We start from the raw sequence: 57671 nt of genomic DNA, 5'->3' as shown, positions 1-57671 counted from the left end.
ATCGGTCATCCTGTGGGGGCCTCCGGGCACCGGCAAGACCACGCTCGCCCAGGCGATCGCCCGCTCGTCCGGCCGGCGGTTCGTGGAGCTCTCGGCCGTCACCGCCGGTGTGCGCGACGTGCGCGAGGTCATGCAAGAGGCGCTGACCCAGCGCGACCTGTACGGCCAGTCGACGATCCTCTTCCTCGACGAGATCCATCGCTTCACGAAGGCCCAGCAGGACGCCCTGCTGCCCGGCGTCGAGAACGGCTGGGTCGTGCTCATCGCGGCGACGACCGAGAACCCCTCATTCTCGGTGATCTCGCCGCTCCTGTCGCGGTCGCTGCTGCTGACCCTCAAGCCGCTGACCGACGAAGACCTCGGCATGCTCCTCGACCGTGCGGTGACGGATGCCCGGGGCCTCGCGGGCGCGGTCGCGCTCGGCGACGAGGCCCGCGCGGCGCTCGTGCGTCTCGCTTCGGGCGACGCGCGCCGGGCGCTCACGGCACTCGAGGCCGCAGCATCCCTCGCCCTTCCCGACGATGACGACGAACTCGGCGACGACGCGGCGATCCCCGCGATCTCGGCCGACAACGTCGCGCAGGCTGTCGATCGCGCGCTGCTGCGCTACGACCGCCAGGGCGACGAGCACTACGACGTCATCAGCGCGTTCATCAAGTCGATCCGCGGATCGGACGTGGATGCGGCCATCCACTACCTCGCGCGCATGATCGAGGCTGGGGAGGACCCGCGCTTCATCGCGCGGCGTCTCATCATCTCGGCTGCGGAGGACATCGGACTCGCCGACCCGCAGGCGCTGCCGATCGCGGTGGCCGCCGCAGACGCGGTGCAGTTCATCGGCATGCCGGAGGGCCGGATCCCGCTCGCGGAGGCGACCGTCTATCTCGCGACGACGGCGAAGTCGAACGCCGCCTATCTGGCGATCGACGCGGCAATCGCCGACGTGCGCTCGGGCGGCTTCGGCCGCGTGCCGATCCACCTGCGCGACGCGCACTACCCGGGCGCGAAGCGCCTGGGCCACGGCAAGGGGTACGTGTACCCGCACGACGCCGAGATCGGCATCGCCGCGCAGCAGTACCTTCCCGACGAACTGCGCGGCCGGCGCTACTACCAGCCCAAGGCGCTCGGCGCCGAGCGCGACGTGCAGGCCCGCCTCGAGAAGATCCGTCGCATCCTCGACGGCGGCTGACGCCCCGCGCGTTGACGTGCGATATCCCTCAGAGGTAGATTGACATCCCTCAGAGGGATATCTCCCACGTCGCATCAGGAGGCGCCGCATGCGGTTCGTGATCCTCGGTCTGCTGCTCGGCGGCCCCTTGTCGCTCTACGACGTCCAGAAGCGGTTCGCCGCCGGGATCTCGCTGTTCTACAGCGCGAGCTCCGGCAGCATCCAGCGCGCCCTGCAGCACCTCGCGGAGAACGGCTCCGTCGTCGTCGCCGAGGCGGACGGCAGCCGCCGCGGCCGGAAGGTCCACGCGATCACCGACCAGGGGCGCGAACGGTGGCGCGCGTGGATGCGGGCGCCGATCGCCGGCAGCACAGATGCGGAGACCACCGCCCTCGCGAAGGTCTACCTGCTCGGCCGGCTCGACGCGCCGGGGGACCGGTCGGAGGCGATCCGCAGCATCCGTGATCACATCGACGGCTCCCGCGCGGCGCTCGAGGCGCTGGCGACCGACGTCGACGCTCGGGCGGCGGACCTCGACGACGCCTCGCGGCAGATCTTCGCGTTCCAGCGGGCGACCCTCGACTACGGGCTGCGCTCGCACGCGCTCATGCGCGAGTGGATCGACGAGGTGGGGGAGCAGGCATGAGCGCCCTCGTGGCCTTCGCCGTCGTCGTCGCGTGCGCCGTGCTCGGCGCCCTCGCGGTGCTCCAGATCTGCGTGGCCGCAGGTGCACCGTGGGGGAGGCTCGTGTGGGGTGGGGCGCATCGCGTGCTGCCGCGCCGGCTGCGCATCGCCAGCGCGGCGTCCGTCGTGCTCTACGCGGGATTCGCCGCCGTGCTGCTCAGCCGCGCCGGGACCCTGCCAGGCGGCGACAGCCAGGTGATCCGCATCCTGACGTGGGTGCTCTTCGCCTACTTCACCCTCGGGATCGTCATGAACGCCATCTCCCGCAGTCGCGCCGAGCGGCTCACGATGACGCCCGTGTGCGCCGTCCTCGCCGCAGCGACGCTGGTCGTCGCCCTCTCCTGAGGGTCCCTCGGCCCGTCTGATAAGCTTGAGCGGCTCGAAACGCAGTTTTCGGGCATCCCCTTTCTTCTTGAACCACCTCCCGGCATGCCCCGGCGTGCAGTCCGGACAGGGCGAAGACAGGGCGATACGCCCGCGAGCCGTGAAAGACACGGCCGCGTCATCGAAAGGAACACTTCGTGGCAACGAAGTCCCAGGACCGCCGCAAGGTCCGTCTCTCCCGCGCCCTCGGCGTCGCGCTGACCCCCAAGGCAGCCAAGTACCTCGAGAAGCGCCCCTACGCGCCGGGTGAGCACGGCCGCACCAAGCGCAAGCAGGACAGCGACTACGCCGTCCGCCTCCGCGAGAAGCAGCGTCTGCGCGAGCAGTACGGCATCCGCGAGAAGCAGCTGCGCATCCAGTTCAACGAGGCCCGCCGCACCCAGGGCCTGACGGGTGAGAACCTCGTCGAGCAGCTCGAGATGCGTCTGGACGCCCTCGTCCTGCGCGCCGGCTTCGCCCGCACCACCGCGCAGGCGCGCCAGCTCGTCGTGCACCGCCACATCCTCGTGGACGGCCAGCTCGTCGACCGCCCGTCGTTCCGCGTGAAGCCGGGTCAGCTCATCCACGTCAAGGCCAAGAGCGAGGGCATCGAGCCCTTCCAGGTCGCAGCGCTCGGCGGTCACGCCGAGGTCCTGCCGCCCGTTCCGGGCTACCTCGAGGTCGAGCTCGACAAGCTCCAGGCCCGTCTCGTGCGTCGCCCCAAGCGCGCCGAGGTTCCCGTGGTCTGCGACGTCCAGCTCGTCGTCGAGTACTACGCAGCTCGATAATCTGCGAACACGCGAAGGGCGTCGGGGAGACCCGACGCCCTTCGTCGTTTCCGCATACGATGGGGGGATGCCGCGCCCCGGCGGCCCGCGAGGAAGTGGTGACATGAAGAACCTCCTGTGGTTCCTGTTCGGCATCGCCGGCGGATTCGTTCTCGCGCACCTGGTCAACAAGGACCCCCGCGGCCACGAGATCCTCGCCGACGTCGACGCCCGCATCACGGAGTTCACCGATCGCATGGGCGACGCCTACCGCGAACAGGAGGCGCGCTTCGCGGGCCTCGTCGACGACGTGAGGGATGCTGCCGCCGACGCGGCGTCCAACGCCCGGGCCGCAGCATCCGAAGTCGTCGAGAACGTCGCCGACGCCGCCCAGGACGCGGCCCGCAAGATCGCCGACTGAGACGCTCCGGCGGCGTCACGCCGCCGACCCGCTCGAACCCCGCCACACTCCCCGAACACGCACGCATTCGCACGCACACGCAAGGACCCGCATGAAGACCGCCGAGATCGCCCAGCGCTTCCTCGATTACTTCGAGAAGAACGGCCACACCATCGTCCCCTCGGCATCGCTGGTGACCGACGACCCGGCGCTGCTGTTCACGGTGGCCGGCATGGTGCCCTTCATCCCGTACCTGTCCGGCGACGTGCCCGCGCCGTACCCGCGCGCGGCCGACAACCAGAAGTGCATCCGCACCAACGACATCGAAGAGGTCGGCAAGACGCCTCGCCACGGCACGTTCTTCCAGATGCTCGGCAACTGGTCGTTCGGCGACTACTTCAAGGAAGGCGCGATCCGCTACGCGTGGGATCTGCTGACCTCGCCCGAGTCGGAGGGCGGCCTCGGCTTCGACCAGAAGGACCTGTGGGTCACCGTCTACGAAGAGGACGACGAGGCGCACGACCTCTGGCTGAAGCTCACCGATCTGCCTGAGGAGCGCATCCAGCGCCTCGGCAAGGACACCAACTACTGGAGCACCGGGCTTCCGGGCCCCGCCGGCCCCTGCTCGGAGATCTTCTTCGACCGCGGCCCGGAGTACGGCATCGACGGGGGCCCTGCGACCGACGACGACCGCTACGTCGAGATCTGGAACCTCGTGTTCATGCAGTACGAGATCACGAACGTGCGCTCGAAGTACGACTTCGACATCGTCGGCGAGCTGCCCAACAAGAACATCGACACCGGCATGGGCCTCGAGCGCATCGCGTTCATCAAGCAGGGCGTCGACAACATGTACGAGACCGACCAGGTGCGTCCGGTGCTCGACAAGGCTGTCGAGCTCTCGGGCCGCACGTACGGCGCGAACCACGACGACGACGTGCGCTTCCGCGTGGTCGCCGACCACGTCCGTTCGTCGCTCATGCTCATGTCGGACGGCGTCACGCCGTCCAACGACGGCCGCGGCTACATCCTGCGCCGTCTCATGCGCCGTGTGATCCGCTCGATGCGCCTGCTCGGGGTGGACGGCCCGACCTTCGCGGTGCTCTTCGAGGCGTCGCGCGACGCCATGAAGGACGCGTACCCGGTCGTCGAGACCGACTGGGCCCGCATCTCGCAGTACGCCCTCGCAGAAGAGGCGACGTTCCTGCGCACCCTGGCGGCGGGGGAGTCCATCCTCGACGAGTCGCTGGTCGAGACCAAGAAGTCCGGCGGCACGACGCTGACGGGCGCCGAGGCGTTCCTGCTGCACGACACCTACGGCTTCCCGATCGACCTCACGCTCGAGATCGCCGAAGAGGCGGGCCTCACGGTCGACCGCGCCGCGTTCGACGGCCTCATGCAGGAGCAGCGCGCACGCGCCAAGGCCGACGCCCGGGCGCGCAAGCGCCAGCTCGCCGACACCAGCGTTTACCGCGACCTGCGGGCGCAGGGCGAGACGGTCTTCACCGGCTACACCGACCTCGAGGCCCAGTCGCAGGTGCTCGGCATCCTCGTCGACGGCGTGTCGGTCGACCGCGCGAGCGTCGGCCAGATCGCCGAGGTGATCCTCGCCGAGACCGCGCTGTACGCGGAGTCGGGCGGCCAGGTCGCCGACAAGGGCGTCATCGTCGGCCCGGGCTACGAGCTCGAGGTGCTCGACGTGCAGAAGCCGGTTCCGGGGCTCATCAGCCACACGGTCGAGGTGACCACCGGCGAGGTGGGCGTCGGCCAGGCCGCCACGACGGTGGTGGATGCTGCGAACCGCCGCGCCGCCCGTCAGGCGCACTCCGCGACGCACCTGGTGCACGCCGCCCTTCGCGACACCCTCGGCAAGACGGCGACGCAGGCCGGTTCGCTGAACCGCGCCGGCTACATGCGCTTCGACTTCTCGTGGGGCCAGTCGCTGTCGGACGAGACCAAGACCGAGATCGAGGAGATCGCCAACAACGCGGTGCGCGACAACCTCGAGGTGACCACGCGCGTGCTGCCGCTCGACGAGGCGCGCTCGCTCGGCGCGATGGCGCTGTTCGGCGAGAAGTACGGCGACACCGTGCGCATGGTCGACATCGGCGGCCCGTGGTCGCGCGAGCTCTGCGCCGGCACCCACGTGTCGACGAGCGCCGAGATCGGGCTCATCAACCTCGTCGGCGAGTCGTCGGTCGGCGCCTCCAACCGCCGCGTCGAGGCGCTCGTCGGTCTCGACGCCTTCCGCTCGCTCGCGGCCGAGCGCGCCCTGGTGTCGCAGCTCACGACGTCGCTCAAGGCGCCGCGCGAGCAGCTGCCCGCGCGCATTGCGGAGCTGCAGGCGAGCCTCAAGGCCGCGGAGAAGAAGATCGCGGCCTTCGAAGCCAAGGCGCTCGGCGACCGGCTGCCTGCCCTCGCCGCCACGGCGACGCGGGTCGGCGACACCGTCGTGGTCGCCGAGTCGCTCGGCAGCGCGGCATCCGCCGACGACGTGCGCTCGCTGGCGCTGCAGGTGCGCGAGCGCCTCGGCTCCGAGGCCGCGGTGGTCGCGCTCGGCGCCGTGGTGAACGGCCGTCCGGTCGTGATCGTCGCCACCAACGACGCCGCACGGGCAGCCGGCGCGAAGGCGGGCGTGCTCGCCAAGGGCGCCGCCGGCGTGCTCGGCGGCGGCGGCGGCGGCCGCGACGACGTCGCGCAGGGCGGCGGGACGGATGCTGCGGCCCTGCCCGCGGCCCTCGGCTCGGTGAAGGACGCGCTCGGCGCGTGAGCGAAGCGGCTGTGAGCGCCTGGCGGCGGGGGACCCGGCTCGGCATCGACGTGGGCAAGGCCCGGGTCGGCGTCGCGAAGTGCGACCCCGACGGCCTGCTCGCCACTCCGGTCGAGACGGTGCCCCGTGACGACGCCTCGGTGACGCGCATCGTGGCGCTCGCGGACGAGTACTCGGCGACGGAGCTCTACGTGGGCCTGCCGCTGAACATGCGGGGCGAGGACACCGCGTCGACACAGGACGCCCGGGACTTCGCCACGGCTCTGGCCGCAGCATCCGGGCTCCCCGTGCGCCTCGTCGACGAGCGGCTGTCCACGGTGTCGGCACACGCGGCTTTGCGGAGTTCCGGCAGATCCCAGCGTTCGTCGCGTAACATCGTGGACCAGGTCGCCGCGGTGGTCCTGCTCCAGCAAGCGCTCGACGTCGAGAAGAGCACCGGACGACCACCCGGAACCCCCGTCCCCCAGGAGCCCGCCTGATGCCCGACTCATCGCCCGACGGCGAAGCCGCCCCCCAGTCGCGCCGCGCCGCCCGCGAGGCCGCCGCGCGACAGGCGGCGACAGGGGAGACGCCCACCACGCCGGCAGCGGCGCCCGCCGCCCCGGCAGCATCTCCCGACGCGCCGTCCGCGACCTGGGAATCGCTCATCACCGGCGCCACGCCTGTCGTCGGGAGCGCTCCCGCTGCGTCCGCCGCACCCGCGGCTGCCGCGGCGCCCACGGAGCCCGAGCCCGGCAGCGGCTTCCAGCCCGTGCCGCTGCGCACCCCCCGCCCGACGACCGAACCGATCGACATCGAACCCTCGGCCGACGACGACCCGTGGATCTTCGCCTCCGCAGGCGCCGGCCCCGCCATGCCGTACAGCCGTGGAGCAGCCGCGCCGGCGACCGCCGCCGCCGCATCCTCCGCCGGCCGCGCCACCGCGACCGCCCGCGCGGCGGGACCCTCCCGCGGCGACGCCGACGGGCGGACCGCGCCCTCGGGTTCGCTCGAAGACCTGTTCACCGGATCGGCGTCGACGAACGACATCGGGCACGCCCCGCCGCCTGCCAAGAAGCGCCGGCGGATCGGCGGCTGGATCGCGCTCGGCGTCGTGCTGCTGATCCTCGGCGGCATCGCCGCCGGCGGCCTGTACGTGTGGAACACCTACGAGGACAAGATCCGCGAGGTCATGGGCTGGGAAGAGCCCAAGGAGTACGAAGCCGGCCTCGCGAACGGTGAGGCGTTCGTCACGATCGCCCAGGGCGACACCGGCTCGCCGATCTCGCAGTCGCTGTACGACGCGCAGGTGACGAAGACACCCGACGCGTTCTACGACTACCTCATCAAGAGCGGGCAGAACCCGCCCTTCCAGCCGGGCGTCTACAAGCTGCAGAGGCAGATGACCAGCGAGGCGGCACTCGCCATGCTGCTCGATCCTGCCAACAAGCAGGAGTTCACCGCGCAGATCCCCGAGGGATTCACCGTCGACGGCACGCTCGAGCGGCTCGCCGAGGGCACCGGCATCCCGCTCGACCAGCTGCAGGCCGCAGCCGCCGACCCGTCGGTCTACGGCGTGACGCCCGATCCGGCCATCGTCGCGGCGGGCGGACAGCCGCTCGAAGGCTGGCTTTTCCCGGCGACCTACACGTTCGACCCGAGCGTCACGGCGCAATCGGCGATCCAGACGCTCGTCGACCGCACGAAGCAGTCGCTCGACGTCGCCGGGGTCCCGGAGGACAAGCGCCAGGAGATCCTGACGACGGCGTCGATCATCCAGCGCGAGGCGCGGGCCGGCACCGACATGCAGAAGGTGGCGCGCGTCATCCTGAACCGGCTGGACCCCTCCAACCAGGAGACGTTCGGCAAGCTGCAGATGGACTCGACCGCGCAGTACGGCTACGGCGAGATGCACGACGGGACGGTGAGCTCGTCCGAGGAGGCGCTCAACGACCCCAACCCGTGGAACACCTACGTGCACACGGGCCTCCCGGTCGGGCCGATCGCCAACCCGGGCGACGTCGCCATCGACGCGGCGATGCATCCGGCCGACGGCCCGTGGCTGTACTTCGTGACGGTCGACCTCAACACCGGCCAGACGGAGTTCAGCTCGACGTATGCCGAGCACCTGAAGTATGTGGACCAGTGGCGACAGTGGTGCCGCGACAATCCGGATTCGGGGTGCTGACTCCGCGCGCGTCGCGTCTGGAGGTCTGGGGCGACCCGATCGCGCACAGCCGCTCGCCGCAGCTGCACGCCGCGGCGTACGACGTGCTCGGGCTCGACTGGGCGTACGGACGCCGCCAGGTGGACGAGGCGTCCTTCGCCGGAGAGCTCGCCGGCCTCGACGGCGCGTGGCGCGGCCTCTCGCTCACGATGCCGCTCAAGGGCGTCGCGTTCGCGGCGGCGGCCGCTCTCGACCGCCGCGCCGAGCTGACCGGTGCGGTGAACACGCTGCTGCTCGATCCCGCGGGGCCGCGCGGCTTCAACACCGACGTCGGCGGGATCGTCCGCACGCTCGCCGACGACGGCGTCACCGCGGTGCCGCGGGCCCGCATCGTCGGCGCCGGCGCCACCGCGACCTCGGCGCTCGTCGCGCTGTCCGAACTTGGCGCACGCGACGTCGATGTGGTCGCCCGGCGCCCCGAGGCGGTCGAACCCCTCGCGGCACTTGGCAGCACGCTCGGCATGACGGTCACGGCGACGGCGTTCGCAGCATCCGTCCACGATGACGTGCCGCTCACGATCGCGACGCTGCCGGGCGATGCGCCGGTCGCGGATGCGGCGGCCGACGCCCTCGCCCGCTCCGGCGGGCTGCTGCTCGACGTCGTGTACGGCCACTGGCCGACCGCGCTGTCGGCCGCGTGGGAGCGAGCGGGCGACCCCGCACGCTCGGGACTCGGGATGCTGCTGCACCAGGCGCTGCTGCAGATCCGCATCTTCCGGCACGGTGTGCCCGACGCGCCGCTCGAGGGCGAGGCCGAGGCGCTCGACGCGATGCGCCGCGTGCTCGAGGAGCCCGCCGCGGCGTAACGGCCTCCCGGGGCGTGGGAGACTGGACCAATGCTCCGCGTGCTCACGGCCGGCGAATCCCACGGCCCCGAACTCGTCGCCGTCATGGAGGGACTGCCTGCGGGCGTCCCCATCTCCCGCGCCGCGATCCAGGCGGATCTCGCGCGCCGCAAGCTCGGCTACGGCCGCGGTTCGCGCATGAAGTTCGAAGAGGACGAGCTGTCGATCTCGTCCGGCGTCGTGCACGGCACGACCCTGGGCAGCCCCATCGCGCTGCGCATCGGCAACACCGAGTGGCCGAAGTGGGTCGAGGTGATGAGCGCCGACCCCGTCGAGCTCACCGACAAGTCCCGCGGCCGTGGCGCCGCGCTCACGCGGCCCCGCCCGGGCCACGCCGACCTGGTCGGCATGCAGAAGTACGGCTTCGACGAGGCGCGGCCGATCCTCGAGCGGGCGAGCGCCCGTGAGACCGCCGCCCGTGTCGCCCTCGGCGCCCTCGCCCGTGCGTTCCTCGGCGAGCTCGGCATCCGCCTCGTCAGCCACACCCTCTCGATCGGGCCGGTGCAGGTCCCCGAGGGCTCCGCGCTTCCCACGCCCGACGACGTCGACGCGCTCGACGCCGATCCGCTGCGCTGCTTCGACCCCGCGACGAGCGAGGCGATGGTCGCCGAGGTCGACGACGCCCGCAAGGACGGCGACACGCTGGGCGGCATCGTCGAGGTGCTCGCGTACGGCCTGCCCCCGGGGCTCGGCTCGCACGTGCACTGGGACCGCCGCCTCGACGCGAAGCTCGCGCAGGCGCTCATGAGCATCCAGGCCATCAAGGGCGTCGAGGTCGGCGACGGCTTCGAGACCACCCGCCGCCGCGGCTCCGCCGCGCACGACGAGCTCTTCGTCGCAGACGACGGCATCACGCGCTCGAGCGACAAGGCGGGCGGCACCGAAGGCGGCATGTCGACGGGCACCGTGCTGCGCGTGCGCGCGGGCATGAAGCCGATCGCGACCGTCCCGAAGGCCCTGCGCACCGTGGACGTCGCCACCGGCGACACCGCCTCGGCCCACCACCAGCGCTCGGACGTGTGCGCGGTGCCCGCCGCCGGCGTCGTCGCCGAGGCCATGGTCGCGGTCGTGCTCGCCGACGTCGTGCTCGAGAAGTTCGGCGGCGACAGCGTCGCCGAGACGCGCCGCAACCTCGAGGGCTACCTCGCGGCGATCCCCGACGCGCTGCGCAGTGCGGCGGCCAGCGACGCCGGTCTCGCCGACCATGACCTCGCCCTCTGACGCCGTCGTGCTGATCGGCCCGATGGGGGCCGGCAAGACCAGCATCGGCAAGAAGGCGGCGCGCGCGCTCGGCGTCACGTTCTTCGACACCGACGCGGCGGTCGTCCGCGAACACGGGCCGATCGAGCAGCTGTTCGCCGAGCGGGGCGAGGCGCACTTCCGCGCGCTCGAGCGCGCCGCCGTCGCGGAGGGCCTCGCCACGGGCGGCATCGTGTCGCTCGGCGGCGGCGCGGTGCTGCACCCCGAGACCCGGGCCGACCTGGCCGCGAGCCGCGTCGTGCTGCTCACCGTCTCACCCCGGGTCGTCGCCGGCCGCGTGCGCGACTCGAACCGCCCGCTGCTGCAGGGTGACGACGACGCGATCGCACGATGGACGGCGATCTTCGAGGAGCGCCGGCCTGTCTACGAAGAGCTCGCCGACGTGACGTTCGACACGTCGACCGGCCCGCTGCAGGACGTCGTCGACGCCCTGGTCGCGTGGGTGCGCGGCGAGAACGAGAAGGAGCAGACGAAGTGACGGATGCCACGACCATCACCGTGAGCGGAGACGCGAGCTACGACATCACCGTGGGACACGGCATCCTGTCGTCCCTCGGCGCGGCGCTCCCGCCGAACGCGCGCAAGGTGCTCGTCATCCATCCGCCGACCCTCGCCGCCGAGGCCGAGCGCCTGCGCACCCAGCTGATGGGCGAGCGCGAGGTGCTGCTGGCCGAGATCCCCGACGCCGAGGCCGGCAAGCGCATCGAGGTGGCGGCGTTCTGCTGGCAGGTCATGGGGAAGGCCGACTTCACCCGCACCGACGTGGTCGTCGGCTTCGGCGGGGGAGCGGTGACCGATCTCGCCGGCTTCGTCGCGGCGACGTGGCTGCGCGGCGTCGAGGTCGTGCAGGTGCCGACCACCGTGCTCGGCATGGTCGACGCCGCCGTCGGCGGCAAGACCGGCGTCAACACCGCCGAGGGCAAGAACCTCGTGGGGGCGTTCTGGGCACCGCGCGCCGTGATCTGCGACCTCGACCTGCTCGACACGCTGTCGCGCAACGAGCGCGTCGCGGGGTACGCCGAGGTCGTCAAGGCCGGCTTCATCTGGGCGCCCGAGATCCTCGAGCTGATCGAGGCCGACCCCGAGAACGCCGTCGATCCGCGGAGCGCCGCGTTCCGCCGCACCATCGAGCTCGCGATCGGCATGAAGGCGCAGGTCGTCGGCGAGGACCTCCGTGAGGCGGGTCTGCGCGAGATCCTCAACTACGGCCACACCCTCGGCCACGCCATCGAGCACGCCGAGCGCTACCGCTGGCGGCACGGAGCGGCGATCTCGGTGGGCATGGTGTTCGCCGCCGAGCTGTCGCGCCTCGCGGGCCGGCTTCCGGATGCCGCAGCCCAGCGCCACCGCGACATCCTCGAGTCGCTGGGTCTGCCGACGACTTACCGCCCGGGCGCGTGGCCGCAGCTGCTGTCGACGATCCAGCGCGACAAGAAGAGCCGCGGCGGCATGCTGCGTTTCATCGTGCTCGACGACATCGCGAAGCCGACAGTGCTGCAGGCGCCCGACGAGTCCCTCCTGTTCGCCGCGTATCAGGAGGTCGCGGGGTGAGCACCCTCGCGGTGCGTCGCATCCGCGCCGACGAGTGGGAGGCCGTGCGCGAGCTGCGGCGCGAGTCGACCAGCGATCCCGATGCGAACATCGCCTTCCTCGAGACGCCGGAACAGGTCGCCGCGCGTCCCGACCAGTTCTGGCGCGACCGCGCCGAGCTCGCCGCCGGGAGCGAGACCGCCGCGCAGTTCGTGGCCGTGGTCGACGATGTCTGGGTCGGGAGCCTATCGGTGCTGATCCGCGCCACCGGGCAGACCGATCACCTCGGACGCTTCGTCGACGACCGTCGGGCGGACGTCGTCGGGGTGTACGTGAATCCCGCCCACCGGGGCACCGGAGCCGTGGACCTGCTGCTCGCCGCGGCCGCCGCGTGGGCGTCGCACCAGGGCCTGCACCGGCTGAGCCTCGACGTGCACCGCGACAATCCGCGCGCGCAGGGCGCCTACCGCCGTGCCGGCTTCGTGCCCACCGGCGAGACGTTCTCGAGCGCGATCGGCCCCGAGATCGTGATGGCGCGGCCGCTGCCCTGACCGTGAGCCGTCCGTCCGCGGCGCGCTGATATCGTGCGACCATGAGCACCCCCCGCCGCCTCCTCCTCGTCAACGGGCCCAACCTCAACCTGCTCGGGACCCGCGAACCCGAGATCTACGGCACCGCGACGCTCGCCGATGTCGTACGGCTGGCGACGGATGCTGCGGCCCGCCGCGGCTTCGAGGTGCGGGCCGTGCAGTCCAATCACGAGGGCGTGCTCATCGACGCGATCCACGATGCCCGCGAGGACTGCGCCGGGATCGTCATCAACCCGGGCGGCCTCACCCACACGTCCGTCGTGCTGCGCGACGCGCTGTCGGGCGTGGCGCTGCCCGTCGCCGAGGTGCACATCTCCGACGTGAGGGCGCGGGAGGAGTTCCGCCACCACTCGTACGTCGCCGATGTCGCGGTCGTCCATGTGATCGGGGAGGGCATCGCCGGGTATGAGACGGCCGTCGCGCGCCTCATCGACATCGTCACCGGGCAGGCCGACGGCTGACGAATCGGCCGGGACCGGGCATCCCGTAGAATCGAACGTCGGCATCGCCGACCCCTGAGCTCGTTCACGGGGCAGCGATCGCCTCCACGCACTTCAACGAAACGGATTCGTACCCTCATGGCTTCCACCGCAGACATCAAGAACGGCGTCGTCCTCTCGATCGACGGACAGCTCTGGAACGTCATCGAGTTCCAGCACGTCAAGCCGGGCAAGGGCGGCGCATTCGTCCGCACCAAGCTGAAGAACGTCGTGTCGGGCAAGGTCGTCGACCGCACCTACAACGCCGGCGCGAAGATCGACATCGAGAACGTCGACCGCCGCGACTTCACCTATCTCTACAACGACGGCGACAACTTCGTCTTCATGGACGTCGCCGACTACGACCAGCTCAACGTCGGTGCCGCCACCGTCGGTGACGCCGCCCACTTCCTGCTCGAGAACCAGCAGGTCCAGATCGCGCTCAACAACGGCAACCCGCTGTACGTCGAGCTTCCGGCGTCGGTCATCCTCGAGATCACGTACACCGAGCCGGGCCTGCAGGGCGACCGCTCGTCGGCCGGCACCAAGCCCGCCACCGTCGAGACCGGCTACGAGATCCAGGTCCCGCTGTTCGTCGAGACCGGCACCAAGGTCAAGGTCGACACCCGCACGGGCGAGTACCTCGGCCGCGAGAAGTAAGGCGTGAGCGCCCGTACGAAGGCGCGCAAGCGCGCGCTCGACATCCTCTTCCAGGCCGATGTGCGCGGCGACACGGCGGCGACCGTGCTCGCCGCCGAGGCCACGCGCGCGGCGAACGAGCCCGCGCGCCAGGCCTCGTGGCTCTACGCCCGCGAGATCGTCGACGGCGTGATCGACAACCAGGACGCCATCGACGAGCAGATCACGACGTTCGCGAAGGACTGGTCGCTGGCCCGCATGCCCGCGGTCGACCGCGCCGTGCTGCGCATCGGCGCGTGGGAGATCCTCTACAACGACGAGGTGCCCACGGCGGTCGCGATCGACGAGGCGGTGGAGCTCGTCAAGGAGTTCTCGTCCGACGAGTCGGGTCCCTTCGTCCACGGCGTCCTGGCCCGGATCGCGCGCGCGAGCTGACGACGAGCGGACGCCCGTCCGCGTATCGGCGGGAGCGGGCAGGATGGATGCCGTGACCTCGTCGACCGCCGGACCCCCGCCGTTCGTCGACCCGGGGCACATCCGCCGGTTCGCCGACAGCGGCACGTACGAGCGCGGTGTCGGCTACTTCGCCGACGGCGCGGTCGATCGGGTCGAATGGGACCCGCTCACGTCCGTCATCGAGGCGGTCGTCGCCGGCACCGGCGGACGCACGTACCGCTGCCGCGTGCGACTCGACCCTCAGCGCGTCGACCATCCCATCGCGGCGACCTCCTGCACGTGCCCGGTGCAGTTCGACTGCAAGCACACGGTCGCGACGCTGCTGGCGAGCAACCGGCTTGCCGCAGCCGCACCGGCCACCGAGGCAGGCGCATCGTGGCGGGACGTGTTCGCGCCCTCGGCCTCGGGCGACCGCCCCCGGACCCCGCTCGCCCTCGGCGTCGAGCTGCGCCAGCGCATCCGCCGCGGCGCCTCGACGTGGGCGCCGGCCCGTGTCGAGCCGGCGACGCCGCGCGGCCTCCACCAGCACGGGGCCGACGTGCTGGTGGGCCTGCGCCCCCTCGAACGCTCGGGACGTTCCGACGCGTGGATCAAGGGCACCGTCTCGTGGGACGCGGTGCGCCGCCCGACGTCGGCCTATGACCCCGCGCAGGCTCGCTGGTTCGCCGAGTTGCACAGCATCGGCCGCGACGTCCGCTCCTTCGGCGCCTTCTCCGATGTGTCGGAGTGGCTCACGCTCGACGACATCGAGTCGAGCCTGCTCTGGCCGCACCTGGCGGGCGCGGCGGAACGCGGCATCCCTTTCGTCGCGACCAAGCGCTCCACGACGGTCGCGCTCGCGCCCGCGGCGTCGGTGACCGTGCAGGCGCACCGTACCGCGCGCGGCCTCGAGATCACCCCCGTCGTCACGATCGACGGTGAGCGGGCGGATGCCGCGGCCCTGCGCCCGGTCGGGCGCACCGGCGTGTACCGCTTCACCGTCGAGCGCGAGCGCATCGACCTGATTCTCGCCGCCGTCGCGCTGCCCGACCCGGTCCCGGCGCTCCTGTCAGCGCGTGAGCCGGTCGTGGTGCCGGGCGGCGAGGCCGACGAGTTCGTCCGGGATCATCTGCCCCGGATCGCGCGCCGGGTCGAGATCGACGCGCCCGGGCTCGACGTGGCCCCGCCGCCCCGGCCGCGGCTGGTGGCGCGCGTGCACTTCGAGCCGAACCACCGCCTCGTCTACACGCTGTCGTGGCGCTACGGCGACGGCGACCTCCTCGGACTCGACGCGACGGGCGACGACCGCGACCCCGCGGCCGAGGGGGCGATCCGCGGCCGCGTCGAAGCGCTGTGGCGCGACCACGCGCCGGTGGACTTCGCGTCCGCCGACACGCTGTCGGGCCTCGACGCCGCCGAGTTCGCATCCCGGCTGCTGCCGCTCCTCGAGGCCGACCCCGACGTGAGCATCGAGATCTCGGGGGAGCGGCCGCAGTACCGCGAGCTCGCCGGCGATCCGCGCATCGACGTCACGACGGTCGAGACGAACGACGCGGACTGGTTCGACCTCGGCGTCGTCGTGACGATCGACGGCCGCCGCATCCCGTTCGGCACGCTGTTCACGGCGCTCTCACGCGGCCGCAAGAAGATCCTCCTGAGCGACGGCGCGTACTTCTCTCTCTCGCACCCGTCGCTGCAGCGCCTGCGCGACCTCATCGACGAGGCCGGCGAGCTCGACGAGTGGGAGACCGGCCCGCGCATCAGCCGCTACCAGACAGCGCTCTGGGCGGACTTCGAGGATCTCGCCGACGAGGCGCAGCCGGCGGTGTCGTGGCGCGCGACCGTCGAGGCGCTGCGCGACGTCGACGGCGTGCCGCCCGCTCCGCTGCCATCGGGCCTCCATGCGGAGCTGCGCCCGTATCAGCGCACGGGGTTCGACTGGCTCGCGTTCCTGTGGGAGCACCGCCTGGGCGGCATCCTCGCCGACGACATGGGCCTCGGCAAGACGCTCCAGCTGCTCGCCCTCATCGCCCACGCGCGTGAACAGGACGAGAAGCGCCCGTTCCTCGTCGTCGCCCCGACCTCGGTGCTCTCGACGTGGCGCAGCGAGGCCGCCAGATTCACCCCCGGCCTCCGCGTCGCCGTCATCGACGCGACGCGCGCGAAGCGCGGCACGACGGTGACGGATGCCTCGTCCACCGCCGACGTGGTCGTCACGTCGTACACGCTGCTCCGACTCGACGAGCGCGAATTCGGCGCTGTCGAGTGGGCCGGCCTCATCCTCGACGAGGCGCAGTTCGTGAAGAACAGCCAGACCAAGGCGTACCGCGCCGCGCGGGGACTGTCGGCCGACGTCGTTTTCGCCGTCACGGGCACCCCGCTCGAGAACAGTCTCACCGAGCTGTGGGCGCTGCTGTCGCTGACAGCTCCCGGGCTGTTCGCCTCGGGCCGGCGGTTCCGCGAGGAGTACGTCGGGCCGATCGAGAAGGGCAAGGTCCCCGAGAACCAGGAGGGCGGCGAGTACCGCGCGGGTCGCCTCGCGCGCCTGCGGCGCCGCATCCGCCCGCTCGTGCTGCGCCGCACGAAAGAGCTGGTGGCCGCCGACCTGCCCGCCAAGCAGGAGCAGGAGGTGCGCATCGAGCTGGGCGCCGCCCATCGCGCCCTGTACGACACGGTGCTGCAGCGCGAGCGGCAGAAGGTGCTGGGCCTCCTCGACGACCTCGACCGCAACCGGTTCATCGTGTTCCGATCGCTCACCCTGCTGCGCATGCTGAGTCTGGCCCCGGAGCTCGTCGATCCGGCGCACGCGAGCATCGCGCCGAGCAAGCTCGCGGCGCTCTTCGAGCAGCTCGACGAGGCCCTCGCCGAGGGACACCGCGCGCTCGTGTTCAGCCAGTTCACGTCGTTCCTCGGTCTGGTCGCGAAGCAGCTCGAGGCACGCGGCATCCCCTATGCCTATCTCGACGGATCGACGCGCGACCGCGATGCGGCCGTCGCCGCCTTTCGCGGGGGAGAGGCGCCCGTGTTCCTCATCAGCCTCAAGGCAGGCGGTTTCGGCCTCACCCTGACCGAGGCCGACTACGTGTTCCTGCTGGATCCCTGGTGGAACCCGGCGGCCGAGGCGCAGGCGGTCGACCGCGCGCACCGCATCGGCCAGCACCGCAGCGTCATGGTCTACCGGCTCATCGCGAACGGCACCATCGAAGAGAAGGTGATGGCGCTGCAGCAGCGCAAGGCGCGCCTGTTCCGGTCCGTGATGGACGACGACGCGCTGTTCGGGCAGGCGCTCACCGCCGACGACATCCGCGGGCTCTTCGACCAGTGACGCCGCACCCCGGCGCGACGGCCCGCACCCGCCGGATCCGGTTTTGCACGGCGGGCGATCCGGCCCGCCGTGAGGGGGTCGCCTAGACTCGTCTGGTTCGACAGGAGGGCACCCCCATGCGCATCACGGGCCTCGGCCACGCCGGAATGTTCATCGAGACGACGGGCGGCAGCATCCTCTGCGACCCCGTCATCGGACCGACGTTCTTCGGATCCTGGTTCCCGTTCCCCGACAACCGGGCGCTCGACTGGGCCACGTACGGCAACGCCGACTTCCTGTACATCTCGCATCGCCACCGCGACCACTTCGACCCCGCGCTGATGCAGCAGCACGTGCCGAAGACCATCAAGGTCCTCCTGCCGGACTACCCGACGGACGACCTCGAGCAGGATCTCCGGAAGCTGGGCTACGACAACATCGTCTACACGCAGGCCGGTGTGCCGCTGGAGTTCGGCGACCTCAAGATCATGGTGACGCCGCTGCGCGCCCCGAGCGACGGCCCCATCGGCGACTCGTCGCTGTCGGTCGACGACGGGACCGCCAGCATCCTGAACCAGAACGATTCGCACCCGCTCGACCTCGAGAAGCTGATGTCGTTCTCGAAGCCCGAGGCGTACTTCACGCAGGTGTCGGGCGCGATCTGGTGGCCCATGGTCTACGACCTGCCCCAGGACGCCAAGCAGAACTTCGCCAGGCTCAAGCGCGACGCGCAGAACAAGCGCGCGATGTACTACATCGAGAAGGTCGACGCCGCGCACGTCTTCCCGATGGCGGGCCCGCCGATGTTCCTTCGTGAGGAGCTCTTCAAGTACAACGGGTACGGCATCGACGACGACTCGATCTTCACGGACCAGCGCCAGTTCCTCGCGCACATGGCCGAGCTACGCCCCGAGCAGAAGGGCTACGAGTTCGTGCCCGGCACCGTCGTCGAGCTGAACGGCGGCGAGATCACGGTCACCCAGACGCTGTACACGCAGGCCGAGATCGACCGGATCTTCGACGACAAGTGGGCGTACCTCGCCGAGCAGCGCGATTCGCGCCAGGACGAGGTGCGCGCCGAAGAGGCGCGACGGGCCGCCGTGCTGCCGCCAGCTGAGATGCTCGCCGCGATCAAGGAGTGGTGGGAGCCGCTGCTGCGCCGCGCCCGCACCATCCGGGGCGGCGTGGGCGGCATCGTGCGGTTCCGCATCGGCGAGCTGGACATGGTCGTGGATTTCCCGAAGGCCAAGGTGCGCGAGTACGCCGAGGGCGACGAGTGCATCTACTGGTACACGATCCCTGCCGACCTCGTCTCGACCAACATCGCCGACCACGAGATCGACTGGTCGAACTCGATCTTCCTGTCGATGCAGTTCGCCGTCGGTCGCAGCGGCAAGTTCAACGAGTTCCTGACCACCTTCCTCAAGTGCCTCTCGCGCGACCGCATCGAGTACGTCGAGAACTGGTACGCCGAGCAGACCGACCAGACCGAGGACGCCCAGCTCGGCGACTGGATCGTGCAGCGCCGCTGCCCGCACCTGCGCGCCGACCTCACCAAGACCGGCAAGATCGAGGACGGCGTCCTCACGTGCTCGCTGCACGACTGGAAGTGGGATCTCGCCAGCGGCAAGTGCCTGACGAGCCAGGGGCACCCGATCCGCGCGTCCCAGGTCGAGGACGACCTCTACCGCGCGGCGACGAGCCCCGCGGCCTGAGGCGCCCGCGACGCCGGCTTGTTGTAGATCCTCCACAACAAGCCGGCGTTCCGCCATCGCCCATGTGTCGGGTCGGTGCTGATCTGCGTCGGTTCGTATCACCTCGCTGCTCCCACGGGTCCTGATCACCGTGCCCGCGATCGCGGGCGATCAGAACCCGAAGGAATCACGCCATGACCACCGTTCCTCTCCACGGCGCCGGCGGCGTCGTCCCCGCGTCCACCGGTCGTCCGAACCCGTTCACCACGCTCCTCACATGGGAGGCGCGCACGGAGGCCGCGGTGAAGACCTCATTGCAGCGGTGGAGCATCCCTGCGCTGCGGGTCGCGCTCGGCGCCGTGTTCCTCGTCTTCGGCGCACTGAAGTTCTTCCCCGGGGTGAGCCCCGTCGAGGCGCTGGTCAGCCGCACGTGGGAGAAGCTCACGTTCGGCCTCGTGAGCGGGCAGGCCGCCCTCGTCGCCACCGCCGTCATCGAGGTCGCCGCAGGCGCGCTGCTCATCGCCGGCGGCATGTTCGCCCGCGTCGGCCTCGTGGTGCTCGCACTCGCGTTCGTCGGCATCCTGTCCCCGGTCGTGCTGCTGCCCGCCGAGGTCTTCGGACCGGTCGGCCCGACGCTGACGGGCCAGTACATCTTCAAGAACGTCGTGCTGATCGCCGCTGCGCTCGTCGTCGCCTCCCGCGTGCTGCGCGGACCCGCGCCTCGCTGACGCACGTCACATGACCCGGTGAGGGCCGGCCCCGGTTGGGGGCCGGCCCTCCCCGTGTCGTAGACTGGACGGCGATCACAGCAACCTTTAACACCGTCCCGTGAGGCGGAGAAGGGAGCGGCGGATGAGCACGCCCACCGTGCAGCCCCGCGTCGTCATGACCGAAGCCGACATGGCCCGGGCCCTGACTCGGATCTCCCACGAGATCCTCGAGTCCAACAAGGGTCCTGACGGACTGGTCCTCCTCGGCATCCCCACCCGCGGCGTCACGCTCGCCCATCGCGTCGGCGCTCTCGTCGCCCAGTTCGGCGGCGTTCCGGTGCCCGTCGGGTCGCTCGACGTCACGATGTACCGCGACGACCTGCACCGCAATCCGACCCGCGCGCCGCAGCCGACCCAGATCCCGCCCGGCGGCATCGACGGCAAGGTCGTCGTGCTCGTGGATGACGTGCTCTTCTCGGGTCGCAGCATCCGTGCCGCTCTCGATGCTCTGCAGGACATCGGCCGCCCCGCCGCGGTGCGACTGGCGACACTGGTCGACCGCGGCCACCGCGAGCTGCCGATCCGGCCCGACTTCGTCGGCAAGAACCTGCCGAGCGCCCGCGACGAGCGCGTGAACGTACGCCTCGCCGAGACCGACGGCTCGGAGTCCGTCACGATCGAGGGGCGGTGACGTCGCGCTCATGAGACACCTGCTCGACACCCAGACGCTCTCCCGCGCGGACGCGCTGCGCATCCTCGACGTCGCCGAGGACATGGCCGACACGCAGCAGCGCGAGGTCAAGAAGCTCCCGACGCTGCGCGGCAAGACCGTCGTGAACCTCTTCTTCGAGGACTCCACGCGCACGCGCATCTCGTTCGAGGCGGCGGCCAAGCGGCTGTCCGCCGACGTCATCAACTTCTCCGCGAAGGGCTCCAGCGTCTCGAAGGGCGAGTCCCTGCAGGACACCGCCCAGACGCTGCAGGCCATGGGGGCGGATGCCGTCGTGATCCGTCACGGCGCGTCCGGGGCGCCCCGCACCCTCGCCACGAGCGGCTGGATCAGCGCCGGCGTCGTCAACGCCGGCGACGGCACGCACGAGCACCCGACGCAGGCGCTTCTCGACGCCTTCACGATCCGCAAGCGTCGCTTCGGCGACGACAGCCGGGGCCGCGACCTCGCCGGGGTGAAGGTCACCATCGTGGGCGACGTGCTGCACTCGCGCGTGGCGCGCTCCAACGTGTGGCTGCTGAACACCCTGGGCGCGAGCGTCACGCTGGTCTCGCCGCCCACGCTCGTGCCCCAGGACATGACGAACTGGCCGGTGACCGTGCTGTACGACCTCGACGAGGCCATCGCGGCGGGGCCCGACGCCCTGATGATGCTGCGCATCCAGCTGGAGCGCATGAACGCGGCGTATTTCCCCACTGAACGGGAGTATTCGCGCCGCTGGGGCCTGGACGCGCGCCGACTCGGAGCGCTGGGAGCGGATAGCATTGTGATGCACCCCGGACCCATGAACCGGGGCCTGGAGATCTCCGCAGAAGCCGCTGACTCGCCGCGCTCGACCGTGCTCGAGCAGGTGACCAACGGCGTCTCGGTGCGCATGGCCGCGCTCTACCTGCTGTTGGCGGGCGCGGAGCGCATCCCGGCCGAGAACCCGTCGGCGGCGGACGCCCCGCACGGCAGAGAGAAGGAGACCACCCGATGAGCGAGACCCTTCTCTTCCGCGGAGCACTGGTCGAAGGGTCCGCGGCCGCCGACGTCCTGGTCGAGGACGGCGTCATCGCGGCCATCGGGGCCGGGATCAGCCGTGCCGGCGCGACCGAGATCGACGTCGACGGGCTCGTGATGCTGCCCGGCCTGGTCGACCTCCACACCCACCTGCGCGAGCCCGGGTACGAGGCATCCGAGACGATCCTCACCGGATCGCGCGCCGCCGCGGCCGGCGGGTACACCGCCGTGTTCGCGATGCCCAACACGTCGCCGGTCGCCGACACCGCGGGCGTCGTCGAGCAGGAGCTCGCCCTCGGCGAGGCCGCCGGCTACGTCACCGTGCAGCCGATCGGCGCCGTCACCGTCGGGCAGAAGGGCGAGCGGCTCGCCGAGCTCGGCGCGATGGCCGACTCGCGCGCCCAGGTGCGCGTCTTCAGCGACGACGGCTTCTGCGTGTGGGACCCGCTCATCATGCGCCGGGCGCTCGAGTACGTGAAGGCGTTCGACGGCGTCATCGCCCAGCACGCGCAGGACCCGCGCCTCACCGAGGGTGCGCAGATGAACGAGGGCGCCGTGTCGGCCGAGCTCGGCCTCGCCGGCTGGCCCGCAGTCGCCGAGGAGTCGATCATCGCCCGCGACGTGCTCCTCGCGGAGCACGTCGGCTCGCGCCTGCACGTCTGCCACCTCTCGACCGCGGGATCGGTGGAGATCATCCGCTGGGCCAAGCGCCGCGGCGTGAACGTCACCGCCGAGGTGACGCCGCACCACCTGCTCCTCACCGACGAGCTCGTGCGCGACTACGACGCGCGCTTCAAGGTGAACCCGCCGCTGCGCCGCGAGGAGGACGTGCTCGCCGTGCGCGAGGGCCTCGCCGACGGCACCATCGACATCGTCGCGACCGACCACGCGCCGCACCCGGCCGAGGTGAAGGCATGCGAGTGGCACGCGGCCGCGAACGGCATGGTCGGGCTCGAGAGCGCGCTGCGCGTGGTGCAGCAGTCGATGGTCGACACCGGCCTCATCACGTGGGGCGACGTCGCACGCGTCATGTCGCGCGAGCCCGCCCGCATCGGGCGTCTCGCCGGCCACGGCACCCCCCTCACCGAGGGGCAGCCGGCCTCGCTCGCGTTCTACGACCCGTCGCCGCGCCGCACCTTCACGACCGACGACCTGCGCGGGCGCAGCGTGAACTCGCCGTACCTCGGCCGCGAGCTCCCCGGCGACGTGCGCTGGACCCTGCACCAGGGCACGGTCACCGTCGCCGACGGTGCGCTCCTCGACACGCCGGGGGTGCGCGCATGACCCGCGAGGGCGCCCTCGGAGTGATGGTCGGGGTCACCATCGCACTGCTCGCGGTGCTGGTGTGGGCCTGGTGGCGACGAACGCGGCGCGACGCGGCGCTGGTCGCGCCCGTCGGCGAGATCCCCGCCGGAGCGGCGACCCTTTCGGCGTTCCCGACGCTGTACGTCGCGACCACGCGTCACGGCGAGCCGCTCGAGCGCCTCGCCATCGGCGGCCTCGCGTTCCGCTCGCGCTCCTACGTCACGGTCACCGACGCGGGCCTCGCGCTCGACCTCACCGGCAAGCCGCGCGTGTTCCTCGCGAAGGACCGTATCGAGGACGTCGCGCAGGCCACGGTCGCGATCGACCGCGTGGTCGAGCCCGACGGCCTCGTGCGCGTCGCGTGGCGCCTCGACGACGGCACCGTCGTCGACTCCTATCTCCGACCCCAGGATGCCTCGGCCCGCGCTCTCGCGGACGCCGTGGCCGGCATCCTTCCCCCGACCCAGACGGGAACCGACGCATGACCTCCCTCTTCCAGACAGACCCGGCCGTCCTCGTGCTCGAGGACGGCACCCGCCACGTCGGCCGCGCCTACGGCGCCCTCGGCACCACGATCGGCGAGGTGGTCTTCTCCACCGGCATGACCGGCTACCAGGAGACCCTCACCGACCCGTCGTACGCCGGTCAGATCGTGCTGCAGACGGCTCCCCACATCGGCAACACCGGCATGAACGACGAGGACCCCGAGTCCCGCCGCATCTGGGTGTCGGGCTACATCGTGCGCGACCCCTCCCGCGTGGTGTCGAACTGGCGCGCCGACGAGTCGCTCGACGACGCGCTCGTGAACGACGGCGTCATCGGCATCAGCGGCATCGACACCCGTGCCGTCACGCGCCACATCCGCTCGGCCGGCAGCATGCGCGGCGCCATCTTCTCGGGTGAGGCCGCAGCCATCGACCCCGACGAGCAGCTGCGTCTGGTGCGCGAGGCGCCCGAGATGGCCGGTCAGAACCTCTCGGCCCAGGTCTCCGTCGCCGCCGCCGAGATCACGCCGGCCCAGGGCGAGCGCATCGGCAACCTCGCCGTGCTCGACCTCGGCGTGAAGCAGGCCACCGTCGACAACCTCGCCGCACGCGGCTTCGAGGTGCACGTGCTCCCGCAGGACGTCACGATCGACGGCATCCGCGCCATCGACCCGGTCGCGGTCTTCTACTCGAACGGCCCCGGCGACCCGGCGGCGTCGGGCGACCACGTCGAGCTCCTGCGCGGCGTGCTCGACGACGGCCTGCCGTTCTTCGGCATCTGCTTCGGCAACCAGCTGCTGGGCCGCGCGCTCGGCCTCGGCACTTACAAGCTGCCGTTCGGCCATCGCGGCATCAACCAGCCCGTCCTCGACAAGGCCACCGGCCGCGTCGAGATCACCGCCCACAACCACGGCTTCGCCGTCGAGGCGCCCGTCGAGGGCTCGTTCGACAGCCCGAACGGCTACGGCAAGGTCGAGGTCAGCCACGTCGGCCTCAACGACCAGGTGGTCGAGGGCCTGCGCGCCCTCGACATCCCCGCGTTCTCGGTGCAGTACCACCCCGAGGCCGCCGCCGGACCCCACGACGCCAACTACCTGTTCGACCGCTTCCGCGACCTCGTCGTCGCGAACCTCGAGAAGAAGGCCGCGAAGTAATGCCCAAGCGCGACGACATCAACTCCGTCCTCGTCATCGGATCCGGCCCGATCGTCATCGGCCAGGCGTGCGAGTTCGACTACTCGGGCACGCAGGCCTGCCGCGTGCTCCGCGAGGAGGGCGTGCGCGTCATCCTCGTGAACTCCAACCCGGCGACGATCATGACCGACCCCGACTTCGCCGATGCGACGTACATCGAGCCCATCAACTGGCGCGTGATCGAGACGATCATCGCGAAGGAGAAGCCCGACGCGATCCTGCCGACGCTCGGCGGCCAGACCGCGCTCAACGCGGCGATCGACCTGCACAAGAACGGCATCCTCGAGAAGTACGACGTCGAGCTCATCGGCGCGGACTTCGAGGCGATCAACAAGGGCGAGGACCGCCAGATCTTCAAGCAGCTCGTGCTCGACGCGGGCGCCGATGTCGCAGCATCCGTCATCTGCCACACCATGGACGAGCTGCTCGCCGGCGCCGAGAAGCTCGGCTACCCGCTGGTCGTGCGCCCGTCCTTCACGATGGGCGGCCTGGGCTCGGGCTTCGCGTACGACGAGGAGGACCTCCGCCGCATCGGCGGCGCGGGCCTGCACGACTCGCCGACGAACGAGGTGCTGCTCGAGGAGTCGATCCTCGGGTGGAAGGAGTACGAGCTCGAGCTCATGCGCGACACCGCCGACAACACGGTCGTCGTCTGCTCCATCGAGAACGTCGACCCGGTGGGCGTCCACACGGGCGACTCGATCACTGTCGCGCCGGCGCTCACGCTCACCGACCGCGAGTACCAGAAGCTGCGCGACATCGGCATCGACATCATCCGCGCGGTCGGCGTCGACACCGGCGGCTGCAACATCCAGTTCGCAGTGGACCCGACCAACGGCCGCATCATCGTCATCGAGATGAACCCCCGCGTGTCGCGCTCGTCTGCCCTCGCGTCGAAGGCCACCGGCTTCCCGATCGCGAAGATCGCCGCGAAGCTCGCGATCGGCTACCGGCTCGACGAGATCCCGAACGACATCACGAAGGTGACGCCGGCGAGCTTCGAGCCGACGCTGGACTACGTCGTCGTGAAGGTGCCGCGCTTCAACTTCGAGAAGTTCCCGGCCGCCGACACCACCCTCACCACCACCATGAAGTCGGTGGGCGAGGCGATGGCGATCGGCCGCAACTACGCGACGGCGCTGCAGAAGGCGCTGCGCTCGCTCGAGAAGCGCGGCTCGAGCTTCCACTGGGGCGACGAGCCCCGCTCGGTGGACGAGCTCCTCGAGGTCGCGAAGACCCCGACCGACGGCCGCATCGTGGTGCTGCAGCAGGCGCTGCGCAAGGGCGCGACGGTCGAGCAGGCGTTCGAGGCCACCAAGATCGATCCGTGGTTCCTCGACCAGATCGTCCTCATCAACGAGGTCGCCGACTTCGTGGCGAAGGCGGGCGAGCTGGATGCTGCGACCCTCCGTGTCGCGAAGGAGCACGGCTTCAGCGACGCCCAGGTCGCGCAGCTGCGCGGTGACAGCGAGACGCAGGTGCGCGGCATCCGTCACGGTCTCGGCATCCGCCCGGTCTACAAGACCGTCGACACGTGCGCGGGGGAGTTCCCGGCGCTCACGCCCTACCACTACTCGAGCTACGACTTCGAGACCGAGGTGACGCCGTCGGAGCGCACCAAGGTCGTGATCATCGGCTCGGGCCCGAACCGCATCGGGCAGGGCGTCGAGTTCGACTACTCGTGCGTGCACGCGTCGTTCGCCCTGTCGGACGCGGGCTACGAGACGGTCATGGTCAACTGCAACCCCGAGACGGTCTCGACCGACTACGACACGTCCGACCGCCTGTACTTCGAACCGCTGACGCTCGAGGACGTCCTCGAGGTGCTGCACGCCGAGGCGCAGTCGGGGACCATCCTCGGCGTCATCTGCCAGCTCGGCGGCCAGACGCCCCTCGGGCTCGCGAAGGGCATCGAAGAGGCCGGTTACACGATCCTCGGCACCAAGCCCGCGGCGATCGACCTCGCCGAGGAGCGCGAGCTCTTCTCGCGCCTGCTCGACGACGCCGGACTCGTCGCACCGCGCAACGGCACGGCGATCGACGTCGAGGGCGCCGTCGTCGTCGCGGAGGAGATCGGCTATCCCGTGCTGGTGCGCCCGAGCTTCGTGCTCGGCGGCCGCGGCATGGAGATCGTCTACTCGACCGAGGCGCTGCGCGACTACTTCGTGCGGGTCGCCGGCGAGGCGATCATCGGCCCGGGCCTGCCGCTGCTGGTCGACCGCTTCCTCGACGACGCGATCGAGCTCGACGTGGACGCGCTGTACGACGGCGACGAGCTGTACATCGGCGGCGTCATGGAGCACCTCGAGGAGGCCGGCATCCACTCCGGCGACTCGTCGTGCACGCTGCCGCCGGTGAGCCTCGGCCGCACCGACATCGACCGCGTCCGCGAGGCGACGCACGCCATCGCCCAGGGCGTGGGCGTGCGCGGGCTCCTCAACGTGCAGTTCGCGATCTCGGCGGGCGTCCTCTACGTCATCGAGGCGAACCCGCGCGCGAGCCGCACCGTGCCGTTCGTGTCGAAGGCGCTGGGCATCCCGCTCGCCAAGGCCGCGTCGCGCATCATGGCAGGCGCCACGATCGCCGAGCTGAAGGCCGAGGGCCTGCTGCCCGCGCAGGACGGCTCGCGCGTGCCGCTGGACGCCCCGGTCGCCGTCAAGGAGGCCGTGCTGCCGTTCAAGCGGTTCCGCACCGCCGACGGTCAGACCGTCGACTCGGTGCTCGGTCCCGAGATGCGCTCGACGGGCGAGGTCATGGGCATCGACCGCGATTTCCCGACCGCGTTCGCGAAGTCGCAGGAGGCCGCGTACGGCGGCATGCCGCAGTCGGGCACCGTGTTCATCTCGGTCGCCGACAGCGACAAGCGCGCTGTGATCCTGCCCGCGCACCGTCTGCAGGAGCTCGGCTTCGACCTCGTCGCCACCGAGGGCACCGCCGAGATCCTCGCCCGCAACGGCATCGACGTGCGCGTGGTCGAGAAGTACTCCGAGACCCAGGAGTCGGGCGGCACGAACATCGTCGACCTCATCAATGCGGGAGACATCGACATCGTCGTGAACACGCCGTCCGGCGGTGCCACCCGCGCCGACGGCTACGAGATCCGCGCGGCGGCCGTCGCCGGCGACAAGGCGCTGTTCACCACGATGGCCGTGCTCGGCGCCGCGGTGAGCGCGCTGCCGGTGCTGCGCGAGGGCTTCAAGGTCAAGAGCCTGCAGGAGTACGCGGCCGACCGGGCGGGCGCATGACCTCATTCGGTGAGCGCCTCCGCGCGGGCATGGCGACGCACGGGCAGCTGTGCGTCGGCATCGATCCGCACGCCCACCTGCTGGCGGAGTGGGGATTGGATGCCTCGGCCGCCGGTGTGCGCGAGTTCGGCCTGCGCGCGGTCGAGGCCGCCGCGGGGCGCGTCGCCGTCGTCAAGCCGCAGGTCTCGTTCTTCGAGGTCTACGGCTCGGCGGGCTTCGCCGCCCTCGAGGACGTGCTCGGCGCGGCGCGCGACGCCGGCCTCCTCGTGATCGCGGACGCCAAGCGCGGCGACATAGGCACCACGATGGACGCGTACGCCCAGGCATGGCTCACCCCGGGCTCGCCGCTCGAGGCCGACGCGCTCACGGTGAGCCCGTTCCTCGGGGTCGGTGCGCTCGACGGCACGTTCGACCTCGCTGTGCGCCACGCCAAGGGCGTGTTCGTGCTCGCCGCGACCAGCAACCCCGAGGCGCTCGGATTGCAGCGTGCGCGGCACGCCGACGGCGACACGGTGTCGGCCGGCATCGTCCGCGAGGTCTCCGAGCGAAACGCCCGCACGACCCCCGACGGCGAGTGGGGGAGCCTCGGCTTCGTCATCGGCGGCACCGTGGACTGGACGGAAGCCGGGCTCCGGACGTTCGCCCCGGTGGCGCCGATCCTCGGCCCGGGGTTCGGCCACCAGGGTGCGGAACCGCGTCATCTCGGTGAGCGCTTCGGCGTCCTGCGGGAAGCGGTGGTAGCGTCTGAGAGCCGCAGCATCCTGGCTGCCGGACCCGACCGGCTCGCCGCGCGCATCTCTGAGCGCGCCCTTCTCTACCGTGGTGATTGACATGCCCGAATCCCAGACCCGACCCCCCGAGGTCGACCGCGTCGCCGCCTCGCGCCGTGCCGTCGCCGCCCGCCGCGAACGCGCCGCCCTGAAGAAGGACGTCGCGATGCGGGTGATCACTCCGCAGGAACTGCTGCGGCGCGCCCTCGCAGAGCCCACGTCGCCCGCCGGCGCGATGCGCGTGCCCGAGTTCCTCACCGCGATCCCCGCGATCGGCGAGGGCAAGCGCGACCGCATCCTGCAGGACCTCGAGATCTCGCCGGTCAAGCGCCTGGGCGGCCTCGGCTCGCGCCAGCGCGAGGACCTGCGCCACTTCCTCGACACCCGCTGGCCCGAGGCCGAGCCCCGCGCGGGCCGGAGCCGCCTGGTCGTGCTCGCGGGCCCGACCGCGGTGGGCAAGGGCACGGTGGCCGCGCACATCAAGGACCACCACCCCGAGATCCTGCTGTCGGTGTCGGCGACGACGCGCGCGCCGCGTCCGGGCGAAGTCGACGGCGAGCACTACTTCTTCGTCGACGACGCCGAGTTCGACCGCATGATCGCCGCGGGCGAGCTGCTCGAGCACGCGACCGTGCACAACGCCTACCGCTACGGGACGCCGCGCGGCCCGATCGAGAAGGCCCTCGCCGAGGGACGCACCGTCCTCCTCGAGATCGACCTGCAGGGCGCGCGCCAGGTGCGCGAGGCCGATCCGTCGGCGACGCTCGTGTTCCTGCTGCCTCCCAGCTGGGATGAACTCGTGCAGCGCCTGGTCGGGCGCGGCACCGAGGACGCCGCCGAGCGTGCGCGGCGCCTGCGCACCGCGAAGACCGAGTTGGCCTCGCAGGGCGAGTTCGACTACCGCGTCGTGAACGACGACGTGGCCCACGCGGCCGACGAGGTCGCCCGCCTCGCGCGCTGATCCGCTCCCGTCACGTAGAATGAGGGGATGCCTCGGCACCCCGAGGCTCCTCAGACTCCCATTCCTTTCATCCGATCCAGGAGGTTTCGCCATGGCCGGAACGAACCAGGGCATCATCGAGCCCCCCATCGACAGCCTGCTCGAGAAGGTCGATTCGAAGTACCAGCTCGTGATCTTCGCGTCCAAGCGTGCGCGCCAGATCAACGACTACTACTCGGACCTCCACGAGGGCAATCTGTTCGACAACGTGGGCCCGCTCGTCGACTCGACCGTCGAGGACAAGCCGCTCACCATCGCGATGCACGAGATCCACGAGGACAAGCTGCGCCTGCGCCGCGCGGAGTAATTCCGTTACACCTCGATGCCCCCGAAGACGGCCGTGTCCGTCCTCGGGGGCATACTGGTGTCCGCCCCTCGGCGCCGGGCACCATCCCGACCGGAGCCACGACAACTGGAGTACCGATGACCGACCTGCGTCTGTTCACGTCCGAATCCGTCACCGAGGGCCACCCCGACAAGATCTGCGACCAGATCTCGGACTCCATCCTCGACGCGATCCTGGACGCCGACCCCGACGGGCGCGTCGCGGTCGAGACGCTCGTCACCACCGGGCTCGTCCACGTCGCCGGCGAGGTGTCGACCTCGGCGTACGTCGAGATCCCGGCGATCGTCCGGGGCGTCGTCAACCGGATCGGCTACACGTCGAGCGACACCGGCTTCGACGGCGACTCGTGCGGCGTGAGCGTGTCGATCGGCGCGCAGTCCTCCGACATCGCGGCCGGCGTCGACAAGGCGTTCGAGCGCCGCGAGGACGGCTCCGAGGACCCGCACGACCTGCAGGGCGCGGGCGACCAGGGCATCATGTTCGGCTACGCGACGACAGAGACGCCGCAGCTCATGCCGATGGCCGCGTGGACCGCGCACCGCATGGCCGAGCGCCTCGCCGAGGTGCGTCGCTCGGGCGAGCTGCCGTTCCTGCGCCCCGACGGCAAGACACAGGTCACCCTCGGCTACGACGGGCACACCCCGAAGACCGTCGAGTCCGTCGTGCTGTCGACGCAGCACCACCCCGACATCTCGCAGAAGGCGCTGCGTGCGGCCGTCCGCGCCGAGGTCATCGACCCGGTGCTCGAGGCGACCGGCCTCGCGCTGCCCGACGTGAACTTCTACATCAACCCGGCCGGCCCGTTCGTCATCGGCGGCCCGAAGGGCGACGCGGGCCTCACCGGCCGCAAGATCATCATCGACACGTACGGCGGCGCCTCGCGGCACGGCGGCGGCGCGTTCAGCGGCAAGGACCCGTCGAAGGTCGACCGCTCGGCCGCGTACGCGATGCGCTGGGTGGCGAAGAATGCGGTCGCCGCGGGACTCGCGGACCGCCTCGAGGTCCAGGTCGCCTACGCGATCGGCAAGGCGAAGCCCGTCGGACTCTACGTCGAGACGTTCGGCACCGGCCGCGTGGCCGACGACGTCATCACGAACGCGATCCTCGAGGTCTTCGACCTGCGCCCGAAGGCGATCATCGACCAGCTCGACCTGCTGCGGCCGATCTACGCGCAGACCGCCGCGTACGGACACTTCGGCCGCGAGCTGCCCGACTTCACCTGGGAGCGCACGGACCGCGCGGACGCGCTGCGCGCCGCCGCCGGGCTCTGACCCCGGCCGCGTGACCGCGGTGCACGACGACGAACCCGACGCCGGCGATCGGCCGCGGCGACCGCGCCGCGTCGCGCGGGTGCTGATCGACTCGCCGCTGCCGCAGCTCGACCGTCTGTTCGACTACGAGATCCCCGACGAGCTGGCCGCGGACGCCGTGCCGGGGGTGCGCGTGCGCGTGCCGCTGCGCAGCGCCGGGCGTGTGGTCGACGCGCTCCTCGTCGAAGTGGGGGAGCAGGATGCCTCGGACCGCCCGCTCTCGCAGCTCGAGGCCGTCGTCTCGCCGGTGCCGGTGCTGACACCCGGGCTGTACGCGCTGGCGCGTCGTGCCGCCGACCGTGCGGCCGGCTCCGCGGGCGACATCCTGCGTCTCGCGATCCCGAAGCGCATGGTCCGCGCCGAGAAGGCGTGGCTCGCGGCCGACCCCCCGGCGCACCCGCTGGTCGATGACGCGGATCGCGCGTGGGCGGAGGGCGTCCTCGCCGTCTACCCCGGGCTCGCCGACGCCCTCGACGAGGGCGAGCGCCTTGCGCTCGACGCGCCGCCGGTGCCCGCCGCCCTCGAGGACGGCACGGTCGTCGGCTCGTGGGCGATCCTGCTCGCCGCGGCGGCGACCCACACACTGGCAGCGGGGCGCAGCGCCGTGATCGCCGTCCCAGATCACCGCGACCGCGCACAACTCGAAGCGGCGCTGGCCGCCCGCATCCCGGCCGACGCGCTCGTCCGCGACGACGCGAAGCAGAGCGGCCCGACGAGGTACGGCGCGTTCCTGCGCACCCTCGCCGACGCGCCGTGCGTCGTGATCGGCAACCGCTCCACCGTCTATGCACCGGTGTCCGAGCTCGGCCTGGTGGCGCTGTGGGACGACGGGGACCCGCTGCTGGGCGAACCCCTCAGCCCCGGCGTGCACGCCCGCGACGCCGCGCTGCTGCGGCAGGAGCTGCACGGCGGAGCCCTCGTGTTCGCGGGGCACACCCGCACCACCGACGTCGAGCGGCTCGTCGCCGTGGGCTGGGTGCGCGACCTTCCCGCCGCACGGCGCGTGAGCCCGCGCGTCGTGCTGAGCGCCAACCGCGAGGGGGAGTCCCGCGCCGCCAGGGTGCCGTCGTCGGCGTTCGCCGCCGCACGAGATGCGCTCACCGAGGGCCCGGTGCTCGTCCAGGTCGCGCGCCCCGGCTACGCGCCTGTGCTGGTGTGCGCGAAATGCCGCCATCCCGCGCGCTGCGCGCACTGCGGTGGTCCGCTCCATGCCGCCCGGCAGGGAGCCGTCCCGACGTGCACGTGGTGCGGCCGTGCCGCACACGCGTGGGCGTGCCCCGAGTGCCGGTCGACCCTGCTGCGCATGGCGTCGTCGGGCAGCGAGCGCACCGCCGACGAGCTCGGCCGCGCGTTCCCGAACACGCGCGTGATCATCGCGGACGGCGACCACCCCGTCGCCGAGGTGGACGCGCGCCCGGCGCTCGTGGTCGCGACGCGCGGCGCCGAGCCGCTCGCGGCCGGCGGGTACCGCGCGGTGATCCTGCTGGACGGGGATCGGATGCTGATGGCCGACGACCTGCGCATCGGCGAATCGTGCCTGCGGTGGTGGTCGAATGCGGCGGCACTGGCGGCGCCGGGCGCCCCCGTGCACCTCGTCGGCGTGGGCGGAGAGGTGGCCCGTGCCCTCGCCACCTGGACCCAGGCCGGGTATGCCCGGGCAGAGCTCGGGGACCGCGCCCCGCTGCGCATGCCCCCGACCGTCCGCGTCGCCTCCGTCGACGGCCCCCGCAGGGCGGTCGACACCGCGATCGCCGACCTGCGCGCCGCCGTGCCCGAGCTCGACGCGGAGGCCGTGCTCGGTCCGATCGCGCACGACGAGTCGGTGCGCGCGCTGGTGCGGTTCGAGTACGGCCTCGGCGCCCGCGTGACGGAGAGCCTGCGCGCGTCGGTGGTGGCCCACGCGATGAAGGGACGCCGCCCCGCGAAGGGTCGCGCGCCCGGGGTCGCCCATACACTGAAGGTTCGGGTCGACGTGCCCGATCTCGACCTCTGACCCTCGAAAGATCAGGAACGTCATGCGTCTCGTCTTCGCCGGCACACCCGCACCGGCTGTGCCGTCGCTGCGCCGGCTCGCGGCATCCGCTCACGACATCGCCGCGGTCGTCACCCGCCAGGATGCCCCGCTCGGGCGCAAGCGCGTGCTGACGCCGTCGCCGGTCGCCGTCGCCGCCGAGGAGCTCGGGCTGCCCGTGATCCGCGCCGACCGGCTCGATGCCGCCGTCACCGCCGAGATCGCGGCGCTCCAGCCGGACCTCGGAGTGATCGTGGCCTACGGGGGACTCGTGCGCGAACCGCTGCTGTCGACCCCGGCGCACGGCTGGATCAACCTGCACTTCTCGCTGCTGCCGCGCTGGCGCGGCGCCGCGCCGGTGCAGCACGCGCTCATCGCCGGTGACGCGCGCACCGGCGCCAGCGTGTTCCAGCTCGTCCCCGAACTCGACGCGGGCGATGTGTTCGGCGAGCTCGCGGTCGACGTCCCCGCGGACGCCACCGCAGGCGACCTCCTCGCGTCGCTCGCCGACGACGGGGCGGGACTCCTCGCCGACGTGGTCGACGCGATCGCCGGCGGCACCGCCGTCGCACGGGCACAGCTGGGCCAGACGACGTACGCGTCGAAGCTCGGCGACGACGACGGCCGTATCCGGTGGGACGAGCCGGCAGGCGCCGTGCTCGGCCGCATCCGCGGCGTCACGCCCGAGCCCGGTGCGCACACCACGATCGACGGCGCCCGGTTGAAGGTGCTCGCCGTCGCATCCGCGCCGCCCGACGCGCCGGCGCTCGCGCCGGGCGCACTCGCGCTGCACGGCAAGCAGGTCATCGCGGGCACCGCTTCAGCGGCGATCGTGCTCGAGACGGTGCAGCCCGCCGGCAAGGGCGCGATGCGCGCCGCGGACTGGTGGCGAGGGCTGCGCGAGGCGACCCCGGTGGCGGGATCATGAGCCGCACGGTCGCGGCGCGCCGCGTCGCCTACGACACGCTGCGCGCCGTCCACGAGTCCGACGCCTACGCCAACCTGCTGCTGCCGACGGCGATCTCCCGGGCCGGGCTGTCGACGGCCGACGCCGCGCTCGCGACCGAGCTCACCTACGGCACGCTCCGGCGACAGGGCACGTACGACGCGGTGATCTCGATCGCCGCAGACCGCCCCGTCGCCGACATCGATCCGGCGGTGCTCGACGCGCTGCGGCTCGGCGTGCACCAGCTCCTGTCGACGCGCGTGGCCTCCCACGCGGCCGTGAACGAGTCCGTCGAGCTCGCCCGCGGCGCGGGCGGACGCGGGGCCGCGGGCTTCGCGAACGCCGTGCTGCGCCGCGTCTCGCGTGACACTCCAGGAGACTGGATGACCCACGTCGCCGCGAGCGCCCGCTCCGACGACGAGCAGCTGGGCCTGCTGTTCTCGCACCCTGTCTGGGTCGTGCGCGCCTTCCGGCGCGCCCTCGCGGCGGAAGGCCGCGCCGAAGAGCTCGAGGCGCTCCTCACCGCCGACAACGCGTCGCCGCGGGTCACGATGGCGGCGCTTCCCGATCTCGCCGGCGTCCCCGACGAGGCGCGGCGCACCCCGTTCTCACCGATCGGCTTCCGCCTGGGCGGCGGCGACCCCGACTCGCTGGTGCGCACCTCGCGCGGCCGCATCCGCGTGCAGGACGAGGGCTCGCAGCTCGCCGCCCTCGCCCTCACGCGTGCCCTGCCCATCGCGGAGGGGGAGCGGTGGCTCGACCTGTGCGCGGGCCCCGGTGGGAAGACGGCGGTGCTCGCCGCCGAGGCCCGGGTAGGCGGCGCGACGCTCGAGGCCAACGAGATCTCGCCCGCGCGCGCCGGGCTCGTACGTCAGGCGCTGGCCGGCGTGCCGGTCGAGGTGCCGGTGTCGGAAGAGGACGGCCGCGTCCGCGCGCAGGAGGCTCCCGAGACGTACGACCGCATCCTGGTCGACGCCCCCTGCACCGGCCTGGGCGCCCTGCGCCGCCGTCCCGAGGCACGGTGGCGCAAGGCGCCGAGCGACGTGCCGGCCCTCACGGAGCTGCAGCGCGAGCTGCTCACCGAGGCGGTGGGCGCTCTGAAGCCCGGCGGCGTGGTCGCCTACGTGACGTGCTCGCCGCACCTCGCCGAGACGTCGGGCGTCGTCGCCGACATCCGCCGCGAGTGGGGGGCGGCGCTGGAGGAGATCTCGGCCCGCGACGTGATCACGTCACTGTCGGATGCCGACCCGGGCCTCCCGCCCCAGGCGGACGGCAGCGGCCGCGCCCAGCTGTGGCCGCACCGGCACAACACCGACGCGATGTCGATCTCGCTGCTGCGGCGCGTCTGAGCCGTCCCGCGGGCGGCGGGGCCCAGCAGCTGGCCGACAGCTCCGCGTCACTCCCGCAGACGGATTCCGTGCGGCATCTGCTCGAACTCGACGCGCAGCGCGACGAGTGCCGCGCTGTGCGCGCGGGCGAGGTCGCTGGCGTCGACGATCACCTCGGTGCCGTCGGGCAGCGACTCGGCGAGCTCGCGCAGCACGGCGACCACCCTTTCGGTGCCCGCGAGGCCCAGTTCGCCCGCCAGTCGCAGCACGCGTCCCTGGTCGGTGTCCTCCACGGTGAAGGCGGGCACCGCGACGCTCTCGTGCGACTCGAGCAGGTGCATGCCGAAACGCTCGCCGAGCGTCTCGAGGAGCGCGATCGCCCGCACCGAGTTGCCGTGCTCGTCGAGGCGGGGACTGAACGCGGCCACGCCGAACTGCGACGGCGCGACGGCGAGGAGCCCGCCGCTGACGCCGCTCTTGGCGGGCAGGCCCACGCGCAGCAGCCACTCGCCGGAGTAGTCGTACATGCCGCAGCTGGCCATGATCGACAGCACGTCGCGCGCCACCGCCTCGGCGACGACCCGCTCGCCGGTGACGGGGTTGAGCCCGCCGAAGGCGAGGGTCGCCGACATCACGGCGAGGTCGCGCACCGTGACGAGCAGCGAGCACTGCCGGAAGTACGTCTCGACGGCGATCTCGACGGACCCGTCGATGATCCCGTGCGAGCGCAGCAGGTGCGCGAGCGCGCGGTTGCGATCGCCCGTCGCCGACTCCGAGGCGTAGACCTGCTCGTCGACCCACAGCGACCGTCCGGCAAAGGCCGAGAGTCCCTCGGCGATCCGCGTCATCCGGTCGTCGACGCCGTCGCCGGGGATGAGGGCGGAGGTCGCTATCGCGCCGGCATTGACCATGGGGTTCGCCGGCCGGCCGGTGCCGGGTTCCAGGCTGATCGCGTTGAACGGCTCGCCGCTGGGCTCGACGCCGACCTTGCGCAGGACCTCGTCGCGCCCGCGGTCCGCGAGCGCGAGCGCGAGCACGAACGGCTTCGAGATCGACTGGATCGTGAACTCGTGCGTGACGTCGCCCACGGCGCGCACACGCCCGCGCGGGCCCACGACGGCGAGAGCGAGCCGGTCGGGATCAGCGGCGGCGAGCTCGGGGATGTAGCCCGCCGGGGCGCCGCGGTCATGGGGTCGGATGTCTTCGAGGACGTCGTGCAGGAGCGCCGTGATCGGATCCACGGCTCGACCATAATGGACGCGTGCCACCGATCGACGACGCAGCCCGCCTGACGGACATCCGCATCAACCCCAGCATCCTCGCCGCCGACTTCGTGAACATGCAGGCCGAGCTCGCGCGCATCGCGACGGCGGATTTCGTCCACGTCGACGTCATGGACAACCACTTCGTGCCCAACCTCACGTTCGGCCCGCAGATGGTCGAGCGCATCCAGGCCACGAGCCCCGTGCCCCTCGACGTGCACCTCATGATCGCCGACCCCGACCGCTGGGCGCCCGGCTACGCCGAGCTCGGCGCCGCATCCGTCACCTTCCACCTCGAGGCCGCGACCGAGCCGGTGGCGCTCGCACGGCGACTGCGCGACATCGGCGCGCGCGCCGGTGTCGCGGTCAAGCCCGCGACCCCCGTCGAGGGCCTGTTCGACCTGCTCGACGACTTCGACCAGATCCTCGTGATGACCGTCGAGCCCGGCTTCGGCGGCCAGTCGTTCATGCCCGAGACGATGCCGAAGCTGCGCCGCCTCGCCGACGAGGCCCGCCGGCGCGGCTCGTCGGTGTGGCTCCAGGTCGACGGCGGCATCGGCGAGTCCACCATCGCGCAGGCCGCCGAGGCGGGGGCGAACACGTTCGTCGCGGGCTCCGCCGTGTTCGGCGCGGGCGACCCCGCGAACGCGATCGCGGGCCTTCGGGCGTCCGCCGCCGAGCACCACGTCCACTGAGCGTGGCGTCACGCGGCGCCGAGGCATCCGCTCGGTTCGATACCCTGGCATGGTGAAGACGTTCGACACGCTGTACGCCGAGCTCGCCGCGAAAGCGGCGGAGCGCCCCGAGGGATCGGGAACCGTGGCACAGCTGGACGCGGGCGTCCATGCGATCGGCAAGAAGATCGTGGAGGAGGCCGCCGAGGTCTGGATGGCGGCGGAGTACGAATCGACGGATGCCGCAGCCGAGGAGATCTCGCAGCTGCTGTACCACCTGCAGGTGCTGATGCTCGCGAAGGGGCTGAGCCTCGAAGACGTCTACCGACATCTCTGAGCGCGCGCTCCCCATCCGTCCTCGAACCCGAAAGCCCCGCTGCCATGCTGCGAATCGCCGTGCCGAACAAGGGCTCGCTCGCCGAGACCGCCTCTGAGATGCTCTCCGAGGCGGGTTACATCGGTCGTCGCGACCCCAAGGACCTCCACGTCATCGACCCTCAGAACGAGGTCGAGTTCTTCTACCTCCGCCCCAAAGACATCGCCACCTACGTCGGCTCCGGCGCACTGGACGTCGGCATCACCGGCCGCGACCTGCTGCTCGACGCCCGCATGCCGGGCGCGCGAGAGATCGAGGCCCTCGGCTTCGGCGGCTCGACGTTCCGCTTCGCGGGCCCTCCCGGGCGCTTCACGTCGGTCGAGGACCTCGAGGGCGCCCGAGTCGCGACCGCGTACCCGGGCCTCGTCGACGCGTTCCTCGACGAGCACGGCGTCGCCGTCGACCTGGTGCCGCTGGACGGCGCTGTCGAGTCGGCGGTGCGGCTGGGAGTGGCGGATGCTGTGGCCGACGTCGTGTCGACCGGCACGACGCTCCGCCAGGCCGGCCTCGAGATCTTCGGCCCGGTGCTGCTGCAGTCCGAGGCCGTGCTGATCACCTCGCCCACCCAGGCGGAGGGCACCGAGACCCTGCTGCGGCGCCTGCGCGGCGTCATGGTCGCGCGCCGCTACGTCATGGTCGACTACGACCTGCCCGCCGACCTCGTCGACGACGCGGTCAAGATCGCGCCCGGCGTCGAGTCGCCGACGATCGCGCCGCTGCGCGACCCCGCGTGGGTGGCCGTACGGGTGATGGTGGCCCGCAAGGGCGTCAACCAGGTGATGGACGCCCTGTACGCGATCGGCGCCCGCGCGATCCTCGTGACGGCGATCCACAACGCGAGGCTCTGATGAGCCTCGTCTGCCGCGTCATCCCGTGCCTCGACGTCGCCGCGGGGCGCGTCGTGAAAGGCGTGAACTTCCAGAACCTGCGCGACATGGGCGACCCCGTCGAACTGGCGCGCGAGTACTTCCGCCAGGGCGCCGACGAGATCACGTTCCTCGACGTCACCGCGACCGTCGACGAGCGCTCGACGACGTACGACGTCGTCCGGCGCACGGCCGAAGAGGTCTTCATCCCGCTCACGGTCGGCGGGGGAGTGCGCTCCACCGACGACGTCGCCCGGCTGCTGGGGGTCGGTGCCGACAAGATCGGCGTCAACTCGGCGGCGATCGCGCGCCCGCCCCTGCTCGACGAGATCGCCGATCGCTTCGGCGCGCAGGTGCTCGTGCTGTCGCTCGACGTCAAGCGGTCGCCGGCGACCGACTCCGGCTTCGTCGTCACCACGCACGGCGGCCGCACCGAGACGACCCTCGACGCCCTCGAGTGGGCGCGCGAGGCGATCGAACGCGGCGCAGGCGAGCTCCTGGTCAACTCCATCGACGCCGACGGCACCAAGCAGGGCTTCGACCTCGAACTGGTCGCTCTCATGCGCGAGGTCGCCAGCGTGCCCGTCATCGCGTCGGGCGGCGCCGGCCAGGCGGCGGACTTCGGCCCGGCCATCGAGGCGGGCGCGGACGCCGTGCTCGCAGCATCCGTCTTCCATTCCGGGCAGCTCACCGTCGGCGACGTGAAGGCCGCGATGCAGGCCGACGGGATCGCCGTGCGGGAGGTGGCGGCATGACCGAGTCGCTCGACGAGCGCATCGCGCGCGTCACCTTCACCGCCGACGGCCTCGTCGCCGCGGTCATTCAGCAGTGGGACACCCGCGAGGTGCTCATGCTCGGATGGATGGATGCCGAGGCCCTCCGTCGCACGCTCACCGAGGGCCGCGTCACCTTCTGGTCGCGCTCGCGCCAGGAGTACTGGCGCAAGGGCGACACGTCGGGGCACATCCAGCTGGTGCGCGGAGCGAGCCTCGACTGCGACGGCGACACGATCCTCGTCGAGGTCGAGCAGATCGGCGCCGCGTGCCACACCGGCACCCGCACCTGCTTCGACGGCCGCGACCTCGGTGCGGTCCGCGGCCCGGAGCCGGACGCGTGATCCGCAGGGCGCGGCTGCTCTCCGTCGTCGTCGTCGTGCTGTGCGGCGCGCTCGGCGTGATCTCGTCGACGCAGACCTGGCTCTCGGTCGAACTCCTGGACGCCGCGCATCACACGCTCGAGGTGCCCGGCGCCTCGGCGGTGCCGGTTCTGGCGCCGCTGAGTCTCGCAGTGCTGGCGCTCGGCGCCGCGCTGTCGATCGTGGGCCTGGTGCTGCGCTACGTCTTCGGCGCGCTGGCCTTCTTCATCGGCGCCGTGCTCGCCTGGCTGACCGCCCGCGTGGTGTTCGAGCATCCCGTCTCGGCCGTCGCCTCGGTCGTCACCGAGTCCACCGGCATCGCAGGGGAGACCTCGGTCGCGAAGCTCGTCGCGTCGATCGACGCGACCCCGTGGCCGGTCGTGACCCTGGTGGTCTGGGCGGTGCTCATCGCGGGCGGCGTCTTCGTGCTCGCCACCGCGCACTCCTGGTCCCGCACGGGCCGGCGCTACCGCACGGACGAGGCCGCGAAGGCCGCGCCCGCCACCGATTCCCCCGCGCGCGCCGGTGACGGCCCGCGCCCCCACGACGCCGCCGGATCGCGCGCCATCGACGACTGGGACGACCTGTCGCGTGGCGAGGATCCGACCGCCTGACCGCTAGACTGGCGGCATCCCGCCCAGGTTCCACGAGGAGATATCCATGAGCAACAACATCGGCGACCCCGGCCACGGACACTCGCCCGCAGCCTGGACGGCCGTCGTGATCATGCTCATCGCGGTCTCGATCGGCACCTTCTTCTTCTTCCTCGACATGCCGATCTTCGTGTGGGCGTCGGCCGGCCTCCTGGTCATCGGCCTCCTCGTCGGCTGGATCATGAAGCGCGCCGGCTACGGCGTCGGCGGCTCCAAGGTCGCGGCGAAAGAGCACTGAGCATGCTCGCCGACCTCACGGCCGGCGCGGTTGAGGACGCCGAGGCTCGCGCCACGGTGCGGCCACTGGCCGAGGTCGAGTCCGCTGCCCTGGCGCAGCGGCCCGCTCTCGACGTCCTCGCCGCGCTCGCCCCGTCCGACCGCGTGAAGATCATCGCCGAGGTCAAGCGCGCGAGCCCCTCGCGCGGCGACCTCGCCGCCATCCCCGACCCCGCCCTGCAGGCACGCCGCTACGAAGAGGGCGGCGCGTCGGCGATCTCGGTCCTCACCGAGGGCCGCAAGTTCAAGGGCAGCCTCGCCGACCTCGAGGCCGTGAAAGCCGCAGTCACGCTGCCCGTGCTGCGCAAGGACTTCATCGCCACCGAGTATCAGCTCCTCGAGGCGCGCGCCTCGGGCGCCGACCTGGCGCTGCTGATCGTCGCGGCGCTCGAGCAGGACGACCTCGCACGCCTCTACGCGTTCACGCAGCAGCTCGGCATGACGGCCCTCGTCGAGACGCACTCGGCCGACGAGGTGGACCGCGCTGTCGACCTCGGCGCCCAGCTGGTCGGCGTCAACGCGCGCGACCTGTCCACCTTCCAGCTCGACCGCGACCTCTTCGGCCGTCTGGCCGAGCGCATCCCCGCCGGGACCATCAAGATCGCCGAGTCCGCGGTGCTCGCTCCCGACGACGTCGCCCACTACCGCGCCGCCGGCGCCGATGTGGTGCTGATCGGCGAAGCCCTGGTCACGAACGACCCCGTATCCACCCTGCGTGCATTCCTGGAGGCAGGCGCATGAGTCTTCGTGAGGCTCCCGGGCCGCTGTTCGGCGAGTTCGGCGGGCGGTTCATGCCCGAGTCCCTCATCGCCGCGATCGACGAGCTGACGGCGGAGTACGAGGCAGCCAAGGCCGACCCGGCCTTCCAGGCCGAGTTCGTGCGGCTCCTGCACTCGTACGCCGGTCGCCCGTCGCCGATCACCGAGGTCGCCCGGTTCGCCGAGCACGCAGGCGGCGCCCGTGTCTTCCTCAAGCGCGAGGACCTCAACCACACCGGGTCGCACAAGATCAACAACGTGCTCGGCCAGGCGCTGCTGACGAAGCGTCTCGGCAAGACGCGCGTCATCGCCGAGACGGGCGCGGGCCAGCACGGCGTCGCGACCGCAACGGCCGCAGCGCTCTTCGGCTTCGAGTGCACGATCTACATGGGCGAGGTCGACACCGAGCGCCAGGCGCTCAACGTCGCCCGCATGCGTCTGCTCGGCGCCGAGGTGATCCCCGTCAAGACCGGCTCGCGCACGCTCAAGGACGCGATCAACGACGCCTACCGCGATTGGGTCGCGAGCGTCGAGGACACGAACTACATCTTCGGCACGGCGGCGGGCCCGCACCCGTTCCCCGCAATGGTGCGCGACTTCCAGAAGGTCATCTCGGAAGAGGCGCGCGCGCAGCTCATCGAGGAGGCGGGCCGCCTGCCCGACGCCGTCCTCGCCTGCGTCGGCGGAGGCTCGAACGCCATCGGGATGTTCGACGCGTTCCTCGACGACGACGGCGTCAAGCTCTACGGCGTCGAGGCCGCCGGCGACGGGGTCGACACGCCCCGTCACGCCGCCTCGATCGAGCGCGGCCGCCCCGGCGTGCTGCACGGCGCGAAGACCTTCGTCCTGCAGGACGAGGACGGCCAGACGATCGAATCGCACTCGATCTCGGCGGGACTCGACTACCCGGGCGTCGGCCCCGAGCACGCATGGCTCGCGTCGATCGGCCGCGCCGAGTACATCCCCGCGACCGACGATGAGGCGATGCAGGCGCTGCGCCTGCTCTCCGAGACCGAGGGCATCATCCCCGCGATCGAGTCCGCCCACGCCCTCGCGGGCGCCCTGCGCATCGGCCGTGAGCTCGGTCCCGACGCGATCCTCGCGGTGTGCCTGTCGGGCCGCGGCGACAAGGACATGGACACCGCCGCGCGCTACTTCGGCCTCTACGACAAGGGCACGGATGCTGCGGCCGCCGCCGTCGCGCCACAGGACGACGCCGCACACGGCCAGGGGGAGAAGCTGTGACCTCACGCGTCGCCGCGGCGATCGACGCCGCCCGTGCCGACGGACGCGGCGCGTTCGTCGGCTACCTCCCGCTCGGCTTCCCGGACCTCCAGGGGAGCATCGACGCGGCCGTCGCGCTGGCCGAGAACGGCGCGGACATCCTCGAGCTCGGCCCGCCCTACTCCGACCCGGTCATGGACGGCACGGTCATCCAGGAGGCGACGCAGGCCGCCCTCGCCGGCGGCTTCCGCCTGCGCGACACGTTCACCGCCGTCCGCGAGATCACACGTCGCGTCGACGTGCCGGTGCTCGTGATGACGTACTGGAACCCGGTGCTGCAGTACGGCGTCGACCGCTACGCCGACGACCTGCTGGCCGCCGGGGGAGCAGGTCTCATCACCCCCGACATCACGCCGGAGGCCGCGCCCGAGTGGATCGCCGCCAGCGAGCGCACCGGTCTCGACCGCGTGTTCCTCGCGGCGCCGACGTCGACCGACGAGCGTCTCGAGCTCATCGCCCGGAACTCCACCGGCTTCGTGTACACCGTCTCGACGATGGGCATCACGGGGGAGCGCGCGCAGTTGGATGCTGCGGCCCGCACGCTCGTCGCACGCCTGCGCGAGCACGGGGTCGAGCACGCATGCGTCGGCATCGGCATCTCGAACGCCGAGCAGGTCGCCGGTGTGCTCGAGTACGCGGACGGCGCGATCGTCGGCACGGCGCTCGTGCGGGCGCTCCGCGATCGGGGCATCGAAGGCCTCGTCGAGACCGCGCAGAGCCTCGCCGCAGGCACCGCCGGCGGCGCGAACTAGACTTCTGAGGTCGGCGGCCACCGCCGCGACCCCCAGCACGGATCCAGCAAGGACACGGTTCTCCCATGATCAACGCCGCCCTGAGCGTCGTCGCCAGCATCCCGAGCCCGTCGATCAGCTACTTCGACATCGGCCCCCTGCGGATCCACATCTACGCGCTGTGCATCATCGCGGGCATCATCGTCGCGGTGCTGTGGACCAACGCCCGCCTCACCAAGCGCGGAGCCGAGCCGTGGGTCGTCATCGACATCGCCCTCCTCGCCGTCCCGCTCGCGATCATCACGGCGCGCATCTACCACGTGCTCACGCACTGGAACTTCTACTTCGGCGAGGGTGCGAACCCGTGGTCGGCGCTCTTCATCTGGGAGGGCGGCATCGCCATCTACGGCGCCCTCATCGGCGGCGCCGTCGGTGCGTGGCTCGGCTGCCGGTGGACCGGCATCCGCTTCTGGACCTTCGCTGACGCGCTGGCCCCCGGGCTCCTCCTCGCGCAGGCGATCGGCCGGTTCGGCAACTGGTTCAACCAGGAGCTGTTCGGCCTGCCGACCGACGTGCCGTGGGGCCTCGAGATCGACTACCCGAACCCGGCGTGGCCGATCGGCCTGCCCGAGGGCACCCTCTTCCACCCGACGTTCCTGTACGAGGTGCTGTGGAACACGCTGGGCGTGCTCTTCCTCGTGTGGGTGGGACGCCGCTTCGTGCTGCAGTGGGGACGCCTGTTCGGTCTGTACCTCGTGTGGTACAGCGCCGGCCGCATCGTGTGGGAGTCGATCCGCATCGACCCGAGCGACATCTTCCTGGGCCTGCGCACCAACGTCTGGGCGGCCATCTTCGGCGTCGTGATCGGCTTCGCGATCTTCTTCGTGCAGAAGCGCCGCCACCCCGGTCTCGAGCCGTCGCCCTATGTGTCCGGCCGCGAGTGGAAGGCCGGACAGGCTGTACAATCGCAGGACACCGACGACTTCGTCGACGTCAGCGAACCCCCGACGTCCGAGGCCGAAGGGGCCAGCGCCACAAGCACTCCTGCCAACAAGTAACGCTGCTCTCCCCCCGAAGAGCGCGCCCAGGGCCGACGTCGTCCCATCTTGACTATCAACGTGAGGACGGTAGGTATGGCTTCGAGCCCCCGCCGCGTCGCCTCCTCGGAGGCGAACCACCCCGCTTCGTCCGGCCGCGCCGGATTCCCCCAGAAGCAGGGCATGTACAACCCTGCCTTCGAGAAGGATGCCTGCGGCCTGGCCATGGTGGCCACGCTCCGCGGTGAAGCCGGCCACGACATCATCGATCTGGCGCTCACGGCGCTGCGCAACCTCGAGCACCGCGGTGCGATCGGGTCCGACGCCGGCACCGGCGACGGCGCGGGCATCCTGACGCAGATGCCCGACGAGTTCCTGCGCGCCGTGGCGGGCTTCGACCTGCCTCCCGTGGGGGAGTACGCCGCAGGCCTCGTGTTCCTGCCGCGCGACGCCGAGGCGCGCGAGACCCAGAAGAGCGGGATCGAGCGGATCGCGGCATCCGAAGGTCTCACGGTGCTCGGCTGGCGCGAGGTCCCGACCTCCGACGAGAACCTGGGCAAGCTGGCCTTCGAGGCGCGCCCGGTCTTCGAGCAGCTCTTCATCTCGCGGCCGGCGACCGGCGACGCCGAGGCGCTGTCGGGCATCGCGCTCGACCGTCGCGCCTACCGGCTGCGCGCCCGCGCGCGCACCGAGCTCGACGCGTACTTCGTGTCGCTGTCGTCGCGCACGCTCGGCTACAAGGGCATGGTCACGACGCTCCAGCTCGAGCCGTTCTACCCCGACCTTCAGGACGAGCGCTTCGCTTCGGAGCTCGCGGTCGTGCACTCGCGCTACTCGACCAACACGTTCCCGTCGTGGCCGCTCGCGCAGCCGCTGCGCATGCTCGCGCACAACGGCGAGATCAACACCGTCAACGGCAACCGCAACTGGATGCGCGCGCGCCAGTCGCAGCTCGAGTCCGAGCTGCTCGGCGACATCCAGCCGCTGCTGCCGATCTGCACGACCGGCGCGAGCGACTCCGCCTCGTTCGACGAGGTCCTCGAGCTCCTCACGCTGACCGGCCGGAGCCTTCCGCACGCCATCATGATGATGGTGCCCGAGGCCTACGAGAAGCAGGCCGACATCGACCCGAAGCTGCGGGCGTTCTACGAGTTCCACTCGATGCAGATGGAGCCCTGGGACGGCCCGGCCGCGCTGATCTTCACCGACGGCACGCTCGTCGGCGCCACGCTGGACCGCAACGGCCTGCGTCCCGGCCGCTGGACCGAGACCACCGACGGCCTCATCGTCATCGGCAGCGAGACCGGCGTGCTCGACTTCGAGCCCGAGCGCATCAAGCGCCGCGGACGCCTGCGCCCCGGGCGCATGTTCCTCGTCGACACCGCGCAGCGCCGCATCATCGAGGACGACGAGATCAAGGCGCAGCTCGCCGACCAGGAGCCGTGGCAGGAGTGGCTCGACAGCGGTCGGGTGCGCCTCGCCGACCTCCCGGAGCGCGAGCACATCGTGCACCCCATCGCCTCGATCACCCGGCGTCAGCGCACGTTCGGGTACACCGAGGAAGAGGTCAAGATCCTCCTCACCCCGATGGGTCAGACGGGCGCCGAGCCGCTCGGCGCCATGGGCTCCGACACGCCCGTCGCCGTCCTGAGCGAGCGCCCGCGCCTGCTGTTCGACTACTTCACGCAGCAGTTCGCACAGGTGACCAACCCGCCGCTGGACTCCATCCGCGAAGAGGTCGTGACCTCCCTCGGCCTCGGCCTCGGCCCCGAGCGCAACCTCCTCGAGTGGGGTCCCGAGCACACGCGCGTCGTCACCCTGGACTTCCCGGTGATCGACAACGACGAGCTCGCCAAGATCCAGCACATCGACACGGCGCTCCCGGGCCGCACGTCCGTCACGATCCGCGGCCTCTACCGCGTCGAGGCCGGCCACAAGGGCATGAAGAAGCGCCTCGAGCAGATGTGCCAGGAGGTCGACCAGGCCATCGAGGACGGCGCCGAGTTCATCGTCCTGTCGGACCGCGACTCCAACAAGGACCTCGCGCCCATCCCGTCGCTGCTCATGCTCGCCGCCGTTCACCACCACCTCATCCGCAAGCAGACCCGCATGAAGTGCGGTCTCGTGGTCGAGGCCGGCGACGTGCGCGAAGTGCATCACATCGCGACGCTCATCGGGTACGGGGCATCCGCCGTCAATCCGTACCTCGCGATGGAGACCGTCGAGTACCTCGTGCGCGCCGGCTTCATCACCGGCATCGCGCCCGAGAAGGCGGTCAAGAACCTGATCTACGCGCTCGGCAAGGGCGTGCTCAAGATCATGTCGAAGATGGGCATCTCGACCGTCTCGTCGTACGCGGGCGCACAGGTGTTCGAGGCGGTGGGGCTGTCGCAGGACTTCGTCGACACCTACTTCACCGGCACCGAGTCGAAGCTCGGCGGCGTCGGGCTCGACGTCATCGCGGCGGAGAACGCCGCACGGCACGCATACGCGTATCCGGAGGATGCCGCGGTCCGGGCGCACGAGCGCCTCTGGACCGGTGGCGAATACCAGTGGCGCCGCGACGGTTCGCCGCACCTGTTCAACCCCGACACGGTGTTCCGGCTGCAGCACTCGACGCGCACGCGCCGGTACGACATCTTCCGCGAGTACACCAAGCTCGTCGACGACCAGGCGAACGAGCTGAAGACGCTGCGCGGCCTGTTCGCGCTCAAGACCGAGGGCCGCACGCCGGTGCCGATCGACGAGGTCGAGTCGGTCGCGTCGATCGTCAAGCGGTTCTCGACGGGCGCCATGAGCTACGGCTCCATCTCGCGCGAGGCGCACGAGACGCTCGCCATCGCGATGAACCGCATCGGCGGCAAGTCGAACACGGGCGAGGGCGGCGAGGACGTCGATCGTCTGCTCGACCCCGAGCGCCGCAGCTCCATCAAGCAGGTCGCCTCGGGCCGCTTCGGCGTCACGAGCCTGTACCTGACCGAGGCCGACGACATCCAGATTAAGCTCGCTCAGGGCGCCAAGCCCGGCGAGGGCGGTCAGCTGCCGCCGACCAAGGTGTATCCGTGGGTCGCCCGCACGCGTCACGCGACCGCCGGCGTGGGTCTCATCTCGCCGCCGCCGCACCACGACATCTACTCGATCGAAGACCTGAAGCAGCTCATCTTCGACCTCAAGCGCGCGAACCCCGGTGCGCGCGTGCACGTCAAGCTCGTGAGCCAGTCCGGCATCGGCGCGGTCGCGGCGGGCACTGCCAAGGCGCTGGCCGACGTCATCCTGGTGTCGGGCCACGACGGCGGCACGGGCGCGAGCCCGCTCAACTCGCTGAAGCACGCGGGAACGCCGTGGGAGCTCGGGCTCGCCGAGACGCAGCAGACGCTCATGCTGAACGGCATGCGCGACCGCGTGGTCGTGCAGGTCGACGGTCAGCTCAAGACGGGCCGCGACGTCATCATCGGCGCGCTCCTCGGCGCCGAGGAGTTCGGCTTCGCCACGGCGCCGCTCGTCGTCTCGGGCTGCATCATGATGCGCGTCTGCCACCTCGACACCTGCCCCGTGGGCGTCGCGACGCAGAACCCGGTCCTGCGCGAGCGCTTCAACGGCAAGCCCGAGTTCGTCGTGAACTTCATGGAGTTCATCGCCGAAGAGGTGCGCGAGTACCTCGCGTCGCTCGGCCTCCGCTCGCTCGACGAGGCGATCGGCCGCAGCGACCTGCTCGACATCGACGGTGCCGTCAACCACTGGAAGGCGAACGGTCTCGACCTCGCGCCCGTGCTCGACGGCCCCGTCTTCGCCGAGGACGAGCCGCGCCGCAACACGACCGCGCAGCTGCACGAGCTCGACGAGCACTTCGACGTCGGCCTCATCGAACGCGCGCAGCACGTCATCGAGAACGGCGGCGAGCTCACGATCGACCTGCCGATCCGCAACACCGAGCGCGCCGTCGGGACGCTCCTGGGTCACCACGTGACCAAGGCACGCGGTGAGAACGGACTGCGGTCGGGGAGCATCGTCGTCAACCTCACGGGGTCGGCGGGCCAGTCCTTCGGGGCGTTCATGCCCGCGGGCATCACGCTGCGACTCGAGGGCGACTCGAACGACTACGTCGGCAAGGGCCTCTCCGGCGGTCAGATCGTCGTGCGTCCGCCGCGCGGCGCTACGTTCGACGCGTCGAAGAACGTCATCGCGGGCAACGTGATCGGCTACGGCGCGACGCTCGGCACCATGTTCCTGCGCGGTGTCGTGGGCGAGCGCTTCTTCGTCCGCAACTCCGGTGCCACCGCGGTGGTCGAGGGCGTGGGCGACCACGCGCTCGAGTACATGACCGGCGGTCTCGCGGTCATCCTCGGCGCGACCGGGCGCAACCTCGGCGCCGGCATGTCGGGCGGCACGGCCTACGTGTACCGCCTCGACCGCAAGCTCGTGAACCGCGAGGCGCTGGCCTCCGGCGAGCTCGAGCTCGGCGAGCTGGGCTCCGGCGACGCCGAGATCCTGCGCGACCTGCTCGAGCAGCACGTCGCCGAAACCGAATCGACTCTCGCCCAGGCTCTCCTCGACGACTTCGAGGCCGAGCTGGCGAACTTCGTCCGGGTCCTGCCACGCGATTACGCCGCGGTGCTGCAGACCCGCCAGGAGGCCGTGGCCGAGGGGCTCGACCCCGACGGCGACGTCGTCTGGAACCGCATCCTGGAGGTGACGGGTGGCTGACCCGAAGGGCTTTCTGAAGGTCACCGAGCGCGAGCTGCCCACGCGGCGGCCGGTGCCGGTGCGCATCATGGACTGGAAAGAGGTCTATGAGCCGGGCGACGCGGCGGTGCTGCGCCGGCAGGCCGGGCGCTGCATGGACTGCGGCGTGCCGTTCTGCCACAAGGGCTGCCCGCTCGGCAACCTGATCCCGGAATGGAACGACCTGACGTGGCGCGGCGAGGGCCGCGCGGCCAGTGAGCGCCTGCACGCGACGAACAACTTCCCGGAGTTCACCGGGCGGCTGTGCCCCGCGCCGTGCGAGAGCTCCTGCGTGCTCGGCATCAACCAGCCGGCCGTCACCATCAAGCAGGTCGAGGTCTCGATCGTCGACGAGGCGTTCGCGAACGGCTGGATCGAGCCGGAGCCCCCCGGGCGCCTCACCGGCAAGACGGTCGCCGTCGTCGGCTCAGGACCCGCCGGCCTCGCCGCCGCGCAGCAGCTCACGCGCGCCGGCCACACGGTGGCCGTGTTCGAGCGCGACGACCGCATCGGCGGGCTTCTGCGATACGGCATCCCCGATTTCAAGATGGAGAAGAAGCACCTCGAGTCGCGTCTTCGCCAGATGCAGGACGAGGGCACCCGCTTCCGAGCAGGCGTCGAGATCGGCAAGGACATCTCCTGGGCCGACCTCCGCGCCCGCTACGACGCGGTGGTCATCGCCACCGGCGCGACGGTGCCGCGTGAGCTCGCGATCCCCGGACGCGACCTGGCCGGCGTGCACTTCGCCATGGAGTACCTCGTCGAGTCGAACAAGGCCGTCGCGGGCGACGCGGTGGCCAACCAGATCACGGCCGAGGGCAAGCACGTCGTCGTCATCGGCGGCGGCGACACCGGCGCCGACTGCATCGGCACCGCGCACCGCCACGGCGCGCTCAGCGTCACGAACCTCGCGATCGGCCGCCGCCCTCCGGGCGAGCGTCCCGAGCACCAGCCGTGGCCGATGGACGCCACGGTGTTCGAGGTGCAGTCCGCGCACGAAGAGGGCGGCGAGCGTGCCTACCTCGCCTCGACCGTCGAGTTCCTCGCGAACGACGCCGGTGAGGTGCGCGCCCTGCGCGTCGCCGAGACCGAGTTCGTCGACGGCCGCCGCGTGCCCAAGAGCGGCACAGAGCGGGAGATCCCCGCCGACCTCGTGCTGATCGCGATGGGCTTCACCGGCCCCGAGCGCGCCCTCCTCGAGGACCAGCTCGGCGCCCGCTTCACCGAGCGGGGCAACGTCCGCCGCGAGGACGACTACCAGACGACCGCCCCGGGCGTGTTCGTGGCCGGCGACGCCGGCCGCGGCCAGTCGCTCATCGTGTGGGCGATCGCCGAGGGGCGCGCCGCCGCCGCCAGCGTCGACCGCTTCCTGATGGGCGAGACCCAGCTGCCCGCTCCGGTCCGCCCGACCGATGTCGCCATCGGCCTGCAGCCCGCGTAGGCTGGCCGAGGCACTCGCCACCTTCAACCCACCCGGAGAACACCACGGATGAGACGCGCCAAGATCGTCGCCACCCTTGGGCCCGCCACGTCGTCGTATGAGATGGTCCGCGCGATCATCGATGCCGGCGTCGACGTCGCCCGATTCAATCTGAGCCACGGGGACTACTCGGTCCACGACAACAACTTCGCCAACGTGCGCAAGGCCGCCGACGACGCCGGACGGGCGGTCGCGATCCTCGTCGACCTGCAGGGTCCGAAGATCCGTCTCGGCAAGTTCGAGAACGGACCGCACGAGCTGGCGGTCGGCGACATCTTCAAGATCACCACAGAAGACATCCTCGGCACCAAGGAGATCGTCGGCACCACCTTCAAGGGTCTCCCGAACGACGTCAAGCCGGGCGACTTCCTCCTCATCGACGACGGCAAGGTCCGCGTCGAGGTCGTCGAGACGGACGGCACCGTCGTCACCACCAAGGTGATCGTCGCGGGCCCGGTCTCGAACAACAAGGGCATCAACCTGCCCGGCGTCGCGGTCAACGTGCCCGCGCTGTCGGAGAAGGACGAGGCCGACCTCCGCTGGGGTCTGCGCGCCGGCGCCGACATCATCGCGCTGTCGTTCGTGCGTGACGCGAAGGACGTCCAGCGCGTCCACGTCATCATGGCCGAGGAGGGACGCCACGTCCCGGTCATCGCCAAGATCGAGAAGCCGCAGGCCGTCGACAACCTCGAAGAGATCATCGACGCGTTCGACGGCATCATGGTCGCCCGCGGCGACCTCGGCGTCGAACTCCCGCTCGAGGCGGTGCCGATCGTGCAGAAGCGCGCGGTCGAGCTCTGCCGCCGCATGGCGAAGCCCGTCATCGTCGCGACGCAGATGCTCGAGTCGATGATCGAGAACCCGGTGCCCACTCGCGCCGAGACGAGCGACGTCGCCAACGCCGTGCTCGACGGCGCGGACGCGGTCATGCTCTCGGGCGAGACCAGCGTCGGCAAGTACCCGGTCGTGGTCGTCGAGACCATGGCCCGCATCGTGGCCTCGACCGAGGAGCACGGCCTGGAGCGCATCCAGCCGCTCACGACCAAGCCCCGCACCCAGGGCGGCGCGATCACGCTCGCGGCGATGGAGGTCGCCGAGTTCGTCGACGCGAAGTTCCTCTGCATCTTCACCGAGTCGGGCGACACCGCGCGCCGCATGTCGCGCCTGCGCCCGCGCATCCCCATGATCGGGTTCGCCCCCGAGCCGGCGATCCGCCGCCGGATGGCGCTGACGTGGGGCGTGCAGTCGTCGCTCGTCGAGCACGTCGCTCACACGGACCTGATGTTCATCCAGGTGGACGACTACCTGCTGTCGAACGACCTCGCGAAGGTCGGCGACAAGGTCGTCGTGATCTCGGGCTCCCCTCCCGGGATCATCGGCTCCACGAACGACATCCGCATCCACAAGGTGGGCGACGCGGTGCACGGCAAGGCGCCGATCTACAAGACACGGGACTGACACATCCCTCGACCGGACGGCTGCGACCACTACTGTGGTCGCAGCCGTCCGGCTTTTCGAGAAAGGTGACGCCGATGTTCTTCGGTGACTTCTGGTGGTTCCTGCTGTGGAGCTTCTACTTCATCGCGTACCTGTACGTGGTGATCGTGATCATCACGGACCTGTTCCGCGATGACGAACTCAACGGCTGGCTCAAGGCGCTGTGGATCATCGCCCTCGTGTTCGTGCCGTTCCTCACCGCGCTGATCTACATCATCGCCCGCGGCAAGGGCATGGCCGTGCGCGCGCAGGCCGCTCGCGGGGGAGTGGTCGCCGAGTCCGACGACTACCGGCCGTCGGCCTCGTCCAGCCCCACCGAGGACATCGCGCAGGCGAAGGCTCTCCTCGACGCCGGCGCGATCTCGCAGGGCGAGTTCGACGCCCTGAAGAGCAAGGCGCTCGGCAACCAGTACTTCGGCGCGTAGCCCGTAGACAGCGGAAGAGTGGATGCCTCGAATCGAGGCATCCACTCTTCTCTGTGTTCTGCTGTTCGGCGTCAGCTGATCTTGCGCCGGTAGATCGCCATCGACGCGATGTACGCGACGACGAGGATGCCGACCAGCCAGGCCATCGCGACCCAGATGTCGGTGCCGACCGGCTCGCCGGCGAACAGCGCCCGCATCGAGTCGACGATCGACGTGACCGGCTGGTTCTCGGCGAACCACTGCACCGGGCCCGGCATGCTCTCGGTCGGCACGAACGCCGACGAGATGAACGGCAGGAAGATGAGCGGGTACGAGAACGCGCTCGCGCCGTCCACCGTCTTCGCCGTCAGTCCCGGGATCACCGCGAGCCACGTGAGCGCCAGCGTGAACAGCACCAGCATGCCGATCACGCCCATCCACGCGCCGAAGCTCGCGCCCGTGCGGAACCCCATGATGAGCGCCACGCCGATGACGAGCGCCAGCGACACGAGGATCGACACCAGGGAGGTGAGCACGTGCGCCCAGAGCACTCCCGATCGGGCGATCGGCAGCGACTGGAACCGCTCGAAGATCCCGCTCTGCATGTCGAGGAACAGCCGGTACGCCGTGTAGGCGATGCCGGACGCGATCGTGATCAGCAGGATGCCGGGGAGCATGTAGTCGATGTACGACCCCTTCGCCCCGCCGGTGTCGATCGCCCCGCTGAACACGTAGACGAACAGCAGCATCAGTGCGATCGGGGTGACCGCTGTGGTGATGATGGTGTCGGGGCTGCGCAGGATGTGCCGCAGCGACCGGCTGGTGAGAACGGCGGTGTCGCCGATCACGTGCGTGGTCATGATTCCTCCTTCGCGGGGACGGTGTCGTCCTCGCCGGTGAGGGCGAAGAAGACGTCTTCCAGGCTCGGCTGCTTCTCGACGTACTCGACCTTCGCCGGCGGCAGGAGCTGCTTGAGCTCCGCCAGCGTGCCGTCGACGATGATGTGGCCCTTGTGCAGGATCGCGATGCGGTCGGCGAGCTGCTCGGCCTCTTCGAGGTACTGCGTGGTGAGCAGCACGGTCGTGCCGCCCCGCGCGAGCTCCCGGACCGCGTCCCAGACCTCGAGCCGCGCCGCGGGGTCGAGGCCGGTCGTCGGCTCGTCGAGGAAGATCACCGGCGGGTCGCCGATGAGGCTCATCGCGATGTCGAGCCGGCGGCGCATGCCGCCGGAGTACGTCGACACCTTGCGGGGGCCGGCGTCGGTCAGCGAGAAGCGCGCGAGCAGGCCGTCCGCGATCCCGCCGGGGTCGGGCAGGTGGCGCAGCTGCGCGATGAGCACGAGGTTCTCGCGCCCGCTCAGCACCTCGTCGACGGCGGCGAACTGCCCGGTGAGGCTGATCGTCTCGCGCACCTTCTGGGCCTGGGCGACGACGTCGAATCCCGCGATGGCCGCGGTGCCGGCATCTGCTTTCAGCAGTGTCGACAGGATCCGCACGGCGGTGGTCTTGCCGGCCCCGTTCGAGCCGAGCAGCGCGAAGATGCTGCCCCGCGCCACGTCGAAGTCGACGCCGCGCAGCACGTGCAGGTCCTTGTAGGACTTCTCGAGCCCCTGGACCCGGATGGCGGTGTCTGCGGTCATTGCTCCTCACGCCTCTCCGCGTCGTCGATCGCCTTGTTGAGGCGCGCGCGCTCCTTGTCGATCCACTGCTTGCCGGCGTACGCGGCGGTGAACTCCTCGGCGAAGGCGGACGCGTCCTCGCCGACGATGTCGCGCACGGGGGTGCCGTCGGCGGCCGCGCGCTCCCAGAGGTCGGCGGAGTCGCCGAGCATCTGCATCATCGTGACGCCGTCGGTCATGCCGCCGACGGTCATGAAGTACCGGTCCAGCGCCTTGGCGGCCGAACGGTAGGGCTCGGGCAGCGCCTCGATGCGCGCCTTGTACTGGCGGTACTGCTTCTTCTGCTCGATCGAGCCGGTGACGACTTCGTACCACTTGGCGGCCATGTCAGTCCTCTTCCTGGGGGTTGGCGGTGCTGTCTGCGTGTTCGCGGTGGAGCTGTTCGATGCGTTCTGCGAGGAAGCTCCAGGTCCTCCAGAACTCCGCGAGCTGCTCGCGGCCCTGCGCGTTGAGGGAGTACACCTTGCGCGGCGGACCCTTCTCGGACGGGACCTTCTCGACGTCGACGAGGCCGCGCTGCTCGACCCTGACCAGCAGGGCGTAGACGGTGCCCTCGGCGATGTCGGAGAAGCCCTGGTCTCGCAGCCACGAGGTGATCTCGTACCCGTAGGTCGGCCGGCCGGAGAGGATCGCGAGCACGATTCCCTCGAGCGTGCCCTTGAGCATCTCGGTCTCCTGTTTGCCCATGGCGCACCTCCTTCTGACTACTCAGTGATGTTGACTACTGGTAGACAGTAACACTAGGTACCGGTACTTAGCAACACCGATTAGTAGATGAATCGGACGCACGGGTGTAATGTCCAGCCGTCGCCGATGGAGGCGGCAGTGAGGACCATCGATGACCCAAGCCAGCTCACCGGTCGCGCCCGACGACCAGAGCACCCCCGAGCGTCACGATCTGCAGGCGGGCGGCGTGAGCGCCGCCGGCTCGATCGTGATGGCCGTCGCCGGCAGCGCACCGGCCTATTCGATCGCCGCGACCACGGCGACCCTCGTCGGCGTCGCCGGGCTCGGCGCCCCTGCCGCCCTGCTGTGGTGCGGCATCCCCATGCTCGGGATCGCCTGGGCGTTCCTGTACCTCGGCAGGGCCGACGTCAACGCCGGGGCCGCGTACTCGTGGGTCGCTAGAGCGCTCCATCCGGCGCTCGGATTCCTCTCGGGGTGGGCGCTGGTGATCTCGGCGACGATCTTCATGGTCGCGGGCGCGCTGCCGGCCGGCGCGATGACGGTCTCGCTGTTCGACCCCTCGCAGGCCGAGAACGTGCCGCTCATCACCGGGGTCGGCGCGATCTGGTTCGTGATCATGGCCGCGTGCGTCTACTTCGGCGTGAACATCACCGCGCGCGCCCAGTGGATCATGTCGACGATCGAAGTGGGCATCCTCGTGGTGTTCGCCGCGCTCGCCCTGTTCCGGGCGGCCACGACGACCCACGACGGGCCGAACTTCTCCTGGGACTGGCTGGGCTTCTCGCACCTGACGGGGCCCGGCATCTTCGTCGGCGCCGCCCTCATCGCCGCGTTCTACTACTGGGGCTGGGACGTCAGCTCGAATCTCAACGAAGAGACGACCAACGGCCACAAGTCGGCCGGCGCCGCGGGCCTCATCGGCGTGGGCATCGTCTTCGTCCTGTTCGAGATCTTCACGATCGCGACGCTCATCATGTTGTCGCAGGAGCAGATCGAGGCGAACAGCGCCAACATCCTCTCGGTGCTCGGCGACGTCATCTGGCCGGGTCTCGGCGGCAAGATCCTGATCATCGCCGTCGCCCTGTCGACGATCGCGACCCTGGAGACGACGCTCATCCAGGTCACGCGGTCGCTGTTCGCGATGGGCCGAGACCACACCGTCCCGCGCGCCTTCGGTCGCGTGCACCCGCGCTGGAAGACCCCCACCTTCGCGACGATCGTGATCCTGGTGGTCTCGCTGCTGCTGTTCGTCGGCTCGAACTTCCTCGGCAGCGTCGGCGACATCATGGAGAACGCCATCCTGTCGATCGGCCTCCAGATCGCGTTCTACTACACGCTCGCGGGCGTCGCGGTGGTGGTGGCCTACCGGAGGGTGCTCTTCCACTCGGCGAAGAACTTCCTCCTGATCGGCCTGTGGCCCGCGGCAGGCGCCGTCTTCATGGGCTGGGCGTTCTTCGCGTCGATCCCGAGCAACGACCCGATCGTGAACTGGCTCGGCATCGGCCTGATCGTCGTCGGAGTCATCCCGCTCGCGCTCTTCTACCGCAAGGCGAAGGTCTACTACTCGCGCCGGCCGCTGGAGCTTCCGCCCGAACTCGACCGGAAGGCGCCCGCCGACGTCGACCTGCGCTCGCCCGAAGCGGTCGAGACGCTGCCGGACCCGAACACGCAGGTCATCAAGACTCGCGACGAGGAGTGATGCGGATGAGCGGATGCCTCGGCCCGAGGCATCCGCTCATCCGGATCGAAAACGGTGCCGGTGGTGGGAGTCGAACCCACACGCCCTTGCGGGCAACCGAGTTTGAGTCGGTCGCGTCTGCCATTCCGCCACACCGGCCCGCGCCGCCGCGCGCGTCCGCGATTGACCATACCGTAGGATTCAATGGTGACTGAGCAGGAGCAGACCGCCGCATCGACGGCTTCCACCCCCCGCCGAGTCGTGGTCGCCGAGGACGAGTCGCTGATCCGGCTCGACATCGTCGAGATCCTCCGCGACAACGGATTCGACGTCGTCGGCGAAGCCGGAGACGGCGAGACCGCGGTGGCACTGGCCACCGAGCTGCGTCCCGACCTGGTGATCATGGACGTGAAGATGCCGCAGCTCGACGGCATCTCGGCCGCTGAGAAGCTCAGCAAGAACCACATCGCCCCGGTCGTGCTGCTCACCGCCTTCAGCCAGAAAGAGCTCGTCGAGCGCGCGAGCGAGGCCGGCGCCCTGGCGTACGTGGTCAAGCCGTTCACGCCGAACGACCTGCTGCCCGCGATCGAGATCGCGCTGGCCCGCTACGAGCAGATCATCACGCTCGAGGCCGAGGTCGCCGACATGGTCGAGCGCTTCGAGACCCGCAAGCTCGTCGACCGCGCGAAGGGCCTCCTCAACGAGAAGATGGGCCTCTCCGAGCCCGAGGCGTTCCGCTGGATCCAGAAGGCCTCGATGGACCGCCGCCTCACCATGCAGGACGTCGCGAAGGCGATCATCGAGCAGCTGGCGCCCAAGAAGGGCTGACCCCTACGACTTCCAGAGAAGCGGGTGGGGGGGGACGAGGCCACACCGGGTGTCATATAAAGGGGGTGTTGTGGTTGGTGTTGGGGGCCGGGGGGGGGCGGCGGGGCCCGGCGGGGGGGGGGAGGGGGAC

General features: G+C 71.0%; 54 protein-coding genes and 1 tRNA gene (1 of these 55 cut by a window edge). 49 read left to right on the top strand and 6 right to left on the bottom strand.

What is annotated here, in order from left to right:
• From ACFC1I_RS02480 to ACFC1I_RS02325, 32 genes are all read left to right on the top strand, one after another.
• Window positions 1–1189: the 3' portion of a replication-associated recombination protein A gene (locus ACFC1I_RS02480; protein ID WP_376006761.1), read on the top strand. 107 nt of this gene lie to the left of the window's left edge; 1189 of the gene's 1296 nt are visible here — the last part of the coding sequence; its start codon lies beyond the left edge, outside the window; it ends in the stop codon at window positions 1187–1189.
• Between the two features lie 88 nt (window positions 1190–1277).
• On the top strand, window positions 1278–1814 hold the full coding sequence (locus ACFC1I_RS02475; protein WP_376006288.1) for a helix-turn-helix transcriptional regulator: 537 nt from the start codon (window positions 1278–1280) through the stop codon (window positions 1812–1814).
• Window positions 1811–2197, top strand: a complete 387-nt coding sequence (locus ACFC1I_RS02470) for a hypothetical protein (protein ID WP_376006287.1) — start codon at window positions 1811–1813, stop codon at window positions 2195–2197. The genes ACFC1I_RS02475 and ACFC1I_RS02470 overlap by 4 nt, the downstream gene beginning before the upstream one ends.
• A 176-nt stretch (window positions 2198–2373) precedes the next feature.
• Window positions 2374–3003, top strand: a complete 630-nt coding sequence (gene rpsD, locus ACFC1I_RS02465; protein WP_018170803.1) for a 30S ribosomal protein S4 — start codon at window positions 2374–2376, stop codon at window positions 3001–3003.
• Window positions 3004–3106: 103 nt separating this feature from the next.
• Entirely contained in the window at window positions 3107–3403 is a 297-nt protein-coding gene (locus tag ACFC1I_RS02460; protein WP_376006286.1) for an ATPase, read from the top strand.
• A gap of 91 nt (window positions 3404–3494) precedes the next feature.
• On the top strand, window positions 3495–6152 hold the full coding sequence (gene alaS, locus ACFC1I_RS02455) for an alanine--tRNA ligase (RefSeq protein ID WP_376006285.1): 2658 nt from the start codon (window positions 3495–3497) through the stop codon (window positions 6150–6152).
• An 11-nt stretch (window positions 6153–6163) separates the two neighbouring features.
• A complete protein-coding gene (gene ruvX, locus ACFC1I_RS02450; RefSeq protein ID WP_376006760.1) occupies window positions 6164–6631 on the top strand; it encodes a Holliday junction resolvase RuvX in 468 nt (155 codons plus the stop codon).
• On the top strand, window positions 6631–8319 hold the full coding sequence (mltG, locus tag ACFC1I_RS02445; RefSeq protein WP_376006284.1) for an endolytic transglycosylase MltG: 1689 nt from the start codon (window positions 6631–6633) through the stop codon (window positions 8317–8319). Before ruvX ends, mltG begins: the two co-directional genes overlap by 1 nt.
• A complete protein-coding gene (locus ACFC1I_RS02440; protein WP_376006283.1) occupies window positions 8313–9164 on the top strand; it encodes a shikimate dehydrogenase family protein in 852 nt (283 codons plus the stop codon). Before mltG ends, ACFC1I_RS02440 begins: the two co-directional genes overlap by 7 nt.
• A 30-nt stretch (window positions 9165–9194) precedes the next feature.
• Window positions 9195–10424 carry a chorismate synthase gene (gene aroC, locus ACFC1I_RS02435; RefSeq protein ID WP_376006282.1) on the top strand — a complete coding sequence of 410 codons (1230 nt, stop codon included), beginning with the start codon at window positions 9195–9197 and terminating at the stop codon, window positions 10422–10424.
• Window positions 10408–10941, top strand: a complete 534-nt coding sequence (locus tag ACFC1I_RS02430) for a shikimate kinase (protein WP_376006281.1) — start codon at window positions 10408–10410, stop codon at window positions 10939–10941. Before aroC ends, ACFC1I_RS02430 begins: the two co-directional genes overlap by 17 nt.
• Entirely contained in the window at window positions 10938–12014 is a 1077-nt protein-coding gene (aroB, locus tag ACFC1I_RS02425; RefSeq protein ID WP_376006280.1) for a 3-dehydroquinate synthase, read from the top strand. The genes ACFC1I_RS02430 and aroB overlap by 4 nt, the downstream gene beginning before the upstream one ends.
• Window positions 12011–12544, top strand: a complete 534-nt coding sequence (locus tag ACFC1I_RS02420; protein ID WP_376006279.1) for a GNAT family N-acetyltransferase — start codon at window positions 12011–12013, stop codon at window positions 12542–12544. Before aroB ends, ACFC1I_RS02420 begins: the two co-directional genes overlap by 4 nt.
• 41 nt (window positions 12545–12585) lie before the next feature.
• Window positions 12586–13044, top strand: a complete 459-nt coding sequence (aroQ, locus tag ACFC1I_RS02415) for a type II 3-dehydroquinate dehydratase (protein WP_376006278.1) — start codon at window positions 12586–12588, stop codon at window positions 13042–13044.
• Between the two features lie 117 nt (window positions 13045–13161).
• A complete protein-coding gene (efp, locus tag ACFC1I_RS02410) occupies window positions 13162–13722 on the top strand; it encodes an elongation factor P (protein WP_376006277.1) in 561 nt (186 codons plus the stop codon).
• Between the two features lie 3 nt (window positions 13723–13725).
• Window positions 13726–14136, top strand: coding sequence for a transcription antitermination factor NusB (nusB, locus tag ACFC1I_RS02405; RefSeq protein ID WP_376006276.1), 411 nt, complete (start codon window positions 13726–13728; stop codon window positions 14134–14136).
• Between the two features lie 52 nt (window positions 14137–14188).
• Complete coding sequence (locus tag ACFC1I_RS02400) at window positions 14189–17461, top strand: SNF2-related protein (protein WP_376006275.1); 3273 nt, start codon at window positions 14189–14191, stop codon at window positions 17459–17461.
• A 116-nt stretch (window positions 17462–17577) separates the two neighbouring features.
• Window positions 17578–19155: a Rieske 2Fe-2S domain-containing protein gene (locus tag ACFC1I_RS02395; protein WP_376006274.1), complete on the top strand. Its 1578-nt coding sequence runs from the start codon at window positions 17578–17580 to the stop codon at window positions 19153–19155.
• 173 nt (window positions 19156–19328) lie between these two features.
• Window positions 19329–19862, top strand: a complete 534-nt coding sequence (locus tag ACFC1I_RS02390) for a DoxX family protein (protein WP_376006273.1) — start codon at window positions 19329–19331, stop codon at window positions 19860–19862.
• A gap of 124 nt (window positions 19863–19986) precedes the next feature.
• On the top strand, window positions 19987–20535 hold the full coding sequence (gene pyrR, locus ACFC1I_RS02385; protein ID WP_376006272.1) for a bifunctional pyr operon transcriptional regulator/uracil phosphoribosyltransferase PyrR: 549 nt from the start codon (window positions 19987–19989) through the stop codon (window positions 20533–20535).
• A 10-nt stretch (window positions 20536–20545) separates the two neighbouring features.
• Entirely contained in the window at window positions 20546–21553 is a 1008-nt protein-coding gene (locus ACFC1I_RS02380) for an aspartate carbamoyltransferase catalytic subunit (RefSeq protein WP_376006271.1), read from the top strand.
• Complete coding sequence (locus tag ACFC1I_RS02375) at window positions 21550–22860, top strand: dihydroorotase (RefSeq protein WP_376006270.1); 1311 nt, start codon at window positions 21550–21552, stop codon at window positions 22858–22860. The genes ACFC1I_RS02380 and ACFC1I_RS02375 overlap by 4 nt, the downstream gene beginning before the upstream one ends.
• On the top strand, window positions 22857–23366 hold the full coding sequence (locus tag ACFC1I_RS02370) for a hypothetical protein (protein WP_376006269.1): 510 nt from the start codon (window positions 22857–22859) through the stop codon (window positions 23364–23366). The genes ACFC1I_RS02375 and ACFC1I_RS02370 overlap by 4 nt, the downstream gene beginning before the upstream one ends.
• Complete coding sequence (gene carA / locus ACFC1I_RS02365; RefSeq protein ID WP_376006268.1) at window positions 23363–24520, top strand: glutamine-hydrolyzing carbamoyl-phosphate synthase small subunit; 1158 nt, start codon at window positions 23363–23365, stop codon at window positions 24518–24520. The genes ACFC1I_RS02370 and carA overlap by 4 nt, the downstream gene beginning before the upstream one ends.
• Window positions 24520–27804, top strand: coding sequence for a carbamoyl-phosphate synthase large subunit (gene carB / locus ACFC1I_RS02360; RefSeq protein ID WP_376006267.1), 3285 nt, complete (start codon window positions 24520–24522; stop codon window positions 27802–27804). Before carA ends, carB begins: the two co-directional genes overlap by 1 nt.
• Window positions 27801–28634, top strand: coding sequence for an orotidine-5'-phosphate decarboxylase (gene pyrF / locus ACFC1I_RS02355; protein WP_376006266.1), 834 nt, complete (start codon window positions 27801–27803; stop codon window positions 28632–28634). Before carB ends, pyrF begins: the two co-directional genes overlap by 4 nt.
• A gap of 1 nt (window position 28635) precedes the next feature.
• On the top strand, window positions 28636–29535 hold the full coding sequence (gene gmk / locus ACFC1I_RS02350; RefSeq protein WP_376006265.1) for a guanylate kinase: 900 nt from the start codon (window positions 28636–28638) through the stop codon (window positions 29533–29535).
• A 91-nt stretch (window positions 29536–29626) separates the two neighbouring features.
• Complete coding sequence (rpoZ, locus tag ACFC1I_RS02345; RefSeq protein ID WP_018170775.1) at window positions 29627–29881, top strand: DNA-directed RNA polymerase subunit omega; 255 nt, start codon at window positions 29627–29629, stop codon at window positions 29879–29881.
• A 116-nt stretch (window positions 29882–29997) separates the two neighbouring features.
• Entirely contained in the window at window positions 29998–31191 is a 1194-nt protein-coding gene (gene metK, locus ACFC1I_RS02340) for a methionine adenosyltransferase (protein ID WP_376006264.1), read from the top strand.
• Between the two features lie 10 nt (window positions 31192–31201).
• The gene (locus tag ACFC1I_RS02335; protein WP_376006263.1) at window positions 31202–33223 is read left to right on the top strand and encodes a primosomal protein N'; all 2022 of its coding nucleotides are present in this window, start codon (window positions 31202–31204) and stop codon (window positions 33221–33223) included.
• A 22-nt stretch (window positions 33224–33245) separates the two neighbouring features.
• Window positions 33246–34169, top strand: a complete 924-nt coding sequence (gene fmt / locus ACFC1I_RS02330; RefSeq protein WP_376006262.1) for a methionyl-tRNA formyltransferase — start codon at window positions 33246–33248, stop codon at window positions 34167–34169.
• Complete coding sequence (locus tag ACFC1I_RS02325) at window positions 34166–35536, top strand: RsmB/NOP family class I SAM-dependent RNA methyltransferase (protein WP_376006261.1); 1371 nt, start codon at window positions 34166–34168, stop codon at window positions 35534–35536. Before fmt ends, ACFC1I_RS02325 begins: the two co-directional genes overlap by 4 nt.
• Before the next feature lie 47 nt (window positions 35537–35583).
• Here the strand turns inward: ACFC1I_RS02325 and glsA are convergent, their stop codons facing one another.
• Window positions 35584–36756, bottom strand: a complete 1173-nt coding sequence (gene glsA / locus ACFC1I_RS02320) for a glutaminase A (protein WP_376006260.1) — start codon at window positions 36754–36756, stop codon at window positions 35584–35586.
• 20 nt (window positions 36757–36776) lie between these two features.
• On the opposite strand from glsA, the gene rpe reads away from it, so the two are divergent.
• The 15 genes from rpe (at window position 36777) to ACFC1I_RS02245 (ending at window position 52691) form a co-directional block, all read left to right on the top strand.
• Complete coding sequence (gene rpe, locus ACFC1I_RS02315) at window positions 36777–37472, top strand: ribulose-phosphate 3-epimerase (RefSeq protein WP_376006259.1); 696 nt, start codon at window positions 36777–36779, stop codon at window positions 37470–37472.
• Between the two features lie 52 nt (window positions 37473–37524).
• Window positions 37525–37788, top strand: a complete 264-nt coding sequence (locus tag ACFC1I_RS02310; protein WP_045302883.1) for a phosphoribosyl-ATP diphosphatase — start codon at window positions 37525–37527, stop codon at window positions 37786–37788.
• Window positions 37789–37832: 44 nt separating this feature from the next.
• The gene (gene hisG, locus ACFC1I_RS02305) at window positions 37833–38675 is read left to right on the top strand and encodes an ATP phosphoribosyltransferase (RefSeq protein WP_376006258.1); all 843 of its coding nucleotides are present in this window, start codon (window positions 37833–37835) and stop codon (window positions 38673–38675) included.
• A complete protein-coding gene (gene hisF / locus ACFC1I_RS02300) occupies window positions 38675–39448 on the top strand; it encodes an imidazole glycerol phosphate synthase subunit HisF (protein ID WP_376006257.1) in 774 nt (257 codons plus the stop codon). Before hisG ends, hisF begins: the two co-directional genes overlap by 1 nt.
• Window positions 39445–39810: a phosphoribosyl-AMP cyclohydrolase gene (hisI, locus tag ACFC1I_RS02295; RefSeq protein WP_376006256.1), complete on the top strand. Its 366-nt coding sequence runs from the start codon at window positions 39445–39447 to the stop codon at window positions 39808–39810. Before hisF ends, hisI begins: the two co-directional genes overlap by 4 nt.
• A complete protein-coding gene (locus ACFC1I_RS02290) occupies window positions 39807–40442 on the top strand; it encodes a Trp biosynthesis-associated membrane protein (protein ID WP_376006255.1) in 636 nt (211 codons plus the stop codon). The genes hisI and ACFC1I_RS02290 overlap by 4 nt, the downstream gene beginning before the upstream one ends.
• 46 nt (window positions 40443–40488) lie before the next feature.
• Window positions 40489–40719: a DUF6704 family protein gene (locus tag ACFC1I_RS02285; RefSeq protein WP_045302461.1), complete on the top strand. Its 231-nt coding sequence runs from the start codon at window positions 40489–40491 to the stop codon at window positions 40717–40719.
• Window positions 40720–40721: 2 nt separating this feature from the next.
• Window positions 40722–41498: an indole-3-glycerol phosphate synthase TrpC gene (gene trpC, locus ACFC1I_RS02280; RefSeq protein WP_376006254.1), complete on the top strand. Its 777-nt coding sequence runs from the start codon at window positions 40722–40724 to the stop codon at window positions 41496–41498.
• Window positions 41495–42760, top strand: a complete 1266-nt coding sequence (gene trpB / locus ACFC1I_RS02275) for a tryptophan synthase subunit beta (RefSeq protein ID WP_376006253.1) — start codon at window positions 41495–41497, stop codon at window positions 42758–42760. Before trpC ends, trpB begins: the two co-directional genes overlap by 4 nt.
• Window positions 42757–43551, top strand: coding sequence for a tryptophan synthase subunit alpha (gene trpA, locus ACFC1I_RS02270; protein WP_376006252.1), 795 nt, complete (start codon window positions 42757–42759; stop codon window positions 43549–43551). The genes trpB and trpA overlap by 4 nt, the downstream gene beginning before the upstream one ends.
• A 65-nt stretch (window positions 43552–43616) precedes the next feature.
• The gene (lgt, locus tag ACFC1I_RS02265) at window positions 43617–44588 is read left to right on the top strand and encodes a prolipoprotein diacylglyceryl transferase (protein ID WP_376006251.1); all 972 of its coding nucleotides are present in this window, start codon (window positions 43617–43619) and stop codon (window positions 44586–44588) included.
• A gap of 75 nt (window positions 44589–44663) precedes the next feature.
• The gene (gltB, locus tag ACFC1I_RS02260; RefSeq protein ID WP_376006250.1) at window positions 44664–49271 is read left to right on the top strand and encodes a glutamate synthase large subunit; all 4608 of its coding nucleotides are present in this window, start codon (window positions 44664–44666) and stop codon (window positions 49269–49271) included.
• Window positions 49264–50730 carry a glutamate synthase subunit beta gene (locus tag ACFC1I_RS02255; RefSeq protein ID WP_376006249.1) on the top strand — a complete coding sequence of 489 codons (1467 nt, stop codon included), beginning with the start codon at window positions 49264–49266 and terminating at the stop codon, window positions 50728–50730. Before gltB ends, ACFC1I_RS02255 begins: the two co-directional genes overlap by 8 nt.
• 48 nt (window positions 50731–50778) lie before the next feature.
• Window positions 50779–52227: a pyruvate kinase gene (pyk, locus tag ACFC1I_RS02250; protein WP_376006248.1), complete on the top strand. Its 1449-nt coding sequence runs from the start codon at window positions 50779–50781 to the stop codon at window positions 52225–52227.
• 74 nt (window positions 52228–52301) lie between these two features.
• A complete protein-coding gene (locus ACFC1I_RS02245; protein ID WP_376006247.1) occupies window positions 52302–52691 on the top strand; it encodes an SHOCT domain-containing protein in 390 nt (129 codons plus the stop codon).
• Between the two features lie 71 nt (window positions 52692–52762).
• Here the strand turns inward: ACFC1I_RS02245 and ACFC1I_RS02240 are convergent, their stop codons facing one another.
• Genes ACFC1I_RS02240 through ACFC1I_RS02225 form a run of 4 tightly spaced genes read right to left on the bottom strand, consistent with a single transcriptional unit; the run spans window position 52763 to window position 55035 of the window.
• Window positions 52763–53530 (bottom strand): ABC transporter permease, encoded by a 768-nt coding sequence (locus ACFC1I_RS02240; RefSeq protein WP_376006246.1) that lies wholly within the window; start codon window positions 53528–53530, stop codon window positions 52763–52765.
• Window positions 53527–54309, bottom strand: coding sequence for an ABC transporter ATP-binding protein (locus tag ACFC1I_RS02235; RefSeq protein WP_376006245.1), 783 nt, complete (start codon window positions 54307–54309; stop codon window positions 53527–53529). Before ACFC1I_RS02235 ends, ACFC1I_RS02240 begins: the two co-directional genes overlap by 4 nt.
• Window positions 54306–54674, bottom strand: coding sequence for a DUF1048 domain-containing protein (locus ACFC1I_RS02230; RefSeq protein WP_376006244.1), 369 nt, complete (start codon window positions 54672–54674; stop codon window positions 54306–54308). The genes ACFC1I_RS02235 and ACFC1I_RS02230 overlap by 4 nt, the downstream gene beginning before the upstream one ends.
• Window position 54675: 1 nt before the next feature.
• Window positions 54676–55035 (bottom strand): PadR family transcriptional regulator, encoded by a 360-nt coding sequence (locus ACFC1I_RS02225; protein WP_376006243.1) that lies wholly within the window; start codon window positions 55033–55035, stop codon window positions 54676–54678.
• Between the two features lie 151 nt (window positions 55036–55186).
• Here ACFC1I_RS02225 and ACFC1I_RS02220 point away from each other — a divergent pair, with 151 nt between their 5' ends.
• Entirely contained in the window at window positions 55187–56734 is a 1548-nt protein-coding gene (locus ACFC1I_RS02220) for an APC family permease (protein WP_376006242.1), read from the top strand.
• A 55-nt stretch (window positions 56735–56789) separates the two neighbouring features.
• Here the strand turns inward: ACFC1I_RS02220 and ACFC1I_RS02215 are convergent.
• Window positions 56790–56872 (bottom strand) — tRNA-Leu (locus ACFC1I_RS02215).
• Window positions 56873–56917: 45 nt separating this feature from the next.
• Here ACFC1I_RS02215 and ACFC1I_RS02210 point away from each other — a divergent pair.
• On the top strand, window positions 56918–57541 hold the full coding sequence (locus tag ACFC1I_RS02210) for an ANTAR domain-containing response regulator (RefSeq protein ID WP_109209425.1): 624 nt from the start codon (window positions 56918–56920) through the stop codon (window positions 57539–57541).
• Window positions 57542–57671: the final 130 nt, after the last annotated feature.

The organism is Microbacterium sp. NPDC056044, from assembly GCF_042267145.1.
GTDB lineage: Bacteria > Actinomycetota > Actinomycetes > Actinomycetales > Microbacteriaceae > Microbacterium.
The sequence above is the reverse complement of the archived record's forward strand: the minus strand, read 5'-3'. Positions and strand labels throughout refer to the sequence as shown.

Coding starts and splice junctions, on each gene's coding strand:
- trpB (WP_376006253.1), top strand. CDS start 41,495: ATGAGTCTTCGTGAGGCTCCCGGGCCGCTGTTCGGCGAGTTCGGCGGG.
- ACFC1I_RS02380 (WP_376006271.1), top strand. CDS start 20,546: ATGAGACACCTGCTCGACACCCAGACGCTCTCCCGCGCGGACGCGCTG.
- ACFC1I_RS02390 (WP_376006273.1), top strand. CDS start 19,329: ATGACCACCGTTCCTCTCCACGGCGCCGGCGGCGTCGTCCCCGCGTCC.
- trpC (WP_376006254.1), top strand. CDS start 40,722: ATGCTCGCCGACCTCACGGCCGGCGCGGTTGAGGACGCCGAGGCTCGC.
- pyrR (WP_376006272.1), top strand. CDS start 19,987: ATGAGCACGCCCACCGTGCAGCCCCGCGTCGTCATGACCGAAGCCGAC.
- ACFC1I_RS02230 (WP_376006244.1), bottom strand. CDS start 54,674: ATGGCCGCCAAGTGGTACGAAGTCGTCACCGGCTCGATCGAGCAGAAG.
- ACFC1I_RS02430 (WP_376006281.1), top strand. CDS start 10,408: ATGACCTCGCCCTCTGACGCCGTCGTGCTGATCGGCCCGATGGGGGCC.
- rpoZ (WP_018170775.1), top strand. CDS start 29,627: ATGGCCGGAACGAACCAGGGCATCATCGAGCCCCCCATCGACAGCCTG.
- ACFC1I_RS02225 (WP_376006243.1), bottom strand. CDS start 55,035: ATGGGCAAACAGGAGACCGAGATGCTCAAGGGCACGCTCGAGGGAATC.
- ACFC1I_RS02470 (WP_376006287.1), top strand. CDS start 1,811: ATGAGCGCCCTCGTGGCCTTCGCCGTCGTCGTCGCGTGCGCCGTGCTC.
- fmt (WP_376006262.1), top strand. CDS start 33,246: ATGCGTCTCGTCTTCGCCGGCACACCCGCACCGGCTGTGCCGTCGCTG.
- gmk (WP_376006265.1), top strand. CDS start 28,636: ATGCCCGAATCCCAGACCCGACCCCCCGAGGTCGACCGCGTCGCCGCC.
- aroC (WP_376006282.1), top strand. CDS start 9,195: ATGCTCCGCGTGCTCACGGCCGGCGAATCCCACGGCCCCGAACTCGTC.
- hisF (WP_376006257.1), top strand. CDS start 38,675: ATGAGCCTCGTCTGCCGCGTCATCCCGTGCCTCGACGTCGCCGCGGGG.
- ACFC1I_RS02375 (WP_376006270.1), top strand. CDS start 21,550: ATGAGCGAGACCCTTCTCTTCCGCGGAGCACTGGTCGAAGGGTCCGCG.
- gltB (WP_376006250.1), top strand. CDS start 44,664: ATGGCTTCGAGCCCCCGCCGCGTCGCCTCCTCGGAGGCGAACCACCCC.
- ACFC1I_RS02240 (WP_376006246.1), bottom strand. CDS start 53,530: ATGACCACGCACGTGATCGGCGACACCGCCGTTCTCACCAGCCGGTCG.
- metK (WP_376006264.1), top strand. CDS start 29,998: ATGACCGACCTGCGTCTGTTCACGTCCGAATCCGTCACCGAGGGCCAC.
- hisI (WP_376006256.1), top strand. CDS start 39,445: ATGACCGAGTCGCTCGACGAGCGCATCGCGCGCGTCACCTTCACCGCC.
- ACFC1I_RS02285 (WP_045302461.1), top strand. CDS start 40,489: ATGAGCAACAACATCGGCGACCCCGGCCACGGACACTCGCCCGCAGCC.
- ACFC1I_RS02395 (WP_376006274.1), top strand. CDS start 17,578: ATGCGCATCACGGGCCTCGGCCACGCCGGAATGTTCATCGAGACGACG.
- ACFC1I_RS02220 (WP_376006242.1), top strand. CDS start 55,187: ATGACCCAAGCCAGCTCACCGGTCGCGCCCGACGACCAGAGCACCCCC.
- ACFC1I_RS02460 (WP_376006286.1), top strand. CDS start 3,107: ATGAAGAACCTCCTGTGGTTCCTGTTCGGCATCGCCGGCGGATTCGTT.
- hisG (WP_376006258.1), top strand. CDS start 37,833: ATGCTGCGAATCGCCGTGCCGAACAAGGGCTCGCTCGCCGAGACCGCC.
- ACFC1I_RS02235 (WP_376006245.1), bottom strand. CDS start 54,309: ATGACCGCAGACACCGCCATCCGGGTCCAGGGGCTCGAGAAGTCCTAC.
- ACFC1I_RS02210 (WP_109209425.1), top strand. CDS start 56,918: ATGGTGACTGAGCAGGAGCAGACCGCCGCATCGACGGCTTCCACCCCC.
- carB (WP_376006267.1), top strand. CDS start 24,520: ATGCCCAAGCGCGACGACATCAACTCCGTCCTCGTCATCGGATCCGGC.
- pyk (WP_376006248.1), top strand. CDS start 50,779: ATGAGACGCGCCAAGATCGTCGCCACCCTTGGGCCCGCCACGTCGTCG.
- carA (WP_376006268.1), top strand. CDS start 23,363: ATGACCTCCCTCTTCCAGACAGACCCGGCCGTCCTCGTGCTCGAGGAC.
- ACFC1I_RS02325 (WP_376006261.1), top strand. CDS start 34,166: ATGAGCCGCACGGTCGCGGCGCGCCGCGTCGCCTACGACACGCTGCGC.
- alaS (WP_376006285.1), top strand. CDS start 3,495: ATGAAGACCGCCGAGATCGCCCAGCGCTTCCTCGATTACTTCGAGAAG.
- mltG (WP_376006284.1), top strand. CDS start 6,631: ATGCCCGACTCATCGCCCGACGGCGAAGCCGCCCCCCAGTCGCGCCGC.
- ACFC1I_RS02245 (WP_376006247.1), top strand. CDS start 52,302: ATGTTCTTCGGTGACTTCTGGTGGTTCCTGCTGTGGAGCTTCTACTTC.
- efp (WP_376006277.1), top strand. CDS start 13,162: ATGGCTTCCACCGCAGACATCAAGAACGGCGTCGTCCTCTCGATCGAC.
- aroQ (WP_376006278.1), top strand. CDS start 12,586: ATGAGCACCCCCCGCCGCCTCCTCCTCGTCAACGGGCCCAACCTCAAC.
- ACFC1I_RS02475 (WP_376006288.1), top strand. CDS start 1,278: ATGCGGTTCGTGATCCTCGGTCTGCTGCTCGGCGGCCCCTTGTCGCTC.
- lgt (WP_376006251.1), top strand. CDS start 43,617: ATGATCAACGCCGCCCTGAGCGTCGTCGCCAGCATCCCGAGCCCGTCG.
- ACFC1I_RS02370 (WP_376006269.1), top strand. CDS start 22,857: ATGACCCGCGAGGGCGCCCTCGGAGTGATGGTCGGGGTCACCATCGCA.
- pyrF (WP_376006266.1), top strand. CDS start 27,801: ATGACCTCATTCGGTGAGCGCCTCCGCGCGGGCATGGCGACGCACGGG.